This is a genomic window from Bacillus sp. COPE52, from assembly GCF_003355115.1.
Classification (GTDB): domain Bacteria; phylum Bacillota; class Bacilli; order Bacillales; family Bacillaceae_G; genus Bacillus_A; species Bacillus_A toyonensis.
The window spans coordinates 298,567-356,237 of record NZ_CP031292.1 but is presented as its reverse complement, the minus strand read 5'-3'; the positions used below and the strand labels follow the sequence as shown (position 1 = coordinate 356,237).

At 35.8% G+C, this 57,671-nt stretch carries 56 protein-coding genes and 3 riboswitches (1 of these 59 running past the window's edge); of the genes, 36 read left to right on the top strand and 20 right to left on the bottom strand.

Annotated elements, in window-relative coordinates:
- Positions 1-431, top strand: the final stretch of a protein-coding gene (pruA, locus tag DPQ31_RS01915) for an L-glutamate gamma-semialdehyde dehydrogenase (RefSeq protein WP_000259542.1). The gene continues 1,117 nt to the left of window position 1, outside the view; only the last 431 of its 1,548 coding nucleotides appear in the window; the start codon falls outside the window, past its left edge; its stop codon occupies positions 429-431.
- 250 nt (positions 432-681) lie between these two features.
- Here the strand turns inward: pruA and DPQ31_RS01910 are convergent, their stop codons facing one another.
- Positions 682-1,245, bottom strand: coding sequence for a cysteine hydrolase family protein (locus tag DPQ31_RS01910; RefSeq protein ID WP_097959763.1), 564 nt, complete (start codon positions 1,243-1,245; stop codon positions 682-684).
- A 241-nt stretch (positions 1,246-1,486) separates the two neighbouring features.
- A riboswitch (SAM riboswitch) is annotated at positions 1,487-1,591 on the top strand.
- A gap of 124 nt (positions 1,592-1,715) precedes the next feature.
- On the opposite strand from DPQ31_RS01910, the gene DPQ31_RS01905 reads away from it, so the two are divergent.
- The 3 genes from DPQ31_RS01905 to DPQ31_RS01895 are packed head-to-tail and all read left to right on the top strand — an operon-like array spanning position 1,716 to position 4,266.
- Positions 1,716-2,735, top strand: a complete 1,020-nt coding sequence (locus DPQ31_RS01905; protein ID WP_016107416.1) for a methionine ABC transporter ATP-binding protein — start codon at positions 1,716-1,718, stop codon at positions 2,733-2,735.
- A complete protein-coding gene (locus DPQ31_RS01900) occupies positions 2,725-3,390 on the top strand; it encodes a methionine ABC transporter permease (protein WP_016107417.1) in 666 nt (221 codons plus the stop codon). The genes DPQ31_RS01905 and DPQ31_RS01900 overlap by 11 nt, the downstream gene beginning before the upstream one ends.
- A gap of 21 nt (positions 3,391-3,411) precedes the next feature.
- The gene (locus DPQ31_RS01895) at positions 3,412-4,266 is read left to right on the top strand and encodes a MetQ/NlpA family ABC transporter substrate-binding protein (RefSeq protein WP_000721582.1); all 855 of its coding nucleotides are present in this window, start codon (positions 3,412-3,414) and stop codon (positions 4,264-4,266) included.
- A 171-nt stretch (positions 4,267-4,437) separates the two neighbouring features.
- On the opposite strand, the gene DPQ31_RS01890 is transcribed toward DPQ31_RS01895, so the two are convergent.
- From DPQ31_RS01890 to DPQ31_RS01875, 4 genes are all read right to left on the bottom strand, one after another.
- Positions 4,438-4,905 (bottom strand): HXXEE domain-containing protein, encoded by a 468-nt coding sequence (locus tag DPQ31_RS01890; protein WP_097959762.1) that lies wholly within the window; start codon positions 4,903-4,905, stop codon positions 4,438-4,440.
- Between the two features lie 57 nt (positions 4,906-4,962).
- Positions 4,963-5,154, bottom strand: coding sequence for a DUF3926 domain-containing protein (locus tag DPQ31_RS01885; RefSeq protein WP_000544097.1), 192 nt, complete (start codon positions 5,152-5,154; stop codon positions 4,963-4,965).
- Entirely contained in the window at positions 5,147-6,328 is a 1,182-nt protein-coding gene (locus tag DPQ31_RS01880) for an ArsA family ATPase (protein WP_208731495.1), read from the bottom strand. Before DPQ31_RS01880 ends, DPQ31_RS01885 begins: the two co-directional genes overlap by 8 nt.
- Positions 6,329-6,555: 227 nt before the next feature.
- Positions 6,556-7,038, bottom strand: a complete 483-nt coding sequence (locus DPQ31_RS01875; protein ID WP_000942485.1) for a MarR family winged helix-turn-helix transcriptional regulator — start codon at positions 7,036-7,038, stop codon at positions 6,556-6,558.
- Between the two features lie 230 nt (positions 7,039-7,268).
- Between DPQ31_RS01875 and DPQ31_RS01870 the strand changes: the two genes are divergently transcribed.
- From DPQ31_RS01870 to DPQ31_RS01820, 11 genes are all read left to right on the top strand, one after another.
- Entirely contained in the window at positions 7,269-7,505 is a 237-nt protein-coding gene (locus DPQ31_RS01870; RefSeq protein WP_001254393.1) for a YiaA/YiaB family inner membrane protein, read from the top strand.
- 141 nt (positions 7,506-7,646) lie between these two features.
- Positions 7,647-7,937: an Asp-tRNA(Asn)/Glu-tRNA(Gln) amidotransferase subunit GatC gene (gene gatC / locus DPQ31_RS01865; protein WP_000086999.1), complete on the top strand. Its 291-nt coding sequence runs from the start codon at positions 7,647-7,649 to the stop codon at positions 7,935-7,937.
- A 15-nt stretch (positions 7,938-7,952) separates the two neighbouring features.
- On the top strand, positions 7,953-9,410 hold the full coding sequence (gene gatA / locus DPQ31_RS01860) for an Asp-tRNA(Asn)/Glu-tRNA(Gln) amidotransferase subunit GatA (RefSeq protein ID WP_000051450.1): 1,458 nt from the start codon (positions 7,953-7,955) through the stop codon (positions 9,408-9,410).
- 14 nt (positions 9,411-9,424) lie between these two features.
- On the top strand, positions 9,425-10,852 hold the full coding sequence (gene gatB / locus DPQ31_RS01855) for an Asp-tRNA(Asn)/Glu-tRNA(Gln) amidotransferase subunit GatB (RefSeq protein WP_001047675.1): 1,428 nt from the start codon (positions 9,425-9,427) through the stop codon (positions 10,850-10,852).
- Positions 10,853-11,358: 506 nt separating this feature from the next.
- On the top strand, positions 11,359-12,264 hold the full coding sequence (locus DPQ31_RS01850) for a diacylglycerol kinase (RefSeq protein ID WP_000977668.1): 906 nt from the start codon (positions 11,359-11,361) through the stop codon (positions 12,262-12,264).
- Positions 12,265-12,395: 131 nt separating this feature from the next.
- A complete protein-coding gene (locus tag DPQ31_RS01845) occupies positions 12,396-13,151 on the top strand; it encodes an HAD family hydrolase (RefSeq protein ID WP_000416652.1) in 756 nt (251 codons plus the stop codon).
- A 145-nt stretch (positions 13,152-13,296) separates the two neighbouring features.
- Entirely contained in the window at positions 13,297-14,661 is a 1,365-nt protein-coding gene (gene gabT, locus DPQ31_RS01840) for a 4-aminobutyrate--2-oxoglutarate transaminase (RefSeq protein WP_001093029.1), read from the top strand.
- Positions 14,662-14,776: 115 nt separating this feature from the next.
- Positions 14,777-16,144, top strand: a complete 1,368-nt coding sequence (locus DPQ31_RS01835) for a sigma-54 interaction domain-containing protein (protein WP_000225132.1) — start codon at positions 14,777-14,779, stop codon at positions 16,142-16,144.
- Positions 16,137-17,588: an NADP-dependent succinate-semialdehyde dehydrogenase gene (gabD, locus tag DPQ31_RS01830; protein ID WP_097959760.1), complete on the top strand. Its 1,452-nt coding sequence runs from the start codon at positions 16,137-16,139 to the stop codon at positions 17,586-17,588. Before DPQ31_RS01835 ends, gabD begins: the two co-directional genes overlap by 8 nt.
- 47 nt (positions 17,589-17,635) lie before the next feature.
- Positions 17,636-17,959, top strand: coding sequence for a DMT family transporter (locus DPQ31_RS01825; RefSeq protein WP_000641001.1), 324 nt, complete (start codon positions 17,636-17,638; stop codon positions 17,957-17,959).
- Positions 17,960-18,091: 132 nt separating this feature from the next.
- Positions 18,092-18,583 (top strand): DUF4352 domain-containing protein, encoded by a 492-nt coding sequence (locus DPQ31_RS01820; RefSeq protein ID WP_208731494.1) that lies wholly within the window; start codon positions 18,092-18,094, stop codon positions 18,581-18,583.
- Positions 18,584-18,627: 44 nt separating this feature from the next.
- Here DPQ31_RS01820 and DPQ31_RS01815 read toward each other — a convergent pair whose 3' ends face one another.
- The 4 genes from DPQ31_RS01815 to DPQ31_RS01800 all read right to left on the bottom strand — a co-directional run bounded on the left by DPQ31_RS01815 (position 18,628) and on the right by DPQ31_RS01800 (position 23,741).
- Positions 18,628-19,857, bottom strand: coding sequence for an aminopeptidase (locus DPQ31_RS01815; RefSeq protein WP_000007350.1), 1,230 nt, complete (start codon positions 19,855-19,857; stop codon positions 18,628-18,630).
- A 116-nt stretch (positions 19,858-19,973) separates the two neighbouring features.
- A complete protein-coding gene (locus DPQ31_RS01810) occupies positions 19,974-21,056 on the bottom strand; it encodes a polysaccharide deacetylase family protein (protein ID WP_208731493.1) in 1,083 nt (360 codons plus the stop codon).
- A gap of 176 nt (positions 21,057-21,232) precedes the next feature.
- Complete coding sequence (locus DPQ31_RS01805) at positions 21,233-22,342, bottom strand: polysaccharide deacetylase family protein (protein WP_097959758.1); 1,110 nt, start codon at positions 22,340-22,342, stop codon at positions 21,233-21,235.
- 202 nt (positions 22,343-22,544) lie between these two features.
- Entirely contained in the window at positions 22,545-23,741 is a 1,197-nt protein-coding gene (locus tag DPQ31_RS01800) for a NupC/NupG family nucleoside CNT transporter (protein ID WP_001200495.1), read from the bottom strand.
- Between the two features lie 202 nt (positions 23,742-23,943).
- Positions 23,944-24,045, bottom strand: a riboswitch (purine riboswitch).
- Between the two features lie 121 nt (positions 24,046-24,166).
- On the opposite strand from DPQ31_RS01800, the gene rlmD reads away from it, so the two are divergent.
- From rlmD to DPQ31_RS01785, 3 genes are all read left to right on the top strand, one after another.
- Complete coding sequence (gene rlmD / locus DPQ31_RS01795; protein WP_097959757.1) at positions 24,167-25,543, top strand: 23S rRNA (uracil(1939)-C(5))-methyltransferase RlmD; 1,377 nt, start codon at positions 24,167-24,169, stop codon at positions 25,541-25,543.
- Positions 25,544-25,704: 161 nt separating this feature from the next.
- Complete coding sequence (locus tag DPQ31_RS01790; protein WP_208731492.1) at positions 25,705-26,694, top strand: tRNA dihydrouridine synthase; 990 nt, start codon at positions 25,705-25,707, stop codon at positions 26,692-26,694.
- Between the two features lie 213 nt (positions 26,695-26,907).
- Positions 26,908-28,926 carry a GAF domain-containing sensor histidine kinase gene (locus DPQ31_RS01785; protein WP_208731491.1) on the top strand — a complete coding sequence of 673 codons (2,019 nt, stop codon included), beginning with the start codon at positions 26,908-26,910 and terminating at the stop codon, positions 28,924-28,926.
- A gap of 121 nt (positions 28,927-29,047) precedes the next feature.
- Here the strand turns inward: DPQ31_RS01785 and DPQ31_RS01780 are convergent, their stop codons facing one another.
- Complete coding sequence (locus DPQ31_RS01780; RefSeq protein WP_223268705.1) at positions 29,048-29,299, bottom strand: hypothetical protein; 252 nt, start codon at positions 29,297-29,299, stop codon at positions 29,048-29,050.
- 102 nt (positions 29,300-29,401) lie between these two features.
- Here DPQ31_RS01780 and DPQ31_RS01775 point away from each other — a divergent pair, with 102 nt between their 5' ends.
- Both DPQ31_RS01775 and DPQ31_RS01770 read left to right on the top strand, forming a co-directional pair.
- Positions 29,402-29,920 (top strand): YehS family protein, encoded by a 519-nt coding sequence (locus DPQ31_RS01775; protein ID WP_208731490.1) that lies wholly within the window; start codon positions 29,402-29,404, stop codon positions 29,918-29,920.
- 95 nt (positions 29,921-30,015) lie between these two features.
- Positions 30,016-30,723, top strand: coding sequence for a M48 family metallopeptidase (locus tag DPQ31_RS01770; protein WP_087969149.1), 708 nt, complete (start codon positions 30,016-30,018; stop codon positions 30,721-30,723).
- A gap of 200 nt (positions 30,724-30,923) precedes the next feature.
- Here the strand turns inward: DPQ31_RS01770 and DPQ31_RS01765 are convergent, their stop codons facing one another.
- Positions 30,924-31,619 carry a GNAT family N-acetyltransferase gene (locus tag DPQ31_RS01765; protein ID WP_208731489.1) on the bottom strand — a complete coding sequence of 232 codons (696 nt, stop codon included), beginning with the start codon at positions 31,617-31,619 and terminating at the stop codon, positions 30,924-30,926.
- A 14-nt stretch (positions 31,620-31,633) separates the two neighbouring features.
- The gene (locus tag DPQ31_RS01760; protein WP_208731488.1) at positions 31,634-32,743 is read right to left on the bottom strand and encodes a mandelate racemase/muconate lactonizing enzyme family protein; all 1,110 of its coding nucleotides are present in this window, start codon (positions 32,741-32,743) and stop codon (positions 31,634-31,636) included.
- A gap of 93 nt (positions 32,744-32,836) precedes the next feature.
- Between DPQ31_RS01760 and DPQ31_RS01755 the strand changes: the two genes are divergently transcribed.
- The gene (locus DPQ31_RS01755; protein ID WP_208731487.1) at positions 32,837-34,108 is read left to right on the top strand and encodes a transcriptional regulator; all 1,272 of its coding nucleotides are present in this window, start codon (positions 32,837-32,839) and stop codon (positions 34,106-34,108) included.
- Here the strand turns inward: DPQ31_RS01755 and nhaC are convergent.
- Complete coding sequence (gene nhaC, locus DPQ31_RS01750) at positions 34,097-35,518, bottom strand: Na+/H+ antiporter NhaC (protein WP_097959752.1); 1,422 nt, start codon at positions 35,516-35,518, stop codon at positions 34,097-34,099. The genes DPQ31_RS01755 and nhaC overlap by 12 nt on opposite strands.
- A 292-nt stretch (positions 35,519-35,810) precedes the next feature.
- On the opposite strand from nhaC, the gene DPQ31_RS01745 reads away from it, so the two are divergent.
- Entirely contained in the window at positions 35,811-36,926 is a 1,116-nt protein-coding gene (locus tag DPQ31_RS01745) for a M20 peptidase aminoacylase family protein (RefSeq protein WP_199634474.1), read from the top strand.
- 275 nt (positions 36,927-37,201) lie between these two features.
- Positions 37,202-37,807: an SAM-dependent methyltransferase gene (locus DPQ31_RS01740; protein ID WP_001005626.1), complete on the top strand. Its 606-nt coding sequence runs from the start codon at positions 37,202-37,204 to the stop codon at positions 37,805-37,807.
- A gap of 34 nt (positions 37,808-37,841) precedes the next feature.
- On the opposite strand, the gene ahpF is transcribed toward DPQ31_RS01740, so the two are convergent.
- Both ahpF and ahpC read right to left on the bottom strand, forming a co-directional pair.
- Entirely contained in the window at positions 37,842-39,368 is a 1,527-nt protein-coding gene (ahpF, locus tag DPQ31_RS01735) for an alkyl hydroperoxide reductase subunit F (RefSeq protein WP_000599520.1), read from the bottom strand.
- Positions 39,369-39,382: 14 nt separating this feature from the next.
- The gene (gene ahpC / locus DPQ31_RS01730; RefSeq protein WP_000924420.1) at positions 39,383-39,946 is read right to left on the bottom strand and encodes an alkyl hydroperoxide reductase subunit C; all 564 of its coding nucleotides are present in this window, start codon (positions 39,944-39,946) and stop codon (positions 39,383-39,385) included.
- A 593-nt stretch (positions 39,947-40,539) separates the two neighbouring features.
- On the opposite strand from ahpC, the gene mtnK reads away from it, so the two are divergent.
- The 3 genes from mtnK to DPQ31_RS01715 are packed head-to-tail and all read left to right on the top strand — an operon-like array spanning position 40,540 to position 43,515.
- The gene (gene mtnK, locus DPQ31_RS01725) at positions 40,540-41,769 is read left to right on the top strand and encodes an S-methyl-5-thioribose kinase (RefSeq protein ID WP_097959751.1); all 1,230 of its coding nucleotides are present in this window, start codon (positions 40,540-40,542) and stop codon (positions 41,767-41,769) included.
- Positions 41,770-41,778: 9 nt separating this feature from the next.
- Positions 41,779-42,822, top strand: a complete 1,044-nt coding sequence (gene mtnA, locus DPQ31_RS01720) for an S-methyl-5-thioribose-1-phosphate isomerase (protein ID WP_002042550.1) — start codon at positions 41,779-41,781, stop codon at positions 42,820-42,822.
- A 51-nt stretch (positions 42,823-42,873) separates the two neighbouring features.
- Positions 42,874-43,515: an L-fuculose-phosphate aldolase gene (locus DPQ31_RS01715; RefSeq protein ID WP_000926573.1), complete on the top strand. Its 642-nt coding sequence runs from the start codon at positions 42,874-42,876 to the stop codon at positions 43,513-43,515.
- Between the two features lie 45 nt (positions 43,516-43,560).
- On the opposite strand, the gene DPQ31_RS01710 is transcribed toward DPQ31_RS01715, so the two are convergent.
- Genes DPQ31_RS01710 through DPQ31_RS01700 form a run of 3 tightly spaced genes read right to left on the bottom strand, consistent with a single transcriptional unit; the run spans position 43,561 to position 46,571 of the window.
- Positions 43,561-44,568, bottom strand: coding sequence for a FecCD family ABC transporter permease (locus tag DPQ31_RS01710; protein ID WP_000982878.1), 1,008 nt, complete (start codon positions 44,566-44,568; stop codon positions 43,561-43,563).
- The gene (locus tag DPQ31_RS01705; RefSeq protein WP_002105669.1) at positions 44,565-45,605 is read right to left on the bottom strand and encodes a FecCD family ABC transporter permease; all 1,041 of its coding nucleotides are present in this window, start codon (positions 45,603-45,605) and stop codon (positions 44,565-44,567) included. Before DPQ31_RS01705 ends, DPQ31_RS01710 begins: the two co-directional genes overlap by 4 nt.
- A gap of 48 nt (positions 45,606-45,653) precedes the next feature.
- Positions 45,654-46,571: an iron-hydroxamate ABC transporter substrate-binding protein gene (locus DPQ31_RS01700; RefSeq protein WP_208731486.1), complete on the bottom strand. Its 918-nt coding sequence runs from the start codon at positions 46,569-46,571 to the stop codon at positions 45,654-45,656.
- Positions 46,572-46,902: 331 nt separating this feature from the next.
- Here DPQ31_RS01700 and DPQ31_RS01695 point away from each other — a divergent pair, with 331 nt between their 5' ends.
- Entirely contained in the window at positions 46,903-47,952 is a 1,050-nt protein-coding gene (locus tag DPQ31_RS01695) for an NAD(P)/FAD-dependent oxidoreductase (protein WP_208731485.1), read from the top strand.
- A 263-nt stretch (positions 47,953-48,215) separates the two neighbouring features.
- Here the strand turns inward: DPQ31_RS01695 and DPQ31_RS01690 are convergent, their stop codons facing one another.
- Positions 48,216-48,584, bottom strand: a complete 369-nt coding sequence (locus tag DPQ31_RS01690) for a hypothetical protein (RefSeq protein ID WP_000235486.1) — start codon at positions 48,582-48,584, stop codon at positions 48,216-48,218.
- 180 nt (positions 48,585-48,764) lie between these two features.
- On the opposite strand from DPQ31_RS01690, the gene DPQ31_RS01685 reads away from it, so the two are divergent.
- The 7 genes from DPQ31_RS01685 to DPQ31_RS01655 all read left to right on the top strand — a co-directional run bounded on the left by DPQ31_RS01685 (position 48,765) and on the right by DPQ31_RS01655 (position 54,559).
- Entirely contained in the window at positions 48,765-49,004 is a 240-nt protein-coding gene (locus DPQ31_RS01685; protein WP_002037874.1) for a helix-turn-helix domain-containing protein, read from the top strand.
- Positions 49,005-49,240: 236 nt separating this feature from the next.
- A complete protein-coding gene (locus tag DPQ31_RS01680) occupies positions 49,241-49,765 on the top strand; it encodes an LSm family protein (protein WP_000051642.1) in 525 nt (174 codons plus the stop codon).
- A 20-nt stretch (positions 49,766-49,785) separates the two neighbouring features.
- Positions 49,786-50,229 carry a spore coat protein gene (locus tag DPQ31_RS01675; RefSeq protein WP_087969159.1) on the top strand — a complete coding sequence of 148 codons (444 nt, stop codon included), beginning with the start codon at positions 49,786-49,788 and terminating at the stop codon, positions 50,227-50,229.
- 178 nt (positions 50,230-50,407) lie between these two features.
- The gene (locus DPQ31_RS01670) at positions 50,408-51,076 is read left to right on the top strand and encodes an LSm family protein (RefSeq protein WP_001003899.1); all 669 of its coding nucleotides are present in this window, start codon (positions 50,408-50,410) and stop codon (positions 51,074-51,076) included.
- A 237-nt stretch (positions 51,077-51,313) separates the two neighbouring features.
- On the top strand, positions 51,314-52,579 hold the full coding sequence (locus tag DPQ31_RS01665) for an S-adenosylmethionine decarboxylase related protein (protein WP_098711269.1): 1,266 nt from the start codon (positions 51,314-51,316) through the stop codon (positions 52,577-52,579).
- Positions 52,580-52,721: 142 nt separating this feature from the next.
- Positions 52,722-53,948: an ATP-binding protein gene (locus tag DPQ31_RS01660; protein ID WP_208731484.1), complete on the top strand. Its 1,227-nt coding sequence runs from the start codon at positions 52,722-52,724 to the stop codon at positions 53,946-53,948.
- Positions 53,949-54,178: 230 nt separating this feature from the next.
- Positions 54,179-54,559 (top strand): hypothetical protein, encoded by a 381-nt coding sequence (locus tag DPQ31_RS01655; RefSeq protein WP_208731483.1) that lies wholly within the window; start codon positions 54,179-54,181, stop codon positions 54,557-54,559.
- Between the two features lie 28 nt (positions 54,560-54,587).
- On the opposite strand, the gene DPQ31_RS01650 is transcribed toward DPQ31_RS01655, so the two are convergent.
- Entirely contained in the window at positions 54,588-55,220 is a 633-nt protein-coding gene (locus tag DPQ31_RS01650) for a cyclase family protein (protein WP_000862992.1), read from the bottom strand.
- An 85-nt stretch (positions 55,221-55,305) separates the two neighbouring features.
- Positions 55,306-55,418, bottom strand: a riboswitch (SAM riboswitch).
- A 150-nt stretch (positions 55,419-55,568) separates the two neighbouring features.
- Between DPQ31_RS01650 and DPQ31_RS01645 the strand changes: the two genes are divergently transcribed.
- Together DPQ31_RS01645 and DPQ31_RS01640 are read left to right on the top strand one after the other, a co-directional pair.
- Positions 55,569-56,678, top strand: coding sequence for a PRK06851 family protein (locus DPQ31_RS01645; RefSeq protein ID WP_208731482.1), 1,110 nt, complete (start codon positions 55,569-55,571; stop codon positions 56,676-56,678).
- Between the two features lie 111 nt (positions 56,679-56,789).
- Positions 56,790-57,572 carry a nucleotidyltransferase domain-containing protein gene (locus DPQ31_RS01640; protein WP_001208227.1) on the top strand — a complete coding sequence of 261 codons (783 nt, stop codon included), beginning with the start codon at positions 56,790-56,792 and terminating at the stop codon, positions 57,570-57,572.
- The last annotated feature ends 99 nt before the right edge of the window (positions 57,573-57,671 follow it).

The following is a 57,671-nucleotide window of genomic DNA, read 5'->3' as shown; positions in this document are numbered from 1 at the left end:
GCTATGTTGCAATTGGTAAAGAAGAAGGTAGAATCCTAGCAGGTGGCGAAGGAGACGATTCTAAAGGCTGGTTCATCCAACCAACAATCGTTGCTGATGTTGCAGAAGATGCTCGCTTAATGAAAGAAGAAATCTTCGGACCAGTAGTAGCATTCTGTAAAGCAAAAGACTTCGATCATGCACTTGCAATTGCAAACAATACAGAATACGGTTTAACAGGAGCAGTTGTTTCTAATAACCGCGACCATATTGAAAAAGCACGTGAAGACTTCCATGTAGGTAACTTATACTTCAACCGTGGATGTACTGGTGCAATCGTAGGTTATCAACCATTCGGTGGCTTTAACATGTCTGGTACAGACTCTAAAGCTGGTGGCCCAGATTACTTAGCACTTCACATGCAAGCAAAAACTACTTCTGAAACTTTATAAGAAATAGTAGAGGAGCTTTTCACAGAATGTGAAGAGCTCCTTTTTAAATTAGAATCCCATATATTACTATTATGCGAAGAGGACGAGCTAAAACCTATTAATAGCGGGACAAACATGTAAATAGAAATAAAGTGACGGGAAAAGTTGATTTATTAGTCACATTTTTTAGTATTCATTTTAAGAATTTCCTGTATAATACAATTTGAAAGAAAATCTATGGTTTGACAAGAAACACTCTTTTCGGTTTTGCTCACTGAATGGAGTGTTTTTTTGTAACCAAAAATTCCTCTGTACTCATTGCATTTGCATATACTCCATTTAAACTGGCCAAAATTGTATTGTGAATATAAACAGCTGGTATAGTAGCATTCTTAAAAGAAAGATCTTTTGTAGCACAAGCATCGTGTATAACGGTACAATGAAAGCCGAAATCAAAAGCAGCTCTTACGGTAGCATCAATACACATATGAGTCATCATCCCGCATATGACGATGTGTTCAATGTCTAAATGTTGTAATTGTTCTAAAAGATTAGTTTCTCGGAAGCTATTTGGATAATGTTTGAGTATAACAGTTTCTTCTCTAAGCGGACGGACATTCTCGTGAATATGGACACCTTCTGTATTAGGTAGGAAAAAAGTAGCATCATCTTTTATTGCTACATGCTGGATATGAAAAATAGGTTCGCCGTTCATTCTAAAGTGTTTTAGTAGCTCACTGGCATACTCACTTGCTTCTACCGGATTGCGCAATTCCATCTTTCCATTTGGAAAATAATCATTTTGGATATCAACGAGTAATAGAGCTGTTTTCATATATTCACCTTCCTCTGATTTCATATTCAAATAATAGTATTCAATTCATAGAAAAAATAATCCTTTTAAAAAATATGAGGGAGAAGAATTTTACATAACCTTCAAGATTACTATTTTATTATGAATTTTTATTTGAAAATTTTAATAAAGAAATAATTGATATTTTTCTAAAAAATGTATTGACTCTCACTATTCTGAGTTCTATAATGAGAATTAATTAAACGACAATTAAATCGATACATTCTTATCCAGAGAGGTGGAGGGACTGGCCCTACGATACCTCAGCAACGGATTTTTTAATACCGTGCTAACTCCAGCAAGTCTTTATAGGCTTGGAAGATGAGAAGATGTGAACGAGTACATATAAGTGCTCTCCTTCTTATCTTTTATTACTGATAAGAAGGAGAGCACTTTTTATTTTACCTCGCAAGCTCTACTTCTAGTTTTTACAGCATATAGGAGGGAAGAAAATGATTTTTTTTAATAACGTAAGTAAAGTATATGAATCAGGTGGGCAATCTGTTCATGCTGTGGAGGATGTAACATTATCAGTTGAGAAGGGCGAAATTTTTGGCATTATCGGATTTAGTGGTGCTGGAAAGAGTACGTTATTACGCCTAGTAAACATGTTAGAGAGACCGACTGCAGGAACGATCTCAATAAATGATAAAGATATTACATCATTATCAACGAAAGAATTACGGAAACTTAGACAAAGAATTGGGATGATTTTTCAAAGTTTTAATTTATTTAATTCAAGAACAGTGTTTGGGAATATTGCTTATCCATTAAAGTTAGCGAAAGTACCAAAGAATGAAATAAAAGAAAGAGTCAATGAACTGCTGAAGTTTGTAGGGCTAGAAGATAAAGCAAACTATTATCCGGAGCAGTTATCAGGCGGACAAAAGCAACGTGTTGGGATTGCTAGGGCACTTGCAACATCACCAGATATACTTATATGTGATGAGGCAACATCAGCCTTAGATCCAGAAACAACGACAGAGATTTTAAACTTATTAAAGAAAGTCAATCGTGAATATAATTTAACAATTCTTCTTATTACACATGAAATGCATGTTGTGAAAGAAATTTGTCACCGTGTAGCTGTAATGGAGAAGGGAAAAGTTATTGAAGAAGGAAAACTGTTTGATGTTTTCACACAACCAAAAACAAAGACAACTCAAAACTTTGTACGTTCTGTTATTAATGACCACTTGCCAGAAAGTGTTCTAGCGAAAATTCAAAATGGTGGTCAGATCTATCGCTTAACTTTTACTGGTGAGGAGACTGGACAGCCGGTACTATCATATATCGCAAAAAACTATAACGTCGATGTAAATGTACTGTACGGAAATATTATTGAACTTCAAAATGTGCTATTTGGAAATCTTCTTGTAGAATTGCAAGGTGAACAGAAGGAAATTCAAAAAGCATTACAACATTTAAGACTGCAAGTGAAGCTGAAGGAGGTAGAAGCTCATGCGAGTTGATTGGAGTATATTTTGGCCTCGTATATTAGATGCGACGGGGGACACCCTCTTAATGGTAATTGTAACCCTTATATTCGCTACAATTCTCGGTATACCTCTAGGTTTACTTTTATATGTAACGAGAAAAGGTAATTTTTTAGAAAATAAATGGGTTTTTTCTATTCTTAACGTCATCATTAATACAATTCGTCCAGTTCCATTCATTATCTTTTTAGTAGCTTTAAGCCCACTAACAAGAAGCGTGATTGGAACGACGATTGGAACAGCGGCAGCAATCTTCCCAATGACGTTAGTGGCATCTATTGGTATTGCTAGAATGGTTGAAACAAATCTTGTCTCAGTTCCAAAAGGAGTAATTGAAGCTGCACAAGCGATGGGCGCTTCACCACTTAGAATTGTTTTTGAAATTCTCGTGCCAGAAGCGTTAGCACCATTGATCTTAGGTGTTACGTTTATGACAGTTGGTTTAATTGAATTTTCTGCAGTTGCTGGGCTTGTCGGTGGTGGTGGTCTTGGTGACTTAGCAATGACATATGGTTATCAACGTTTTGATACATCAGTTATGTTCGTAACGGTCGTTTTACTTATTATTCTCGTACAGATAGCTCAAAATTTAGGGAACTACTTTGCGAAAGTCTTTTTACGCAGATCATAAAAAGGAAGAGGGGAAAAGAAAATGAAGAAAATTTTAGCATTTGCATTATCAGCGATTGTAGGAATTTCAGCACTAAGCGGCTGCTCAGGTGGAGACACGGGTGCAGGAGCGAAAGAGAAAGTAGTTCGCGTCGGTGTAACTGGAACGGATGGAGACGTTTGGGAAATTTTGAAGAAAAAAGCTGAAAAAGAAGGGATTAAAATTAAACTGGTTGAGTTCTCTGATTATACAACGCCAAATAAAGCGTTAGCTGATGGAGATATTGAATTAAACTCATTCCAGCATATTGCTTTCTTAGAGCAATTTAAAAAAGAGCATAAGTTAGATATTACAGCTGTCGGTACAACACAAATTGCACCAATGGGCTTATTCTCTGAAAAATATAAGAAAGCAAATGAAATCCCAGATGGTTCAGAAATTGCTATTCCAAATGATCCAACGAACCAAGCACGTGCATTAAAACTTCTTGATGCAGCGGGGTTATTGAAACTTAAAAAAGATTTTGGTCTATTTGGGGATCCAAGTGGTATCGCTGAAAATCCGAAGAAGTTAAAAATTACACCGGTTATTGCACAGCAAACACCTCGTGTATTAAAAGATGTAGCAGCTTCAGTTATTAATAACGGTGTGGCTGGTCAAGCTGGATTAGATCCAGCGAAGGATCCTATTTTCTTAGAAGATCCAAAGAATGAAAATGCGAAGCCTTATATTAATATTTTCGCAGCTCGTACGAAAGATAAAGACGATCCAACACTGAAAAAAGTAATTGAATTATATCATTCAAAAGAAGTAACAGATGCAGTTAAGAAAGAAACAAAGGATGGTTCAATTTCAGTAGATCTTTCACTTGAGGAGCTTGAAAAAATCGTAAAATAATCATTGGGTTTAATGAACTAACAGAAGGAACCCCTCCGCTGTTAGTTCGTTCAACATATAATCTACTTAACAAACAAAACCCTAATTTTGTACCTTCCAATTTTGTATAACGTAGAATCCAATGTTTGTTAAGTAGAGTGATGGACCGGGAGTTTTCCTGGTCTTTTTTTATTACTGAAAGCAGTTAGCGAATAGTAAGGTAATCCAAATTATAATGGGATAAGAAAGTAAGCTGAAAATGAGTGTAATTACGAATTGCTTTTTATGAATTAATTGTTTTTTGGATGAAAAAAAGAAAATAGAAAAGATAACAATGAAAACTGAGGATATTACGCCAGGATTATAGGGGCGATAAATCAAAAACAAAATAATATGTTGCACAGCGTTAAAGAAAATGGCTCCTTGTATAAAAATAATCCAGTGTATAGAAGACAAGAAGTTTAGTTGATATAGAAAGACGATAAGTACGACGAAGATTGTTAATATGGAAATGGCAATGAAAAATTGTTGGCTAGTTATAAGATGAATTGAAAATTGATTAGCAAGATATTGTGGCATTTGGAAAGCTTCTTCAAGGTTATGAATGAAAAATAATAAAGGAATGATCCAAAGCGTAATAGTGGAATGTTTTTTTAGCAACTTATATCACTCCAATAAAGTATAGAAAGCCTAAAAAGGCCCTCTATACAGAGATGATTATTCAATTATGATACTTTTTAAATTATCTTCATGATGCTCTCGTTCTTTCGGATAAGCAGCTAGCTCCTCTTGCAAAATACTTAGCATTTGCTTAGCTGATTGCTGGATTGGAGTAGGTAGCTCTTCTAATATACGCATACCGACTCTTACTTTTGTCCGAATTACTTTTCGTAGTAATTCCTCATGCATGCACCACACCTCCAAATCGAATGTTTAGTACATCCTCTTCAAACTTGGCTCCTTGAATAGAAAGGTGTGTTAATGTTTTTGGTAATGTGATGTTCCGTTTAACAGAGCCGGCTCGAATAATAAGCTCATCACCTTTTTGATTTAATGAAAGTTCACTTTTGTTTGAGAAGGGGATGGATAGAACGAAAATATATTCATCGCCATCTTTTTTCACATATTGTGTGCGACCATTGAATTTCACTTCAGTAGGAGAGGAATCGGATTTAAATAAAGCATTGCCTACACGCTCTAACATAGGTAAACCAACAACTTCTTGTTCGAACATGGGAGCTTCGTAAATAGGAAGCGGCTGAAAACTATCTTGAATTAATGTTTTATATTTCTTTTGCGTATCTTTCCATGCTTGAAAATAAGGATCGGTGACAGTGTTAGGGATGACACGGTTAATCATGATGGCATCTACGTTATAATCGTATAAATTTAAATAAGTAAAACTACGCTGAGCTTCTTTAATGACCATTTTTTCGGGATTTACAACGATGCGGATACTTGTTATTTCTCGGTTCGATAAAATATCTCTCATTTCTCCAAGCTGTTCAAGTGTATTTGTTAATTCGTCCATAATATCATCGGTTGGAAGGGGGACATCAAGAAGTGGTTGAGCTACAGGACGAACGACTTTTAAAACTTTTCTTTTAATAGGAAATAATTTTTCCATCCACCAGCCGAGCATGTCTGGAAAACTAAGCATTGCTAATGTTTCTCCTGTTGGAGCGCAATCAATGATGATAACGTCGTATGTGTTTTTTTTATAATAATCGAGCACGCGAAGTAAGCTAATTAAATCTTCCATACCAGGAAACATCGTTAATTCTTCTGTTGTAATATCATCAGCTGCTTTGGAAGTGAATAACAAGGTAATGTATTTCTGTAACTTTCCCCAGCCTTTTTCCATTTCATAAATCGTATTAATCTCTTGTGCCCACAAGTTTTCGCGAATTTCTAATGGCTCAGAAGATAGCTTTATACCAAATGAATCTCCTAAACTATGAGCAGGATCTGTACTCATTACTAATGTTTTTAATCCTTGTTTTGCGCTTTGAAGTGCTGTTGCTGCTGAAATGCTAGTTTTTCCTACGCCGCCTTTACCTGTATACAAAATAATTCTCATCATTCTATCCCCTTTATTTCGGTTATCGAATATTATGAACATCGAAGTATTTAATTGAATAAAAACCCAGTTAGGGCTTTATCCCGCATTAACGGGCAGTAAGACTTCCGTCCAAAAATTCGGCTGGAGCAAAGAAATTAGGTGGGAGGTCAACTGCCCGTAAATGCCCGATTGGTTCAACTAATAATCAGTGAGGGATGAGAAAACCCCTCACTGATTAAAGTTTCACTTTATTCAATCGGAATGTTTTTCATTCTAGGTGTAGAAACCTTTTCTTCTGTTTTTTGCTGTGTCGTAGCAATGTGATTCATAATCTTTTGGAAGATTTGTAGTAAGAATGCTTTTTCTTCTTCTGACAATGCTTCTGTCACTAAGCTAAAGTAATGGGCTGCATTTTGTTTTACTTCTTGAACGAGCATTACGCCGTTTTCTGTTAAACGAATTAATACAATACGTCGATCGTTTTCATCACGGTACCGTTCAATATACCCCTTTTTTACAAGGCGATTTACAACACCTGTCGTTGTACTCATCGGTATATCAAGAAGGTCAGCAATTTTTGTCATTGTAATATCTGTATTTCGCTCCATCCAAAGTAAACAAAATACTTCTGTCTTTGAAAGTGTTAAATCAAGGCTTACCCATTCTTCAGGATAGAAAAGTTTCTTGGCGTTATCTAGCAGTAAGTCTAAAAAATGTTCATATTGCAACAATTAATTCCACTCCCGTATATTTCGAAGTTCGTAATATTTATTTTTATTTTATGCAGAATAGAAATAAATGTCAATAATTTTAATTGATTTTTCAGATTAGAAAGAAAACAATCTTTAAAATGGCATTTTTTTATGATAGATTAATAAATAGAAAAATAATTTTACATAAAAATCCATAACGGTAAATATATTTATCTATAATGGATGTGCATCTAACAAGGGGGATAATGATGAGAAGAAGAAATACGCAAGCGTTCACGTTTTTAGCATGGACTTCATTTGTTTGTGCGCTTTCAGGGATGCTAATTGGGATTTACACGTTAGATGAAACGCTTAGTGTAAAAGGGTACTATTTAATTGGAACGTTATTTTTAACGATGTCTTGTTTTGTATTACAAAAAACAATTCGTGATAATGAAGAAGATAACGAGAGATTTCCAAAAAATAAACCGTTAGATAAAGAGTAAATTGTAAAGAAAGGCGTTTGCCTTTCTTTTTTTATGTAAAAATGCCGTAAGTGCCATGTGTTGACTTGCTTGAAGTACTGAAAATTTGGTATCATCAATAGTATTGTAGATTGAACGATATATTATGGAGGTGGCCTAGCCGTGTCAAGAATTTCCGTTGAGAATGTAAAGCACGTAGCACATTTAGCACGTCTTGCAATTACTGATCAAGAAGCAGAAAAATTTCAAAAACAACTAGATGCAATTGTTACATTTGCAGAACAGTTAAATGAATTAGATACAACAGATGTAAAACCAACAACTCATGTATTAACTATGAAAAATGTTATGCGTGAAGATGTGCCAGAAAAAGGTTTACCAGTAGAAGAAGTATTAAAAAATGCACCGGATCACAAAGATAATCAAATCCGTGTTCCAGCAGTATTAGAATAGAGGAGGGGAATTTCGATGTCATTATTTGATCATTCTGTATCAGAGTTACATAAGAAGTTAAACAACAAAGAAATTTCCGTTACGGATTTAGTAGAAGAATCTTACAAACGTATTGCGGATGTTGAAGATAACGTAAAAGCTTTTCTTACATTAGATGAAGAAAATGCACGCGCGAAAGCGAAAGAATTAGATGCTAAGATCGGCGCTGAAGATAATGGTTTGTTATTCGGTATGCCAATCGGTGTAAAAGATAACATTGTAACTAACGGTCTTCGTACTACTTGTGCGAGCAAAATGTTAGCAAACTTTGATCCAATTTACGATGCGACAGTTGTGCAAAAGTTAAAAGCTGCTGACACAGTTACAATCGGTAAATTAAATATGGACGAGTTCGCAATGGGTTCTTCAAATGAAAACTCAGGTTTCTACGCTACAAAAAATCCATGGAACTTAGATTACGTTCCAGGCGGATCTAGTGGTGGTTCTGCAGCAGCTGTAGCAGCAGGAGAAGTATTATTCTCTCTAGGTTCTGATACGGGTGGTTCTATTCGTCAGCCAGCTGCATATTGCGGTGTTGTAGGTTTAAAACCAACTTACGGACGCGTATCTCGTTACGGATTAGTAGCATTCGCATCTTCACTTGACCAAATCGGACCGATTACACGTACAGTAGAAGACAATGCATACTTATTACAAGCTATTTCAGGTATTGACCGCATGGATGCAACTTCTGCAAATGTTGAAGTTGGAAACTACTTAGCTGGTTTAACAGGCGATGTTAAAGGTTTACGCATTGCTGTACCGAAAGAATACTTAGGCGAAGGTGTTGGCGAAGAAGCTCGTGAGTCAGTACTAGCTGCTTTAAAAGTATTAGAAGGTATGGGCGCAACTTGGGAGGAAGTATCTCTTCCACACTCTAAATACGCTCTAGCAACGTATTACTTATTATCTTCTTCTGAAGCATCTGCTAACCTTTCACGCTTTGATGGCGTACGTTACGGTGTTCGTTCTGATAATGTAAATAACTTATTAGATCTTTACAAAAACACACGTAGCGAAGGTTTCGGTGACGAAGTAAAACGCCGTATTATGCTTGGTACATTTGCACTTAGCTCTGGTTACTATGATGCATATTACAAAAAAGCACAACAAGTACGTACATTAATTAAAAACGACTTTGAAAATGTATTTGCTAACTACGATGTTATTATTGGACCAACAACGCCAACTCCAGCATTTAAAGTGGGCGAAAAAGTGGATGATCCAATGACAATGTATGCAAACGACATTTTAACAATCCCAGTAAACTTAGCAGGTGTTCCAGCGATTTCTGTTCCATGTGGATTCGGTGCTAATAGTATGCCACTTGGATTACAAATCATTGGTAAACACTTCGATGAAGCGACAATTTACCGCGTTGCACATGCGTTTGAGCAAGCAACAGACTATCATACAAAAAAAGCAAGTCTGTAAGGAGGCGAGCATAGATGAATTTAGAAACAATTATTGGTTTAGAGGTTCACGTTGAGTTAAAAACAAATTCGAAAATTTTCTCTGCGAGTCCAACAGAATTCGGAGCAGAGCCAAATACACAAACGAGTGTAATTGACTTAGGATACCCAGGGGTACTTCCAACTTTAAATAAAGAAGCAGTTAACTTTGCAATGAAAGCTGCAATGGCATTAAACTGTGAAATCGCAACGGAAACGAAGTTCGACCGTAAAAACTATTTCTATCCAGATAATCCGAAAGCTTACCAAATCTCTCAGTTTGATAAGCCAATTGGAGAAAATGGTTGGATTGAAATCGAAGTAGATGGCAAAAAGAAACGTATCGGTATTACACGTCTTCATTTAGAAGAAGATGCTGGTAAATCAACGCATACAGCTGACGGGTCATTAGTAGACTATAACCGTCAAGGTATGCCTTTAATCGAAATCGTGTCTGAGCCAGATATGCGTACGCCAGAAGAAGCATACGCATACTTAGAGAAGTTGAAATCAATCATTCAATACACTGGCGTATCTGATTGTAAGATGGAAGAAGGTTCTCTACGTTGTGATGCGAATATTTCCCTTCGTCCAGTTGGACAAGAGAAATTCGGTACAAAAGCAGAACTGAAAAACTTAAACTCATTCACTTACGTACAAAAAGGTCTTGAGCACGAACAAGTGCGTCAAGAAAAAGAATTGTTATCTGGTGGTATCATCCAACAAGAAACACGTCGTTATGATGAAGCAACGAAGAAAACAATCTTAATGCGTATAAAAGAAGGATCTGACGATTACCGTTACTTCCCAGAGCCAGATTTAGTTGAACTTTATATCGATGATGCGTGGAAAGAAGAAGTGCGTGCTTCTATTCCAGAACTTCCAGATGCACGTAAAGCTCGCTACGTTGCTGAAATTGGATTACCAGCTTATGATGCACACGTATTAACATTAACGAAAGAGATGTCTGATTTCTTTGAAGCAACAATTGCAGATGGAGCAGATGCGAAATTAACATCAAACTGGTTAATGGGTGAAGTACTTGCATACTTAAACAAACAACAAAAAGAATTAAAAGATGTTGCATTAACGCCTGCTGGTTTATCTAAAATGGTTCAATTAATTGAAAAAGGTACAATTTCTTCTAAAATCGCGAAGAAAGTATTTAACGAGTTAATTGAAAAAGGTGGAGATCCAGAAGAAATCGTTAAAGCGAAAGGTCTTGTTCAAATTTCTGACGAAGGTACACTTCGTAAAGTCGTAACAGAAATCCTTGATAATAATGAACAATCTATTGAAGACTTCAAAAACGGTAAAGACCGTGCAATTGGCTTCTTAGTTGGTCAAATTATGAAAGCGACAAAAGGACAAGCAAACCCACCGCTTGTTAACAAAATCTTACTTGAAGAGATTAATAAGCGATAAAATAAGAGAGAGATTCTTATTTTTGAACGCTAAAATAGTATAGATTCTTAAAGATTAAACAGAAAAACACCCTTATTTGGGTGTTTTTTCTGAGTTAATCAAACGTTTGTTTAAATGGTGAAAAATAATTTAAATAAACGTTTGATTAACTGTCAAAAGTGAAAAAATGTTTGTATAGCAACTATGGTATGATAGTTGCAAAAAGGTGGGAATAATGATAAATCTAGACATAGAGGTTTTTTTTCATCTCATGAAATAATAGATAATTATTATTCGTTATATTTAAATTTTTATGGAAGAATGGATAGACATAAAGTGAAACTTTAATCAGTAGTGGGGGTGTTCATCCCCCGTTGATTATTAGCCTTCACCAATCGGGTTCTTACTGCCTGTTTGAGCGGGATAAAAGAAGGATAGGAAGATGAGAGGAGGTAGGCATAGGGATACTGAATAAGAATTCGGTGTATTCTTTTTTTCAATGAATAAGGAATTTCCTGTGCTAATAAATGATGAAACGAGCAAGGATTATTTATAACCCTACTTCTGGGCGTGAGCTATTTAAGAAGAGCTTACCAGAAGTATTACAAAAATTAGAACAAGCTGGATATGAAGCGTCTTGTCATGCGACAACTGGTCCTGGAGATGCAACTGTAGCGGCGAGACAAGCTGCGGATCGTAAGTTTGATGTTGTTATCGCCGCTGGTGGTGACGGTACGTTAAACGAAGTGGTAAATGGTTTAGTAGGACATGAGCATCGTCCGAAGTTTGGAATTATTCCAGTTGGAACGACAAATGACTTCGCACGTGCGATCGGTGTACCTCGCGCTATAGAAGAGGCAGCCGATATTATTTGTGAAGGGAAAACAGTTCCTTTAGATCTTGGTAGAGCGAATGATACATATTTCATTAATATTGCTGGTGGCGGCCGTATTACAGAATTAACATATGAAGTACCAAGCAAGCTAAAGACAGTATTAGGCCAACTTGCTTACTATTTAAAAGGAATAGAAATGTTACCATCATTACATCCAACATATGTTGAAATCGAGTATGATGGGAAGTTATTACAAGAAGAAATTACGATGTTTTTAATTACAAATACTCGTTCAGTTGGTGGATTTGAAAAAGTAGCACCGTATGCATCGATTAACGATGGATTATTTGACTTATTAGTGCTGAAAAAAGGTTCTATCGCTGATTTAATTAAAGCAGCAACACAAGCGCAACGTGGGGAACATATTAACAATCCGAAAGTACTATACACACAAGCGAATCGAATTAAAGTGCATTCACCAGATAAACTAATGATTAATTTAGATGGTGAGTACGGTGGGGATGCACCGATGGAATTCGAAAACATATATCATTGTCTGGAATTATTTGTTCCTGAACATCAAGAGGATGCCCTGTAAGGGCATCTTTTTTTATTAGAATTGTAAATTGGAAGTTAGTTTGATTTTTATGGTATTTTTACAATTCGTTTATTTTATATCCATATTTTATTGATACACTTAAGAGGATAAGAAATGAGAGGTAGGGTGCTATGGAGAAGGTAAAAGCAATACTATTTGATAAAGATGGGACATTAATGGATTTTCACTCAATTTGGATAAAAGTAGCGGAAGAGCTTGTAGCGGAATGTATAAATTTATATCAATTACCAGAGTCAATGCAGCAAGCTTTATTAAAAGAGATTGGTGTGGATGGGGTATTTGTTCATCCAAGTAGCGCACTAGCGGCTGGAACAAGCCTCGATGTAGCAAAGGGGCTTTGTAAGTATATTAAGTCATCTAAGGAAGAGGAGATGCATGAATGGGTAAGTGAAAAATTATTTTCGCTTATGTACGAGCATCGTTCCTATATGAAAATGACGGCAGATCTACCAAGAATTTTACAAAGTTTAAAAGATAAAGGATTTATTTTAGGTGTTGTTACAGCTGATGATTTTGCGCCGACAGAATTATTTTTAAAACAATATCAATTAGAATCCTTTTTTGATTATATTGTAGCTTCTGATACGTTTCCGGCACAGAAACCTGATAAAAGAATTATAGAATCCTTTTGTGAAAGGTTTCATTTAGAGGCATGTGAGGTGGCAGTCGTTGGAGATACGCCAACCGATCTATATTTAGCTAAAAACGGTGGTGATTGTTATGCTATTGGAGTACTATCTGGTACGGGAGACCGTAAAACTTTAGAACCACTTGCGGACTTAGTCGTAGAATCTGTTGGTGAGTTTATTTCTCATTCAGGTGAGTTTATTTGGGAACAAGGAAAGTCTAGTATGCAAGGGAAATAAGTCTATAAAGACTCTTGGTGAGTCTTTATAGACTTATTTTTTATGCCTGGATACAAAGAGTATAGGATGAATACTAGAACGGAAAGTTGGCATGTATTTTGCAATAAAAAGAGAAAACAATGTAAAGAAAAGGATGGGGTACGCAATGAACACAAAAAAATTTGCTAAAGTAAATGAACAAATTCCAGGACCAAAAGCAGCAACTTTATTAGAGCGCCGCCAAAATATAGTACCAAAAGGAGTAAGTAATGGCATATCAACGTTTGTACAATCTGCAAATGGAGCTCTTGTAACAGATGTTGATGGTAATCAGTATATTGATTTTGCTGGGGCAATAGGGACAATTAATGTAGGGCATTGTCATCCGGCTGTTAAAGAAGCACTTCATAAACAAGTAGATCAATACATTCATACGGGATTTAATGTCATGATGTATGAGCCATACATTGAATTAGCGGAAAAGCTTGCTGCATTAGCGCCAGGAAGTTTTGATAAACAAGTACTATTTTTAAACAGTGGTGCTGAAGCCGTAGAGAATGCAGTGAAAATCGCCCGTAAATATACGAAAAGATCAGGTATTATTGCGTTTTCTAAAGGTTTCCACGGGCGTACATTGATGACAATGACGATGACAAGTAAAGTAAAGCCATATAAATTTGGATTCGGTCCATTTGCTCCAGAAGTATATAAAGCGCCATTCCCATATGAATACCGTCGTCCAGAGGGGTTAACGGAAGAGCAGTACGATGATTTTATCATTGAAGAGTTTAAGAACTTCTTTATATCAGAAGTAGCACCAGAAACAATTGCAGCTGTTGTTATGGAGCCGGTTCAAGGGGAAGGCGGATTTATCGTCCCAAGTAAGAAATTTGTTCAAGAAGTACGCAATATTTGTTCAGAACATGGCATCTTATTTGTAGCGGATGAAATTCAAACTGGATTTAGCCGTACAGGAAAATACTTTGCAATTGATCATTATGATGTCGTTCCAGATTTAATTACAGTGTCTAAGTCATTAGGAGCTGGTGTACCGATAAGCGGTGTTATTGGACGTAAAGAAATTATGAATGAGTCTGCACCTGGAGAGCTCGGTGGAACGTATGCAGGAAGTCCATTAGGATGTGCGGCTGCATTAGCGGTTCTGGATGTAATAGAAAAAGAAACATTAAATGATAGAGCGATAGAATTAGGAAAAGTCGTAATGGACCGATTCCAAGAGATGAAAAATAAATATAATTGCATCGGTGATGTGCGCGGATTAGGGGCAATGTGTGCATTTGAGATCGTTCAAGATCGTAAGACGAAAGTGCCTGACAAAACATTAACAGCTAATTTGTGTGCGGAAGCAAATAAACGAGGATTACTTTTATTATCTGCGGGGACATATGGAAATGTTGTCCGTGTATTAATGCCATTGGTTATTACAGATGAGCAACTTGAGGAAGGTTTAACGATTATTGAAGAATCATTACAAGCTTGTTATGAGCAAGCAAATATCGCCCGTGTATAAAAACTGAATGATAAATCGCAAACATTCTAGCTGACTCTATATAAAATGCAGAAAATTCACTTTATAATAAAGGTAGTGAAGTGAATCGATGGATCTGAAGTTAGGGGTGGCTAGGATGGTTGCAGAAAAGGAACGAGTGTTAATGGATTTAAAAGATGTATTTGAATATGCGTTTGACGAAATTTTTGTTACAGATGAGCAGGGAATCGTTGTACGTGTAAATAGTACATGCGAAAGGCACTATCAACTAGCTGCTGAAGAGTTAGTAGGTAAACATGTAAAGGAACTACAAAAGGATGGGATCTTTTATCCATCCGCAACATTAGAAGTAATTGAAAAAAAGAGACCGATTGAACTCGTTCAAACGACGAAATCGGGAGAGTATTTACATGTTCGGACGAGGCCAGTTTTTGATGATGAGGGAAATTTAAGAAGAGTGATTAGTTATTCTCGAGATCTTACTGAACTCTATCAATTACGACAAAAGGTAGAGGAAATGGATAATCAGTTAAAAACATACAAAAAAGAATTAAGAGAAACATATGAACATGAAGGACTTATTTTTAAAAGCATTGCTATGCAAAAAATAATAGAAACGATTAAAAAAGTATCTGTGGTAGATAGTACTGTTCTCGTTTTAGGTGAGACAGGCGTGGGAAAAAGCCGCTTAGTACGTCATCTACATGAAGTAAGTCGCCGGAAGAATGAAAGTTTCTATGAAATTAATTGTGCGGCTTTGCCAACAAATTTAATTGAATCGGAGCTTTTTGGATATTCAGGTGGGTCTTTTACAGGTGCAAATCGTGAAGGGAAAAAGGGATTATTAGAGTCAGCACATAAAGGGACTCTTTTTTTAGATGAAATTGGTGAAATGCCGCTTGAAATTCAAGCGAAGCTTCTGCAAGTATTGCAAGAAAAAACATTTCGTCCTATAGGCGGAAGAGAATTAAAAAAGGTGGACGTTCGAATTGTAGCGGCAACAAATAGAGATTTAAGTGAGATGGTGAAACGAGGAACATTTCGGAAAGATTTATATTATCGTCTGAATGTCATTCCGATTTCAATTCCACCACTTCGGGAAAGAACAGAAGACATTTTACCACTCGTTTATCATTATTTACAGCACTTTAATAAAAAGTACGGACGTGATGTAAAGTTAGCACCTAGTACGTTACAAATGTTTGTTGGATACCCGTGGGAAGGAAACAATAGAGAAATAGAGAATGTAATTGAAAGAATTGTTATTACTGCTGACGATATCGTTACGATAGAGGATTTACCAATAGCAATGCAGGAATCAACAGTTGAACAGTCAGGTCAAAGTCTCTATAAAATGTTGGAAGAAGTGGAACGAAATATTATTTTAAAAGCGTATAAAACATGTGGATCAAGCTATAAAGTAGCAGAGTTTCTAAAAATAAGTCAATCTGCTGCTACTAGGAAGATTAAGAAGTTCATAGAGGAGGAAGAAAACATTGGATAAAAAAGCGACGTTTGTAAATGTAGAGAAAAAAGCGATGTATATAAATGGTGAGTGGATTACACTGCAAGAGCAAATTGAAGTAAACAATCCAGCAACGAAAGAAATATTTGCAACTGTACCAAAGGGCGGGATAACAGAGGCAAAGCAAGCTGTTGATGCGGCGCATGAGGCTTTTAAAACATGGTCAAAATTAACAGCCGCGGATCGTGCAACGAAATTAAAAAAGTGGTTCACACTTATTGATGAAAATAAAGAAGAAATCGCAGCGATTATGACGAAGGAGCAAGGAAAGCCGTTTGCAGAAGCGCTTGGTGAAGTGAATTATGCAAATAGCTTTGTTGAATGGTATGCAGAAGAAGGGAAGCGCGTATACGGTGAAATGATTCCTGCTTCTCATCCGAACAAACGTATTTTAGTTATGAAGCAACCAGTTGGGGTTATGGCAGCTATTACACCGTGGAACTTCCCAGCGGCTATGATTACGAGAAAGGTAGCTCCAGCGCTTGCAGCAGGTTGTACAGCAGTTGTAAAGCCTGCAAGTCAAACACCGTTAACTGCATTGAAATTAGCTGAATTAGCACACGAAGCGGACATTCCAAAAGGTGTAATAAACATTGTAACAGGTAGTGCAAAAGCGATTGCTGATACGTGGATGGAAGATGAGCGCGTTCGAAAAGTGTCCTTTACAGGATCAACGGAAATTGGGAAAGAGCTAATGGCTAGCGCTGCGCAAACGATGAAAAAAGTTTCATTAGAATTAGGTGGTCACGCTCCATTTATCGTAATGAATGATGCAGATTTAGATAAAGCGGTAGAAGCCGTTATTGGTTCGAAATTCCGTAACGCAGGACAAACGTGTATATGTACAAACCGAGTATTCGTTCAAGAAGAAGTATACGAAGGATTTGTAGAGAAGTTCCAAAAGGCAGTAGGGCAACTTAAAGTCGGAGACGGATTCGGTGCGGGAACTACTGTAGGACCACTTATTGATGAGAGTGCAGTTTCAAAAGTACAAGAACATATTGAAGATGCAGTTCAAAAAGGTGGAGAACTCTTATATGGAGGCCAACAGGTTACAGAGCTAGATGGACATTTCATTCAGCCGACTGTAATTGGATTGGCAAATGATACAATGCTTTGTATGACTGAAGAAACATTTGGACCAGTTGCACCAGTTGCGAAATTTAAAACAGTTGAAGAAGTAATTGAACGTGCAAACAATACACCATACGGTTTAGCTGCGTATATTTTTACGAAGGATATTAGCCAAGCGTTCCAAATTAGTGAAGCGCTAGAGTACGGTATTATCGGTTTAAATGATGGTCTTCCGTCAGTTGCACAAGCACCGTTCGGTGGATTTAAAGAAAGTGGTATCGGGCGTGAAGGCGGTCATTTCGGCATCGAGGAATATTTAGAAATCAAATACATTTCATTAGGATTATAAGTAATACACTAGAATCTCTATAAGGTAACAGAGAAGGAGATTCCAGTATGATATATTGGCTATTATTACTTGTTACAATTATTTTTGAAGTAGCTGGAACGATTGCGATGAAATTATCGAATGGCTTAACAAAGCTTGTTCCAAGTGTACTTATTTTCGTTTGTTATGGTATTTGTTTCAGTATCTTTGCTATCGTCGTTAAAAAGATTCATTTAAGTATTGCTTATGCCATTTGGTCTGGCGTTGGAACGTTACTTATTACAATCATTAGTGTGTACTTTTTTAAAGAGCATATTAGTTTATTTCAAGCATTTTGTATTCTCTTTATTGTTTTGGGTGTCATTGGTCTTAAGGTTTCATCGGCATCATGAAAGCTATCTTTTGTAGAAGATAGCTTTTTTCTATTTGTGCAGTTAGCAATTAATACGACAAAATATGACAAGAAAGAGTAAAGCGTTTTGTTATGATACATATGAAATATTGTCTTATGTGGAGGAAAGAGTATGTTAAAAAAGGTGAGTCAAATTGTTTTAATTTTTGGCATAGCTTTTAGTTTAAGTGCTTGCACTGAGACTAAAGATAGTAATGAAAGTAAACAAGAAGATGTTCAAGATAAAGTGTATAAAATAGGGGAGACAGTAGACGTAGATGGTTTGCAAGTAACTATCGATTCAGTTAAATTAGGATATCCGGATTATGATGAGGATAAAAAGAAAGAAGAGATTTTGGGGATTATTTTCAAAGTGGAAAATAATGGTAAAAAGGAAATACCTTTTGCATTTTATGAATTTGAGATTACCGATAAGAAAGGTACAAGATTTAAAGAATATAATAACCCTGATAGCTTTATTAGTAAAAAATTAGCACCAGATGAAAAAATTCAAGATATCATGCTATTTGACGTAGCGAAAGAAAATACGTATATCGCTACGTATAGACCGGAGTTTACGCGTGAAAATAGAACGATAAAATTTGAATTGAAACCAAATAAATAAAAAACACATTGGATTATCCAATGTGTTTCTTTATGGTAATTAATTTAAAACGCCCAGTTACCTTTACGGAAGATAGGCTCATGTCTGCCATCAGCTGTAATACCGTCAATATCAAGCTCAGCTGATCCAATCATGAAGTCGTTGTGTGTGATACTAGCGTTTGCTCCGTTTTCAGCAAGTTCTTCTTTAGACATTGTTTTTCCGCCAACTAAGTTAAATGCATAAGCATTTCCGATTGCAAGGTGGCAAGATGCATTTTCGTCAAATAGTGTATTGTAGAATAAAACATTTGTGTTTGAAATTGGTGAGTCATGAGGTACTAAAGCTACTTCTCCTAAGAAGTGAGAACCTTCATCTGTTTCTACTAAATGTTTTAAAGCTTCTTCACCAGCTTCAGCTTTATAGTCTACAATACGTCCGTTTTCAAATGTTAACGTGAAATTATCGATAATATTACCTGCAAATACTAACGGTTTTGTACTAGAAACTTGGCCGTTTACACCTGTTTTAAGTGGCATTGTAAATACTTCTTCAGTTGGAATATTAGCCATAAATGGTACGTTCTTTTCATTTAAGCTACCAGCACCAGCCCATACATGTTTTTCTGGAAGTTCGATTGTTAAATCTGTTCCAGGACCTGTATAGTGAAGAGCTTTATAATGCTTTTCGTTTAAGTAATCCACTTTTGTATGTAATGTTTCATCATGTTCTTTCCATGCTTCTACAGGATTTTCTAAATCAGCACGAGTAGCTTTGAAAATAGCATCCCATAACTTTGCTTCTTGTTCATCTGGCGCTACGTCAGGGAATACTTTCGCAGCCCATTCTTTCGTAGGAACAGAAATTACACACCAACTTACTTTATCGGCTTGTACGTAATCACGGTATACTTTCATCGCTTCACCAGCTACTTTATGAGCTGTTGCGATACGTGTTGCTTCTACACCTTTTAATAAATCAGGGTTTTCTGCATAGATAGACATAAATGCAGCGCCTTCTTTTGCTAATTCTTCACGAGCATGTGCTTTCCAAGAAGGGAATTCAGCGAATGCTTCTTCAGGAGCTAGATCGAACTTTAAGCGTGTTAACGTCTCATCATTCCAATCAACATATACGTGTTTTGCACCAGATTTATATGCTTTTTCTGTAACGAGGCGTACGAATTGTACAGCTTCAAGAGGTGCGCTAATTGATAAAGTTTGTCCGGGTTGAATATTAACACCAACATTAACTGCAAGGGCAGCATACTTCTCTAACGTTTGTTCAAATGACATATGTATAATCTCCTTTAGTTTGAAAGATTTCTTACTATATATAATACAAGAAAATTCTAAAAATATATATAAATATAAAGTAAAAAGAGAGCTCAAAATGTATTGAGCTCTCACATTTATTTAATGGAAGAAGCAAACTGTTCAACTGTAGTTGTATGGTGTATACGAACACGTTTCATTTTTAGCAACTCATCCGGTTCACCTTTCGTAATGAACTTTCCAGGCTTTGTTGTCGTCGCAAATTGATAATATTTCTTCGTTTCTGTAATGACTTTATCATCTACATGGCCAAATGGATAAGCAATTGCGATAACGGGCTTACCTGTTATTTTTTCTAGCTTTTCTTTCGATCCTTTTAATTCTTCTTCGTAGTTTGTAATCTTCGGTAAATCAGCATGTGTTGCTGTATGAGACTGCACTGAGAAAATACCGGAATCAACAATTTCCTTTATTTCATTTGTAGAGAGAGAGCCTTCAACATCGACATTATCAACAATCATATATTCTGTTGCTGTCGGCTTGAAAGTATCGTCTTTTAGTTTTTGCAAAATATGAAATGCATTCATATTATTTTTCATACCATCGTCAAATGTAACAAAAATTGGTTTGTTGACTTTATTAATATTGCCCCAGCGTTCAAACGTTAATAATGTATAACCGTTATCTTTTAAATATTTCATTTGGCCTTCAAAGTTAGCAGGTGATACGAATAAATCTTTAATGCCTTGTCCATGATAATCATCGATTGCATGGTACATAAGAACGGGAACCTTTTGCTCGAAAGTAATAGCAGATTTTGTGAGTGAGATGATTTTTCCATCTTCCTTGACTCCTGTTGCTTCAATTTGGAACTCACCGCGTTTTCCTTCAAATTCTTTTATGTCAAATGGAAGTGTAAATTGTTTCTCCTTTTCTTTAGAAGAAAAAGATTTAGCATGTTCCTTTCCATCCGCAGTGCGCCAAATTTTATATTGTACTTCGGTTAGAGAATCTTTTATTTCTGTAATATGGATACTTGTGTTTGTAGAATCGTGTGTAATCGGATTATAAGAAATTTTACCTTGTTCTTGCACAGTCTCCTCTTGTTTTTTAACTTCTTGAACCTTTTTCTCTTTTTTAGGTTCTGGACTTACAGTGCTAGTATTACATCCTGCTAGAATAGCAGACGTACATAAAGCAATTGCTGCGTATTTTCTCATAAAATCACCTTCTATTGTGTAGTATGTTGCATTACTTATATTTAAAATCCCCACCGCTGTAAGAGCGGTGGGGAATTACCCTTGTTTATCGTATCATTTTTAGATGGGGGATAGGTTAGTGACTGTAAACAGATCTCTTCTTTCGTTTTTTAGTAAGATTTAAAATATCTTATGGTTTACTTTATAAGAGATGCGAATTTTTCCATGGACATATCAGGTCCTACAAAATGGCGTTTAATTAAGAGTTGCTCGTTTGGGGTACCTTTTGTAATGTGATTGCCGTGATCAGTAGTTACTGCGAACTCATAATGTTTTTTTGTTTCTTCGACAGCGGCGTCATTATAAGAGCCTACTGGGTAGGCGAGAGCGATGATCTTTTTACCGGTAAGAGTTTCGATTTTTTCTTTAGAACCGCGTAATTCCTCATCATAATTACCTGAATGAGCCATCATTGTATGATTTGCAGTATGAGATTGAATAGAAAAAATACCTGAATCTATCATTTGTTTTATATCATCTGTTGATAGACGGTTCGGTTTGTCTATCTCATTTGAAGTAAGAAATTCAGTTGCTGCAGGTTGGAATGTATCATCTTTTAATTTTTGTAAAACATGAAGAGCATTCATATTATTTTTTCGACCATCATCCATTGTTATAAAAATAGGTTTATTAACACGGTTTATATCATTCCAACGTTCAAATGTAAGCATCGTATAACCGTTATCTTTTAAATATTGCATATGTTTTTCGAATTGTTCAGGCGGTACGTATAAGCCGTAATCACCATCACCTGGTCCAGGGTATTTTTCAATCGCATGATACATCAAAAATGGTACATGTTGCTGGAATGTAATTTTAGATGTTACTAGATTTGTTTCCGTATTATCTTCTTTAATCCCTACTGTTTCAATTTGAAATTCTCCACGTTTTAAATGAAATGTTTTTAAATGAAGTGGGAGGGCAAAATCACGATCTTTTTCTTGTGAAGTAAAAGTTTGTTTGCTTTCAGGTCCATCGGCAGTACGCCAAATATTGTAACGTACTTGTTTAAATGAATCTCTTAAGTTTTTTGTATAAAGCGTGGTGTTTTGTGCGTTATATTCATACGAATCCCATGTGATAGCCCCTTGCGTTAAAGGGATTTCTACTGTTTTTGCTTGTGCTTTTTTTGGTTCAACTGCTTGTTCCGCTGTTGTTTCTTTTATTTGTTTATCACTAGCATTACTAGTGTTACAACCTACGAGAATAGCAGAGGAAAGTAAAGCGATATATGTATATTTTTTCATTCTATCATCCTTCTATTGTGTTTTAATTATAGTCACTTATACCCTTGTCCATCATATCATCATAGAATATATAGGGGAATACATTTTTGGAATAATTCGGAAAGGAGTCTTACGTTTTTTTGGAGTAGTTTACATATAGAAGATAGTAAAAAACTCCACTCAAACTTCATTTAGAAAAATAGAAGTAAGGTGGAGTTTTTTATTAGATAAACAATCCAGCGATTGTCGCAGATAAAATAGAAGCAAGTGTTGACGCAAATAGCATTTTCCAACCAAATTTAGATACGACGCTTCCTTGTTTTTCAGAAAGGGCACGGATTGTACCAACAATTGCACCAATTTGGCTAATACTTGCGAAGCTAATTAAGAATACTGTAACGATTCCAACTGTACGTGGAGCTAATGTTGTAACTGTTTCTTTTAAATCAAGGATTGCTACAAACTCGTTTAATACAATCTTCGTACCCATAATACCACCAGCTGGGATAATATCTTGAGTTGGAATACCCATTAAGAATGCGAATGGAGCAAGTATATAACCGAAGATTTGTTGTAACGTAATAGCATGTCCCATTGCACCTGAAGCTGCGCTAATTACGTAGTTTACAACTTCCATAACACCGATGAAAGCAATCATTAATGCAGCAACGATCCCAGCTACTTTTAAACCGTCAAGCGCACCGTTAATCATTGCGCCAATAAAACTGTCTCCAAATAGAGTTCTATCAAATTTTTGAATCACTTCGTCTTCTTTTTTCGTATCAACTGGTGTTAATAACGAACAAACGATTAAGCTTGAGAATAAGTTTAGCGGAAGAGCAGCTAGTACATATTTCGCATCTAACATCATTACGTATGATGCTGTAACAGAAGCAGAAACGGAGCTCATCGCAGAACAACAAATAATAAACATACGGTTTTTGTTAAAATGCTGTAAATCATTTTTAATAACGATTAACGCTTCACTTGAACCGAAGAATACAGAATTTACTGCGTGGAATGATTCAACGCGTGGTAAACCAGTAATTTTTGAAATTGCACCGCCGACAACGCGAACGATAAATGGTAAAACACCTAAATAACTAAAGATTGAAAGTAGTGCTGAGAAAAATACGATAATTAATAATACATTTAAGAAAAAGACAAAATCTCTTTGAATCCCATTAAAGAGAAAATCGACACCTGTCGTACCAAGTTTAATTAGTTTGTTGAAAACTTTACTAATGAAAATAATGATTTGTTGACCAACCTTTGTAGCAAACATAAACCAACCGATTAAAATTTGGAAACCAATCATAATTGCAATTGCGCGGAAGTTGATTTTACTTTTGTTGTTTGACAAAGCAAAACATAAACCTAAAACGACAAGAATACCAATAATGCTCATTACATATTGCATGTAGTTGCCCCTTTCAGAAGTTCGTATAAAGTTTGTACATAAAACGCTCGTTATATTACTAAAAATAAAACAAAGAGGTTTTATGTCATACGTAAGATGTCTGACCTTTTAGAAAAGTAAAAATAAAAAAAGACCCATATGGATTCACTTTCATCTATGAGAGAAAGCTAATCAATATGAGTCCTTTTTTGCGCATAGGCTAATATTCATTAGTTTTCCCCATAGTCCAGCAATTTAAGGTTGCCGGGTAGAAACTCTCGATCCATATTATCGAGTATATATGAGGTAACATCGTCCGTATTAAATTAGTAGTAGCGTAACATTACTAGAGAACTATCGTCAATAGCTTTTTTTCTTCCAATAGAAATAGACCATATAAGTATGATAAAATGTAACGCAGTGTTATGAAAAAGAGAGGTCGGAAAATGAGTACAAAAATGACGCCACCAGTTGAAAAAAACGAGTTTATAGATGTAGTATTTGAAGATTTAACACACGATGGTGCCGGTGTTGCGAAAGTAAAGGGTTATCCTATTTTCGTTAAAAACGGACTACCAGGTGAAGAAGCACAAATTAAAATTATTAAAGTGAAGAAAAACTTCGCGTTTGGTCGTTTGATAAAACTTCATACAGAGAGCCCGTATCGTAAAGATGCAGAATGCCCAGTATACAACCAGTGCGGCGGTTGTCAGCTTCAGCACTTAACATATGAAGGACAATTACAAGCGAAAGAAAAACAAGTACGTGACGTTATGCAGCGTATCGGTGGGTTAAGCGATATCCCTGTTCATCCTGTACTTGGCATGAAAAACCCATGGGTATACCGTAATAAAGCACAAGTACCGATTGGGGAACGTGAAGGCGGACTTGTAGCTGGATTCTATCGTCAAGGAACGCATGACATCATTAATATGGAATCATGCTTAATTCAGGCAGAAGAAAACGATGCATTAATTCAAGAAGTGAAACGTATTTGTGAGAAACATGGTATCTCGGCATACAATGAAGAGCGTAACAAAGGAACACTACGCCACGTAATGGCTCGCTACGGACAAGTAACAGGGGAAATTATGCTTGTCTTCATTACACGTACAGCAGAATTACCAAACAAAAAAGCAATCATTGAAGAAATTGCAGCGAAATTCCCAGAAGTAAAATCAATCGTTCAAAACGTAAATACGAAACGAACAAACGTTATTTTCGGTGATAAAACGACAGTACTGTACGGATCAGAATATATTTATGACTTTATCGGTGACATTAAATTCGCGATTTCAGCACGTTCATTCTATCAAGTAAACCCAGAACAAACGAAAGTGCTATACGATAAAACGTTAGAATACGCAAAGTTAGATGGTAACGAAACAGTAATTGATGCATATTGCGGAATCGGATCAATCTCTTTATTCCTAGCGCAAAAAGCGAAAAAAGTGTACGGCGTTGAAATCGTCCCAGAAGCAATCGAAGACGCAAACCGTAACGCAGCACTAAACAACATGACAAACGCTGAATTTGGCGTAGGAGAAGCAGAAGTAGTCATTCCAAAATGGTACAAAGAAGGCGTAATCGCCGACACAATGGTCGTAGACCCACCGCGTAAAGGTTGTGACGAAGCGCTATTAAACACAATCATCGACATGAAACCAAAGCGCGTCGTATACGTATCATGTAACCCAGCAACATTAGCACGCGACTTAAAAGTACTAGAAGAAGGCGGATATAAAACACAGGAAGTACAGCCTGTTGATATGTTCCCGCATACGACTCATGTGGAGTGTGTGGCTTGGCTTAAGTTGGTATAATAGAAAAGCAGTTGATATAGGAAAAATCTATACCATCTGCTTTTTGGTTTACAAAAATACCATTCATAAGCGATTTTAGTTAAAATAAATATTGCTGATTTTCACAAATTATAAATTGAGAGTTTGAAATTGCATTCATAATGAGAGGATTTGAATTTGAAATGATAGATAATTTTTGGCGTGAATTACCACGACCATTTTTCGTACTTGCACCAATGGAAGATGTGACAGACGTCGTTTTCCGTCACGTAGTAAGTGAAGCTGGCCGACCGGATGTATTCTTCACAGAGTTTACAAACTCGGATAGCTATTGCCATCAAGAAGGTATGAAAAGTGTACGTGGCCGTTTAATTTTTACAGAAGATGAACAACCAATGGTAGCACATATTTGGGGAGATAATCCTGAATATTTTCGTCAAATGAGTATAGGTATGGCAGAGTTAGGATTTAAAGGTATCGATATTAATATGGGATGCCCAGTACCGAATGTAGCATCGAGAGGAAAAGGTAGCGGCCTTATTCTACGTCCAGACGTTGCAGCAGAATTAATTCAAGCAGCAAAAGCGGGCGGATTACCTGTCAGCGTAAAAACGCGACTTGGCTTTAAAGAGTTAAGTGAGTGGGAAGATTGGTTAACGCATATTTTTAAACAAGATATTGCAAACCTTTCTATTCATTTACGTACAAGAGAAGAAATGAGCCAAGTAGATGCGCACTGGGAACTAATTCCGGAAATTAAAAAATTACGTGACCGCATTGCACCAAATACGTTAATAACAATCAATGGAGACATTCCTGACCGTCAAACTGGAATGGAACTTGCTGAAAAATATGGTATTGATGGCGTTATGATCGGGCGAGGTATTTTTAAAAATCCGTTTGCTTTCGAAAAAGAGCCAAGAGAGCATAGCAGTAAAGAACACTTAGATCTTTTAAGACTACAGCTTGATTTACAAGATCAATATGCAGAAGTACTGCCACGCTCAATCACGGGACTTCATCGCTTCTTCAAAATTTATGTAAAAGGATTCCCTGGAGCTGCGGAACTAAGAAATCAATTGATGAGCACGAAATCGACTGATGAGGTGCGTGCGTTGCTTGATAAGTTTGAGGTTAGTGTTAACACGGCTGGAGATAGTGAAACAGTGTAACTTTTGAAAGTTAGAGCTGCTGGGGTGTATCGATTTTATGAGCGTTTGTTTCAGTTTAATTAAGGTGAGCTGTATCATAAGTAATTGAGGTATTCTATGTAAAACAGGGGGAAGAAAAGAATACAGGAGAAAATCGGAAATGGCAGGTTGATCTTGATTTTCACTGATATTATCATGCTTATTTTATTATGCCTATAATTGGAGGCCATGTGAATGTTAAGTGATCAGGCGAGATATTCTAGGCTCGCGAATATAACAAAAATAATAAATACAAAATTAGAACTACGTGAAGTATTGCAGCGTGTAACAATGGCGATATCAGAGGAGATTGTTAGGTGCAATGCTGTTGGAATTTATTTACCCCAGGAAGATGGAACATTTAGAGGGTTTGCAGGAAAACCAGAGACCATAAATGGTGTAACGCTCGATACGCAAGTAATTGATCCTGAAATAGACTTACTGGCAAAAGAAGTTATTGAAACCAAAAAAACGATCTATATTCCTGATACCTCAAAGGATCATCGGCCGGATCCTAGACCAGTTGATGCGTTCAAAATTAAGTCCTTATTAGCCTTGCCTATCTCATTCGGGCAAGAGTTATTTGGTCTGGTTTTTTTATTTGATTATGGAACTCCAATGAACTTAACAGATTCAGAAATTCAAAGTGTTGAAGCTTATGTAAATATGGCTGCGGTCGCAATTCAAAACGCAAATAATTTAACACAAAAGGAAAACCTTATTGCCGAGAAGCAGTTGTTACTAAATGTTACCCGTGATTTATCAATGTGTTCCTCGATACAGGAGAGTTTTGATAAATGTTTTTTTTACTTAGGACAGATTTTAGAGAGTAAAAACGTGGCTGCCCACCTTTTTGACCCGTTAGACAAAAAAACGATTAAAACAACGAAGTTAAGTAAGGACTGTAATTGGACAGAAGTGGATTGGATGGAAAAAAGCTATGACGCCAAGATCCAAGAGGTTATTCAAACAAAAAATATAGATAGTAAGGGTCTTTTGATGATCCCATTGGTTTCAATAGGAGAAGTATTAGGGGTAATTGTCGTTGGTAAAGAGGGAAAATCTTATAATTACGATAATTCCCAAATTCAATTGGCAAAATCTATCGTTGATGCCACAGCTCCTACGTTTTCAAACTTGTTATATATGGATCAACTTGAAAGCATGGTGGAAGAGCGAACGAGAGAACTAGCTGCTGCTAATGAAAAAGTTACAAGTGTGATCGAAAGTATTACGGATGGATTCTTTACTTTGAATAATAAATGGGAATTTACGTACGTAAATAAGCATCAATATTTTCCACAAAGAAAAACAGCAAAAGATGTATTAGGCAAGAATATACGGGAGGTTTTTCCGAGTAGCGTCGACACAGTTATGTATAAGGAATTTCATCGTGCAATGTCAGAGCGAACTACAGTTCATTTCGAATTTCTTTCTATATCTGATGAATATTGGTACGAAGTTAGTGCATACCCGTATGATGATGGTATTTGTTGTATTTTTAAAAACATAACGGAAAAAAAGCAATATGAGCAGGAATTGAAAAGGTTATCAAACATAGATTTAATAGGGAAAATGGCAGCAGGTATTAGCCATGAGATTAGAAATCCAATGACAACAGTACGAGGATTTTTGCAATTATTAAAAGAAGAGAACATCTATGAGAAACATAATAATTACTTTGATTTAATGATAGAAGAACTTGATCGCTCCAATTCTATTATTACTGAATTTCTCTCAATGGGTAATACAAAGAAATCGGATTTGCAGATGTTAGATTTAAATTTAATTATTCATGATACGATTCCTTTAATAAAGATTGATACGCATAATCAAAATAAATATATTCAAGTCGATACAAATGACATTCCGGAATTACTTTTAAATCGTAATGAGATACGGCAATTATTAATAAACCTATACCGTAATGGCTTAGAAGCGATGAGCACAGGGCAAGTTCTAACCATCAGTACCTACAAGGAAGGTCAAAATTGTGTGGTGCTTGCAGTGCGTGATCAAGGAAAAGGTATCAGACCTGAAGTATTAGAGAAACTCGGTACTCCATTTTACACGACCAAAGATAATGGAACTGGATTGGGGCTAGGTATATGTTATGCCATTGCTGCCCGTCATAATGCAAAAATAGAAATTCAAACAGGATCGGAAGGCACTACCTTTTTTGTTAAATTTAATTATGATAATAATGAAAAATAGTCTTATTTAAGTAAAGACTAAGTAAACATAATCAATATATTTCACATGAGTTTTGTGTAGCATTCATGTTTGAGTTGCCCGCTAAATTAGAGTTGTAGAAAAAGAAATGGACTAACCGATATTAGGTTAGTCCATTTTCAAGTGTGTTAATTAATAGTGAATCTCCCTTCTGTACTTTTAGGAGCTTTTCGGTATTAGCTCCTGACTCTCCATATGTATATTCTGTTAGCATTGGGTCCTCATGTCCGAAATTTCGTTCAGCATTTTTATACCCAATTAAATAATTTAATTGGGTATAAATGGATAATACCAAGTGCCTAAACAACATATGTTGCTGTTTTAAAATCATCCCCAAAAGCATTAATCCACCCAAGACTACAAAACCTCCCCCTAAAATGTTAAAGTAGTAACTTAACGACATTAATTTACACATGCTAAAAGCATTACTATAATCAACATTTCAGGAGGAAACCCAATGGCAATGAGCAACAACGATATATTAAAAAGAGTACGATACGCTTTAGACATAAGAGATATAGATATGGTGGAAATCTTTAAACTTGGCGGGATGGAAGTAACGAAAGAAGACGTAGTTGATATGCTTACAAAAATAAAGAGAGCTCCTCAGCATGAAGCTGAAAATGATGAGGTAGCTGAAGATGAGTACGTAAAAACATGCGATATGATGATGTTAGAGGCATTTTTAAATGGATTTATTACTTTAAAAAGAGGAAAGCAAGATCCGAAACCAGGGCAGCCTGCACCTGTACAGAGCAAGGAGAGTACCAATAACCTTCTTCTAAAGAAAATGAAAATCGCACTATCTTTAACGAGTGAGGATGTACTTGATATATTAGATAGCGTAGGCGTTACGGTAACAAAAGGAGAGTTAGGCGCTCTATTAAGAAAAAAAGGTCATAAAAATTACAAAGAGTGCGGCGATAGATACGCAAGGAATTTCATTAAGGGATTAGGTGTAAAGTATAGAGGATAATGAGTTCGTTAAAGCAGTAAATGATATAATAGGTAGAGTAGGACGTTCGTATCCTACTCTTTTTTATTTGTAAAAATACTATGCTAGGTGATGAAATGGTACATACATATTTAGGTGAGACAATTAATTTTCATATAACTTATAAGAAGAAAAAGTCCGTGCGTCTTTTTGTGGATTCGTACGGAAATGTGGAAGTGCAGGCTCCGAAAGGGACACCTGTTGAATACTTAGTCCAGTTGCTAGAGGAAAAGTGGAATTGGATTCAGACAACTCGTAAGGAAATGGCGGAGCGAGCGCGTGGACCACAGGAAAAGGATTACGATCAAGGAGAAGGCTTTTTGTATCTAGGGAATACGTATCCGATACAGATTTCCCAAGATGCAAGCATTGAGCAAGACAATGCGATTTTTGAAGGGGATAAGTTACATATTTATGTAAAAGAGCTAAAGGATGAGAAAATACAGCAAGCTTTAAAACGATTTTATTATAAGCAGTGTAAAACTTTAGTAGAGAAGAGCATTAAAGTGCATCAAAGTAACTTTAAGACAAAACCACGTTCTATTCGTATTACAGATAGTAGTCGTACTTGGGGTACTTGCGATTCGAATTTACAACTAACATTCAATTGGAAGCTAGCAATGGCACCACAGCGAGTAATTGACTATGTAGTCGTTCATGAAATGTGTCATATGGTTCATTTAAATCATGATCGCTCTTTTTGGCGTCTTGTCGGGAAGATAATGCCTGATTATAAAGAAATGGAGAATTGGTTAGCCTTATCTAGTTGGAAAATGACGGTCTAATGTTGCGCTTTGTATAGGTTGCAATTATTGTCAATCTTTGTCGGTAAGTCGATATATTTCGAAAATCGCTGATATATTTAGAGTTGCGCCGATATATTTTGAAAATCGCTGATATATTTGGAGTTGCAATCGATATGTTCAATGAAGAGAAAGTAAAAGGAGATGTCACAGCAGACATCTCCTCTTTTCGAGTATATAGATTAGCGTCCAAACATCACAACAAAATCCCCATCCATTTTCTCCATTTCATACCCACGATACCCCTCCGAAAGCAAAGCCTGCTGTCCATTAGCATCACTCATTAGAATACTTTGAACATCTGTCCAATCTCTTTCTTTATCTCCGCGCAATTTCTTCACAAAAACATACCGCAGACTACCACCATACTTCTCCTTCAGCGCAGCAATCTCCATCGCTTGCGCAAACTTATCCTTCAAGCTCGGAATGTTAAAAGGAGCAACAGTGCAGCATACATAATCATATTTGCTATCTTCTTTTTGTAATTCGTCCATGATGACGTTTGCTAATATTTTTTGCATCCCATTTCCTCGACAGTTCGGATGAACGTTTGAGATTTCTTGATAGATGACGCGGTGTAGTTCACTTTCTGGCAAACCAATATCAAGCCCTAAATGTTCATCGTCGATAGGAGGGACGAGTAGAGCGCGAAATGCGATGAGTTTGTTTTTAATAAAAGCACCGATCATCATGCCGTTTCCTTCTAGAATATATTGAAATTCTTCTTGTGAGAGTGGTTGTAAACGACTTTTATCTTCCAACGCTTCAACTATAATGTTTTGTAATGATAAAATTTGTTCGATGTGCTTTCTTGATAGTAGTGTAACGTGAAATGGTTGTTCGTTTTGTTTTAATGTTCCTTCATATAGAACAGTCATGCGTTAGTCCTCCTTTAGCGTACAACGTCTTGAAAGACGGTTAGTTCTTGTAATGTATCTTCGTTTATTTCAATGCCTAGTCCCGGCTTTTCTTTTAAGCGAATGAATGGTACGTCGTAATGTAGGTTTCCGATATCTTTCGTGAATTTTAACGGACCTGTAAGTTCAACACTTGTAATGATTTTTTTTGAGAAAGCGACGTGGAATCCTGCGGAAGAGGCAACGGATGATTCGACCATTGATCCCACTTGGCATTCAATGCCGGCCATTTCTGCTTGATGAGCGAGCTTTACTGCGGGATATATGCCGCCGCATTTCATTAGTTTTATATTTACTTTATCAGCTGCGTCTAATTTAATAATTTGGCGCATTTCACGAGAACTTTTTAATCCCTCATCAATCATAAGCGGAAGGTCTGTTTTCGAACGAATATGAGCCATTGCGTCAATATCATCCGCTACAACAGGTTGTTCAATCCAGTCGATATTTAAATGTTCTAATGAACGAAGTGCAGTTAATGTATTTGCGCTATTTTTCCAGCCTTGGTTCACATCAACACGAATGGCGATGTCATTTCCTACACGTTCACGCACAGCTTCAATTCTTTTTACATCTTCTTTTACATTCGTACCGACTTTCATTTTGAAAGATTGATAACCTTTCTGAATCATGGAAGCAGCTTCTTCCGCCATATCTTCTGGAGGAGCAATGCTTAAAACGTGAGTGATAGGAAATTCTTCATGGTAGCGCCCGCCAATTAATTGATATACAGGTTGTTTTAGTTTTGTGCCCATTATATCAAAGCAAGCAATATCAATCGCAGCTTTTGCTGTCGGCACACCGTAAATGGTATTGTCCATTATGTCGTGTATTCTTTCAATATTCATTGGATTTTTCCCGATTAGAACAGGAGCTAGCGTATGTTTTAAAGTATGGAAAGTACTTTCCCATGATTCACCTGTGACGTGATCATCAGCAACGCCTTCACCGTAACCGATAATGTCTTCGTCTGTTTCCATTTTGACGATAATAGAAGGCATATCAGAATAAGAACCATAACTAATAACAAACGGATTGCGAAGTGGTAAACGAATTGCGTAAAGGTGAATAGCTGTAATTTTCATTGAATAGAAACCCCTTCCTGTTTACAATAGTTTTATACATTTGATATAGTTGACGTTAAATAGTCGTTAATTAATAATAAGGAGTTAGAGAAAATGATGATAAAAATTGCAGTTGTCGGTTCAAAGGAGTTTATGGAGAACCTTTTTCCTATTGCTCAAAAATTAGAGGGAATAGAAATTGATCCATATATTTACCTTCATCCGGCGGAATCTTCTGAACTATTAAAGTGTCTAAAGCCTTGTGATGTTATCTTTTTCTCAGGTGCTTTACCTTATTATATGGCAAAAGAAATAAGAGAACAATTACGAATTCCAAGTACGTACTTACAGCAAGATGAGACAACGGTTGCATCTTCACTTCTTTCTGTCATGTATCATCAAGGTATTCAACCGCATAAAATTTCAATCGATTTAGTAGACCGTTCGTTTATTACAAATGTATGCCGCGATATCGGTATAAAAGAAAAGCCACAAGTGTTGGATTATGAAAATATGTTGTGGAGTAAAGAGGAAATAAATAGAGTCATTGATTTTCATGTAGCTAAATATCAATCTGGAGAGGCTCATTTAGCTTTAACTAGTATTCACGCTGTTTACGATGAGCTTCAAAAAATAGGTGTTCCTTCAGAGCGTATGATTGATCCAACACAGCCCATTATACATGGGCTAAAAGATGCAAAAATAAAAGCTGAGTTAGCAAAAAGCTATTCAGCTACTGTTGGTGCTTGTATTATTTCTTCCTTAGAATTACGAACGAGTTTGCTTGAAAAACTAGATGTCATTTCAAAAGAACTACGTGGTTCATTTAAACAAGTGGATGAAATGACATGCATTTTGTATACAACTCGTGGTGATATCGAATCGATTATTAAAACAAATGCGATACATAACTTGTTTGCGAGCGTAGAAGGAACGATAGCTATTGGATTTGGTTATGGAAAAACCGTGAAAGAGGCGGAGCAAAATGCAAAAATTGCTCAAAGTTTTGCAAAGAATAATCCAATAGATCGTTGTTTTTATATACTAACAAGTGATAAAGATTTATTTGGTCCGTTCCCGAAAGAACAGAGAGTACAAAGTTTGAAAAATGATAATCCGGAACTAATGAAAATAGCGAAGGAAACGAAGCTTAGTCCGGCTAACTTGTCAAAAATCATTCAATTTAGTCAATCGCATCCGTCATTGAAGTTTACAGCAGCTGACCTTTCTGAGTACTTACAAGTGACCCGGCGATCGACAGAAAGATTGTTAAAAAAATTAGTTGATTACGGGTATGCTCATATTTGCGGCGAGGAAATGCCCTATCAACAAGGGCGACCTCGCGCACTATATGAACTGAATTTACCGCTATTTCTAAGCTTCTAGTTGCGCTTTTTGTTTCTTTAGTAGTTCTGCTTTTTCAATGTCTGATAGTTTTACAATTGTGAAGCCTGTTATACCATAAATGATTGAGATAATAGGTACGATGAAATTCAAAATAGCATAAGGGGCATATTCAAATGCACCTACGCCAAGTGTAGCGAGAATAAATACACCGCACGTATTCCAAGGAACGAAGACAGAAGTTAATGTTCCGCCATCTTCTAATGCTCTGGATAAATTTTTTGAATGTAGTCCTTTTTCTGTGTATGCATTTGCGTACATTCTTGAAGGAACAACAATTGAAATATATTGTTCAGAGCAAGTAAGGTTTGTTGCAAAACAAGATGCGATAGTAGAAGCGATAAGCCCTTTTGCTGATTTTGCTAACTTTAAAATTTGATTTACAATTGAGCGAAGAATACCTGTATGTTCTAATACTCCTCCGAAAGTCATAGCGACAATTGTCATAGAGACTGTATTCATCATCGAATCTAAGCCACCGCGGTTAAATAGTTCGTCTACTAGCTTGTTTCCAGTGTCTATAGCAAATCCAGCTTGGAGTGCACCGACAGATGCTGAGACAGAACCACCTTGAATAAAGACTTGAGATAAGAATCCTAAAATAATACCGACGAGAATGGCTGGTATGGCAGGAACCTTTTTAGCGACCAATACCATAACGGCTACGGGTATGATTAATAGGAAAGGTGAAATAACAAAGTTTTGTTGTAAGACTTGTAATGTTTGATCGATGCTTTGCGCATCAATATTGTTATCACCGAAGCTTCTTCCTAAGAAAGCATAGACGATAAGAGTAATAATTAAACCTGGAATTGTAGTAAATAACATATGACGAATATGTGCGAATAAATCTGTATTTGTTAATCCTGCGGCTAAGTTTGTTGTGTCTGAAAGCGGTGACATTTTATCGCCAAAATAAGAGCCTGAAATAATGGCACCAGCAACCATTGGAGCTGGAATACCCATACTTAGACCAATGCCCATTCCGGCAACACCAATTGTTCCCATTGTAGACCAAGAGCTACCAATCGCTAATGCAACGATAGAACAGATAATGGTAATGGATACTAAAAATAGTGATGGAGTTAAAAGTTTTAAACCGTAATAAATCATTGTTGCGACGATTCCACCGCCAATCCAAGCACCGATTGTTAAGCCAACAAGAATAATAATGACGATAGCGGGTAATGCAAGACGAATTCCTTTATACATTGCTTCTTCAAGATCATTCCATTTGTAACCGTAACGCCAAGCGACGATAGAAGCAACGGTCGTACCGATAATAAGTGGAACGTGAGGGCTTTGTTTTAATACAACAATTGTAACCATCATAACTGCAACGGTAATGATAATAGGGATAATCGCTATTCCAAAAGGTATTTCTTTTTTCATAAATTTCCTCCTTGTTACGTATGTTTGTTTGTATTTTTTAGAATTGTCGTAAAATAGACGGTTATTAGGTTATGATAACTAAAAATATATGTAAGCGTCAACAAAAAACAGAAAATAAGGAATGTTCTAGTTGTTTATTCAATTTGTAATATAGATACAGAGTAAGCTTTTAAAAAGTTTAAAAATAAACAATTGACTTTTTTCTTAAAATTCAATATGTTCATAAAAACATCTGTTTTTCATAAGTATAATTAACCTGAATGGTTTATAATTTGGGAAGGAGAATGGAGCTTTGAAAACATTAGAACTACAAGAGCGTTTAACGGAAATTTTTCAGCATTTACATGAAAACCCTGAAGTAAGTTGGAAAGAGTATGAAACGACAGCTTATATTACTAACTTTTTAAAAGAAGAAGGAATTTCATATAAAACATTTGATGATTGCCCAGGCGTAATCGCTGAGATTGGGAATAGGACCCCGGTTATTGCGATTCGTGCTGATATGGATGCACTTTGGCAAGAAGTAGATGGAGAATTTAAAGCGAATCATTCGTGTGGTCATGATGCTCATATGACGATTGTAATGGGGCTTATTTTACAATTGAAAAATATGAGATGGGATAGTGGAACGGTTAGATTTATTTTTCAACCGGCAGAAGAGAAGGGAAATGGTGCTTTAAAGATGGTAGAGAAAGGTGCTGTAGATGATGCTGATTTCTTATTCGGTGTCCATTTACGACCAATCGAAGAATTATCTTTGAAACAAGCAGCCCCATCTATTCGTCACGGAGCAGCAAGATTTCTAGAGGGTATGATTCATGGGGAGGATGCACATGGGGCAAGACCACACCAAGGTGTGAATGCAATTGATGTCATTTCCATGATTAATATCGGTTTGAAAAATATATGGTTGCCGCCACAAAGTTCATATTCAGTGAAGATGACGCGGTGCCAAGCTGGTGGAGATAATCTAAATATCATTCCAGGTAACGGCCATTTTAGCTTAGATGTAAGAGCGGAGAATAATACATTATTAGAAGAATTAAAGAAAAAGATAGAGCATGTAATAGAATCAGCCGCATCAATGGGATCGAAAACTTCATACGAATGGATTGATCTTGCTCCAGGAGCAGAGGTGTCAGAAGAAGCGGAGCGTTACATGCGTAAAGGCATTCTCGAAGTGTATGGAGAAGAGCAATGCACAGGGCCGCTTTATACGACAGGAAGCGATGACTTCCATTACTACACAGTGAAGAGACCACATTTAAAAGCTGTCATGCTTGGACTAGGAGCAGATCTACAACCTGGATTACACCATCCGTATATGAGGTTTGATCATAGTTGTATTATGGATGGGGTAGAAATATTGAAGCAAACTGTATTGAAAGTGTTAGAAGACAGGGGCTAGAGAGCTCCTGTTTTTTTATCGTGAATTGTCGGTAAATCGATATATTTGAAAAACCGTTGATATATTTTGAGTTATGATAGATATATTGAGAAAATCGTTGATATATTTGAAGTTACGATAGATATATTGAGAAAATCGTTGATATATTTGAAGTTACGATAGATATATTAAGAAAATCGTTGGTATAATTTCACGGACCTATTAATTTGATGAAAAATGAGCCTCCAGTACATGGTGTATAATAATAAGTACCATTTTTTAATAGGAGAAAACGAATGAACGAACAATATTACGATGCAGTTTTACATATAAAAACAGTCGGTGAGCAAAAAGGGTTTAACAAGTCTATGCATTATCACCGCTATGAACCGACGCCGTATAGCGGGTTAGATGAGTTATTGAATCAATATGAAATACGAAGTAGCGACCGAATTGTAGACTTTGGGTGCGGAAAAGGGCGATTAAACTTTTATATGCATCATAAATGTGGTGCTTCAGCAGTTGGAATTGAAATGAATGAAGAGTTTTATAAAGAAGCGATGGATAATAGAGATCGTTATGCACGAAAGGCACGAAACAGTAAGGGGAAAATTCAATTCCAATGTTGTTTAGCGCAGGAATATGAGATTGATCCACATGATAATAGGTTTTATTTCTTTAATCCGTTTTCTGTGCAAGTGTTTATGAATGTAGTCAATAACATTTTGCTTTCAGTAGAAGAAACGGGGAGAGAAGTGGATATTATTTTATATTATCCTTCTGAGGACTATATTTTCTTCTTAGAAAATCAGACTGCGTTTGAGCTAAAGAAAGAAGTTAGATTGCCAGGTGCTTATGAGAAGAATGGGAATGAGAGGTTTTTAGTGTATACGTTAGGATAATAAAAAAGCAGATGCTAAGGCACCTGCTTTTTTATTAGTTACGGATTAAGTAATCAAATGCGCCTAAAGCAGCGTTTGCACCTGAACCCATAGAGATGATGATTTGTTTGTACGGATTATTTGTACAGTCACCTGCAGCAAACACTCCTGGTACGTTTGTAGCGCCGTGCTTGTCTGTTACGATTTCACCGCGAGCGCGTTCAACTGTTTCGCCTAACCAGTCTGTGTTTGGCACAAGACCGATTTGAACGAATACACCTTGTAATTCAACGTGATGAACTTCTTCAGTTTCACGATCGATGTAAGAAATACCGTTTACTTTGTCAGTACCAGTGATTTCTTTCGTTTGAACGTTTTTCAGAACAGTTACGTTTGGTAAGCTGTTAAGACGCTCTTGTAATACAGCATCAGCTTTTAATTCTGGCATGAATTCAAGAACAGTTACGTGCTTAACAATACCTGCTAAGTCGATAGCTGCTTCAATACCAGAGTTACCTCCGCCAATAACTGCTACATCTTTTCCGATGAATAATGGACCGTCACAGTGTGGGCAGTATGCTACACCTTTATTTTTGAACTCAGCTTCACCTGGTACGCCAACATTACGCCAGCGAGCACCTGTAGAAACGATTACGCTCTTACTTTTCAGAATAGCGCCGTTTTCAAGTTCCACTTCAATAAGTTCTTTTTTCTCTAAACGTTTCGCACGTTGTAGATTCATTACATCGATGTCGTATTCTTTTACGTGCTCTTCAAGGCTTGCTACTAGCTTAGGACCTTCAGTGCGTTTTACGCTGATGAAGTTCTCAATACCCATAGTATCCATTACTTGACCACCGAAGCGCTCAGCAACGATACCAGTGCGGATGCCTTTACGTGCTGCATAAATTGCTGCACTTGCACCAGCTGGGCCGCCACCAACAACAAGAACATCGTATGGATCTTTATCAGAAAGCTCTGATGCATCTGGACCGTTACCCATTTTAGCTAAAATTTCTTCAAGTGTCATACGACCGCTTCCGAAAGATTCGCCATTTAGGAAAACTGTTGGTACTGCCATGATGTCTTTGCTTTCTACTTCCTCTTTGAATGCAGCGCCATCAATCATAGTATGTGTAATACCAGAGTTAAGAACGCTCATTACGTTAAGAGCTTGTACAACATCAGGACAGTTATGACAACTTAGGCTGATATAAGATTCAAAATGATATTCGCCTTGAATGTTTTTAATTTGATCGATTAATTTTTGTTCAACTTTTGGAGCACGTCCACTAACTTGTAGTAAAGCTAACACTAATGAAGTAAATTCGTGTCCTAATGGAATACCAGCGAATACTACACCAGTGTCTTCATCAGGGCGATTTACACTAAAGCTTGGTGTTCTCTCTAGTTCAACTTTTTCTACTGTAATCTTTGATGACATAGTAGCTAATTCATCTACTAGAGATAACATATCTTTAGATACATTATCGTCTCCTGAGCTAACTTTAAGTAAAATATCGTTCTCCATTAACTGAAGGTATTGGGATAGTTGTGTTTTTATATCTGCATCTAGTATCATTTTGATCGAACTCCTTAGATTTTGCCTACAAGGTCAAGGCTTGGTTTAAGTGTTGCAGAACCCTCTTGCCATTTAGCTGGGCAAACTTCACCTGGGTTGTTACGTACGTATTGAGCTGCTTTAATTTTGTTAACAAGAATGCTTGCATCACGGCCGATACCGTCAGCGTTGATTTCCATAGATTGGATAACGCCGTCTGGATCGATGATGAATGTACCACGAGCAGCAAGACCTTCTTCTTCCATTAAAACGTTGAAGTTTGTAGTGATTGTGCGAGTTGGGTCACCAATCATAATGTATTCGATTTTGCCGATAGTTTCTGAGCTATCATGCCATGCTTTGTGAGTGAAGTGAGTGTCTGTAGATACAGAGTATACTTCAACGCCTAAGTCTTTTAGAGTTGCATATTGGTTTTGTAAGTCTTCAAGTTCAGTTGGGCAAACGAATGTGAAGTCAGCTGGGTAGAAACAAACTACACTCCATTTTCCTTTTAAACTTTCGTCAGTAACTTGGATAAATTCTCCATTATGGTAAGCATTAGCTTTAAACGGTTTTACTTCTGTGCCGATTAATAACATATTAAATTTCCTCCTAAATGTTGGTTTTGAGCATCAAAAAATAGTTTGCTCATAAAATATATTTTTTAATTAACTATAATAATTCTAATTCGATATTAATTATCATATAGAAGTGGTTATTTTGTCAAGAGAATAAACCAACTTTATACCAATTTAATTAATATTTATTCTCAATTAAGGTTATTAGGGAATGAAAAGGTAATTTTCATGTCATAAATTTTCAATGAGTGTTTGAAAGAGTAGTGTGTATGTTAGAGACATGGTGTAAGTATAAATTCTTAGGAAGGAGATATTTCTTAGAAGTTGTAGATTTGAAAAGGAACTGCTTATTTCTATTTTACAAAGAATTGTGCGATAAATAAAATAAAATGAATCGGAATCTTTTTGAACAATTTTTGTCCGCTCAAATATATAATTAGGAAGTATATTGCAATGATAATTAGAAACATTGACTCAAAGGGCTAACAAGATATAATAAAATCTAGATATATCTTTCAAAAAGAAGAATATATAATATAGGATGAAAAACATTCAACCTATTATTTTTTTATAGCCTTTAGAAAACGCTTACAATTAGTGTGGGAGGAGAAACCATGTCTAAGTTCACAAAGTATTTTTTAATGGAAGATAAAGATGTAATTGCATATGTGAAAGAGAAAATATCTAAGTTTGAACATGCAAAGGGGTTACAGTGTAAAGAAATAGGTGATGGTAATTTAAATTATGTGTTCCGCGTTTGGGATGAAAAAGAGACCATGTCTGTCATCGTAAAGCAGGCCGGGAATACAGCACGTATTTCAGATGAGTTTAAGTTGTCGACGAATCGTATTCGTATAGAATCAGATGTTTTGCAGTTAGAGGAGGAGTTAGCACCTGGGCTTGTTCCAAAAGTATATTTGTTTGATAGTGTGATGAATTGTTGCGTGATGGAGGACTTATCAGATCACACAATATTACGTACAGCACTTATAAATCATCAAATATTTCCGAGGCTTGCTGAAGATTTAACTACTTTTATGGTAAATACTCTTCTATTAACATCAGATGTTGTAATGAATCATAAAGAGAAGAAGGAACTTATGAAGAATTATATAAATCCAGAGTTATGTGAGATTACAGAGGACCTCGTATACTCTGAACCATTTACAAATCATAATAAACGTAATGAGTTATTTCAGTTAAATGAAGGATGGATTAGAGAGCATATTTATAGTGATAAAGAGCTTCGTATGGAAGTAGCGAAACTTAAGTTTTCTTTTATGACGAATGCGCAGGCGTTGCTTCACGGTGATTTACATACTGGTTCTGTTTTCGTAAAAATTGATTCTACAAAAGTTATTGATCCTGAGTTTGCTTTTTATGGACCTATGGGATATGACATTGGGAATGTAATGGCGAATTTAATATTTGCTTGGGTGAATGCAGATGCAACGATGTTACCTGGAGCTGAAAAAGATACGTATATGGATTGGCTAAAAACGACGATGGTAGAGGTAATTGATTTATTTAAGAAGAAGTTTTTAGTTGCTTGGGATATTCATGTGACAGAAATTATGGCGAAGGAAGAAGGCTTTAATGGCGTATATTTACAATCTGTGTTAGAGGATACAGCTGCAGTGACGGGTCTTGAGTTAATTCGTCGTATTGTTGGATTAGCGAAAGTAAAGGATATTACTTGTATTGAGAATGATGAAGCACGTGCTAGAGCGGAGCGAATTTGTCTTCAAGTAGCGAAGAAGTTTATTTTACGAGCGAATCAATATAAAACAGGTACGAGTTTTGTAGAAACGTTAAAAAAACAGTCCATTCATAGCGCGAAGTAAGGAGAGAAAATGATGAAAGAGCAATTAATACCAATTCAATGGAAAGATGATGCTTTAGTTTTATTAGATCAAACGTTATTACCGAACGAAGTTGTCTATGAATCTTTCAAAACAGCTGAAAGTGTGTGGGATGCAATTCAAGTCATGAAAGTGCGAGGTGCACCAGCAATTGGGGTTTCAGCAGCGTATGGTGTGTATTTAGGGGTAAAGGAATTTGCTGAAAGTACGGTAGAAGGATGTATTGAAGAAGTAAAAAAGGTATGTGCATATTTAGCAACATCAAGACCGACGGCAGTAAATTTATTTTGGGCGCTGGAAAGAATGGAAAGTGTAGCGATAGATAATGTTCACTTATCGATTGCACGGTTGAAAGATAGATTGTTAGAAGAGGCAAAAGAGATTCATAGAGAAGATGAAGAAATTAACCGTCAAATTGGAGAACATGCATTAACATTATTCCATGATGGCATGGGATTATTAACTCATTGTAATGCAGGTGCGTTAGCAACGACTAAGTATGGTACTGCGACAGCTCCAATGTATTTAGCGAAAGAAAAAGGATGGGACCTTAAAATCTACTCTGATGAAACACGACCTAGATTACAAGGTTCAACGTTAACAGCATTAGAACTACAGCGAGCGGGAATTGATGTAACAGTCATTACCGATAATATGGCAGCTATGGTCATGTCACAAGGGAAGATTGATGCAGTAATCGTTGGATGTGACCGTGTGGCAGCAAATGGTGATGTAGCAAATAAAATTGGAACATTAGGAGTATCTATTTTAGCTAAATACTATAACATTCCGTTTTATGTAGCAGCACCAACACCGACAATTGATTTAAACACACCGACAGGAAACGAAATTCCGATCGAAGAAAGAGATGCTTCTGAAGTAATCAATCGTTTCGGACAATATTCAGCTCCGAAAGGAAGTAAAGTATACAATCCAGCATTTGATGTTACGCCACATGCAAATATAACAGCAATTATTACGGAAAAAGGGATTGTAAAGGCACCGTTTACGGAGAATTTAAAAAATCTATTTTAGTAAATAGGTATATAGTCAGTCATCATAAGCTTCATACTTAGGGGGATGTATATGTTATTACAAAAAGAAAGAGAAGAAATTGTAGCGTACGGAAGGAAAATGATTTCTAGCGGTTTAACAAAGGGGACCGGCGGAAATATTAGTATTTTCAATCGTGAACAAGGCCTAGTTGCAATTAGCCCAAGTGGTTTAGATTATTATGAAACAACGCCCGTGGATGTAGTTATATTAAACTTAGATGGTGAAGTAGTAGAAGGTGAGAGAAAACCGTCAAGTGAACTAGATATGCATCTTATTTATTATAGGAATCGTGAAGATATAAATGCGCTCGTGCATACACATTCACCTTATGCGAAGACGATTGCATCATTAGGGTGGGAGCTTCCTGCTGTTTCATATTTAATTGCTTTCGCAGGCCCGAATGTACGCTGTGCACCGTATGAAACATTTGGTACGAAGCAATTAGCAGAGGCTGCTTTTGAAGGCATGATTAATCGCCGTGCAGTATTACTTGCGAACCACGGTTTAATTGCAGGTGCAAATAATATAAAAATGGCATTTACTGTTGCGGAAGAAATTGAATTTTGTGCGCAAATTTATTATCAAACGAAAAGCGTCGGAGAACCGAAGTTATTGCCAGAAGATGAGATGGAGAATTTAGCGAAGAAGTTTGAAGGATATGGGCAGCGGTAGAATGAAACGAAAACACCCTCAAGATTGCACTCTTGAGGGTGTTTTTTATGCTTTCTTAAGCAATAAATACATAAAGTAAGGAGCACCAATTAAAGCAACGACAATACCTGCCGGAATACCGTTAGGTTCAACGATGTTTCGTCCGATTGTGTCTGCTAATAGTAATAGCCATCCGCCGATTAAAAGGGCGATAGGCATGAAGATTTGATGTCTTGGGCCTACTAAAGATTTTGCGATATGAGGAGCCATCAGCCCGATAAAGCTAATTCCTCCTGTTACGGAAACTGCTGCAGCTGCAAGTGCAACGGCTGCAATTAATAAGTATCTGCGTTCTTTTTCAATTTCAATTCCAACGCCGATTGCGACTGGTTCGTTTAATGCTAAAATGTTTAATCGATTTGCTTTATAGAAAACAAATGGAATTAATACGATTAACCATGGGAGCATTGCGAAAATGAAGATCCAATCATCTCCCCAAATGTTTCCGGCAATCCATTTGGCGATAAAGTCGACTTTCATACGATCAGCAGATGAAATAAGGACAATCATTGCTCCAGATAGTGCAAATGAAAAACCGATACCGGTTAATGTTAATCGTATTGGCTGAAGCCCTGTTGATTGACTATATGAAAATACGTAAATTAAAACAGCTGTAAGAAAAGCCCCGATAAATCCAACGACTGGTAGTAAATAAAGAAATGAACCTACATCTATTGGAAAGTATAAAAAGAAAATAGAAACAGCAACACCAGCACCAGAGTTAATCCCGAGAATACCAGGTTCAGCTAAATCGTTACGTGTAATGCCTTGAAGGATAGCACCTGATAAAGCGAGTGCCATACCAGCTAATACTGTAATGATAATTCTAGGTAGTCTTAAAGAATATAAAACGAATTCTTCTTTAAATGAACCTTGTCCCATTAGCGTTGGGAGTAGTCGATCATAAGATAAAGATGCTGAACCGAGTCCCATTCCAATTACAATGGTTGTAATAGTTAGTATAAGTAATGCGAGTATAATAAGACGTTGTTTTCTTAAAATAGATGGCATCATGAGAATGTTTTTCCTCCTTTACGAACAATAAATAGGAAGAATGGTAATCCTACAATTGCGACGATAGCAGCAACGGGTGTTTCATACGGAGCATTAATTGTACGTCCGATTGTGTCTGCAAGTAACATAAAGGAAGCACCAGCAATTGCTGACATCGGAATAATAAATCGGTAATCTGGACCAACAATAGGACGCACCATATGAGGTATCATTAAACCGATAAATGCCATATTTCCAACAAGCGCCACAGAAGCACCAGCAAGTAAGATAATAATGATAAACAAAATTGTTTTAATAACAATGATTTTTTGACCGAGTCCAACAGCAACTTCTTCACTGAAACTAAGGACTGTCAATTTTCTTGCAAATAAGATAGCGATAAAGATACTTATTGAAATGACTGGAATAATAATTTTCAATTGACTCCAAGTAGTTCCAATCACCCCTCCAGCAGTCCAAAGTGATACATCTTGTGAAATTTTGAAGTAAATGCCGACTCCTTCTGAAATTGCGAGTAGAAATGCTGAAACTGCAGCACCTGCTAATACAATTCGAAGAGGAGAAAGTCCGCCTTTTTTCACCATACCAATTCCAAATACCATAATTGCCCCTACCGCAGCCCCGATAAAGCAAGCTAATGTTAAGTACAGATAGCTTATGGAAGGGTTGAAAGCAAGTGTTAGTGCAAGTGCAGCATTTGCGCCACCCGTTAGCCCAAGTAAGCCAGGGTCTGCAAGGGGGTTTCGTGTTAATCCTTGCATAATTGCCCCAGAAACGGCTAGTCCAGCCCCTACAAAAATAGCAGCAACTTCACGTGGTAAACGTATTTCACGAATAATAGATATTTTGTCTCCTTGAGCCGAGGAAGTGAGTGCTAACCATACGTCTTTTATAGAAGTATCTGCAGCCCCTAATACCATTGCAACCATAAAAATTAGAAAGAATGCAATTATGCTCAAAATTAGTTTGTATGTAAAAGCTATAGAACGTGGATTGTCATGATCTTTTGTCATTCGTTTCACATCTTTTCTGTTCATAGAATAAAGGAAGAGGAATTCTTAAATTAAGAATTCCTCATGTTTGTATTATTTACCAAGAAAGTTTTTCTTGAAGAAGTCTAGTTGGAAATCTAATGTAAGTGGATCATTGAAATAGAATTCCATCATGTTTGCTTCGTATACGCGATTATTTTTTACTGCTGGAATGTTTTTGTATGATTCTGTCTCTTGGAAGGAGTTATCAGTATCTTTGTTTTTACTTACGATTAAGTAATCACCAGCAAACTCAGGTAATACCTCAGTAGATAATGTGTAGTAACCTTCTTTTAAAGCTTTTTCTTTTACTTTTTCAGGCATTTTTAATTTCATTTCTTGGTACAGAATTTCTGTTCCGCGGCCCCAGTTCTCGCCGTATACATAAAGCTGTTTATTGAAGTTTTCAACAACAGATACTGTTGCATCTTCACCAATTTTTGCTTTAATTTCTTTACCAGCTTCTTGTGCACGTTTCTTGAAATCATCAATCCAAGTTTTTGCTTCTTTTTCTTTGTTTAATAACTTACCGATTTCTAAATGTTGTGTTAAGTAATCAACTTTTCCGTAAGTGTATGTTACAGTAGGAGCAATTTTCTTTAACTTATCGACATTTTTAATATTTGATAAACCAATGATTAAATCAGGGTTTAGTTCAGCGATTTTTTCAACATTTTCATCTGATACTTCAGCAGCATCTTTAAGTTTACTATCAAAACGTGGGTTTTGTTTAGACCATGAATCTACCCCAACAACATTTACTCCTAATGACATTACGTTACCAGCGAATGCTGATAAAACAACAACGCGTTTTGGATTTGCAGGAACTTCTACTTTACCATTTTCAGATTGGTATGTAATTGTTTCTGATTTACTACCTTTTGCATCGTTCTTTTTGTCTGTAGAGCCGTTGCTACAAGCACTCATAACAAGAACGAAAAGAACTGTTAGTGAAATAAATAACTTTTTCATCGTCTTTCTCCTTTAACATAGATGTATGTGTATACAATAATTTGTTTAACTGCAATCTTTTTGAAAGAGTAGTGGTAATGCAAAATATTTATTAAAAATCTTGAATGTGAGATTTTACAATATAGTATTAACCATATTAATGAAAGAAGATGTAATCCCAAATTTGCTAATTATTAACAAGTTGATAATGATTATCACTATTGATTCTTTAAATAATATAATTTTATATGGGTGTATTGTCAATAGTAATTTTGATTGTAAATTTTGCGGAAACAGGTTATATTTTATTGAGAATGATAATCAATGATTAGTAGCTGAGGAGTGAGCACGAATGAATCGAGAAGAATTGTTTGATGTAACTGTAATAGGCGGAGGACCTGCAGGGCTTTATTCAGCTTTTTATAGTGGACTTAGAGAGATGAAAACGAAAATAATAGAATTTCAACCACAGTTAGGTGGAAAAATACATGTTTATCCGGAGAAGATGATTTGGGATGTAGGAGGGCTATTGCCAGTTACAGGTGATAAATTAATTGAACAACTTGTACAGCAAGGGCTAACATTTAAACCGGAAGTTGTATTAAATACAAAAGTAGAATCAATTATTCGTAATGAAGATGGAACTTTTACGTTAAAAACAAGTACTGGCGAAGAACATTTTTCAAAAACAATTATCGTCGCAACTGGAAGCGGTATATTGAAACCGCAAAAGTTATCGATTGAAGGTGCGGAGAGATTTGAAGTATCGAATTTAAATTATACAGTTAAATCTTTAATGCGTTTCAAAGATAAAACGATCATTATTTCTGGTGGAGGAAATTCTGCCGTTGATTGGGCGAACGAATTAGAACCAATCGCGAAAAAAGTGTATGTAACATATAGAAAAGAAGAATTATCTGGTCATGAAGCACAAGTAAAACAACTAATGAACAGCTCAGCGGAGTGTTTTCTGAATACATCGATTACAAAATTAATTGCTGGTGATAATCATGAAGCGATTGAATATGTAGAATTAACGAATCATGAGACAGGTGAAGTTTCTCATTTACCTATTGATGAAGTTATTATTAATCATGGATATGAACGTGACATTACATTATTAGAAAATAGTGAGTTGGACGTTGCGATTATAGATAATTTTTATATTGCAGGTAATGCAAATAGTGAGTCTTCTGTAGATGGATTATATGCTGCGGGAGATATTTTGAAACATGATGGGAAATTGCATTTAATTGCGGGAGCATTCCAAGATGCTGGAAATGCTGTGAATAAAGCGAAACAATTTATTCGGCCAGATGCAAGTGAGTACGGAATGGTTTCTTCGCATAATGAAATATTTAAAAAACGAAATCGAGAATTGATAAAGCAAATGATGAAATAATAAAGTGAAACTTTAATCAGTGGGGGCTATCCTGCACTGATTATTAACCTTCACCAATCGGGCTTTTACTACCCAAAAATAGCCGGATAAAGGTACAAGTATACCCCCATTTACTTCTCTATTCAAATAGACGAGAGATGTAAATGGGGGTTTTCCTGTTTACTATATTTTCAATCATTATTATGACACCGGTTTCATCAGTTCATATGACATGAACATTTTATTTGTAAATCAGTCTAGAAAACAATGAATCTATGTTTTGTTTACGCTGTTCCTTTTGCTCGTTCATTAGGAAATGGCATATTTAGTATAGAAGCAATGTATTGTTTTCCATGTTTTCGAGCCAATGATTCTAATATTTGACGAACGCGTTTTGTAAGATGCCCTTGTTTTTTTATCGCTTCACAATATGCGTCGTAGAAAGCATATTTAGCCCATAGAAAATCATCTTGTTGGAATAAGAAATGATTTTTGTACCATTCACCAATTGTATGATAACAATTGTTTTCGTGTATTGCTACGCCTTGAGAAAGAATACGATCAGATAAAGATGTAGTTAAATGAGAAGTTGTATTTTCTGTTTCAACTTGTAATGTTTTTTCTAACATTGTAATGATGTGACGAGTAGCCATATGTTAACTCTCCTTTGTGTAAATGGGTGATACCATTCTATATTTAAAAAAATACTTACTATATTATTATACAATATATGGAATGGTTCTACCTGCTTTTTAAACTGCATTTACAAAATCTTTTTTATTTGTTTACAAAAATAAAGTAAGATACAGTATATATGAAAAAACAATAAAGGAATGAACGCATTGTATATAACAATAGAAGAAGCTGCGGAGTATTTGAATTTACCAAAATCGTATATTGAAGAGCTAATTCAGCAAAAGAAAGTTCGTGCGCTATTCGATGGAGAGCAATATTTATTAAATAAAGAACAATTCAACACGCATTTAGAACAAATGGAGAAATATAAACAATTAGTGGAAGAAATATTAAACGAACCAATTCCAGAAGATATGGACGTTAAAGACGAAGACTAAACTTTAGGAAATCCCGTATGAAGATATGCAGAAATGTATCTTCATACGGGATTTTTTTATCTAAAGACATCAAAATCCTAAGGAGCCCTCAGGATTTCTTAGAATTTTGATAGGTAGTAGTCTACCATGTTAAAAGCATATTTTTTTCGAGCTAGGACAAACATAGAGAACGTAACCTGTACAGATACATATACTATCAGTGCAAAAGCTTATAAATTAATGGAAGGGGTTTTCTCGTGAGTTTATTTCATTGGGATTTTTTGAAAGACTTAATTGGATCTTATGTAAGAGTGAACAGAGGTGGACCAGAATCTCAAAAAGGAACAATAGTATCATTAGGTGCGGACTACTTCGGATTAGAGAATGAAAAAGGAGAGAGCCATTACTACCAGCTTCGCCATCTGAAAAGCATTACTCAAAATACGAAAGATGGTGGAGTAGGTGATTTAGAATGGGTGGAAGAAGACATTGCAGAAGACTTTGAAACGCTACTTCAAAGCTTCAAATACCGCTGGGTGAAAATTAACCGTGGTGGACCAGAGAAAATTGAAGGTATTTTACAAGATGTTTCTGGCGGTTATGTAACATTGATTATTAAAGAAGAAGTTGTATTAATTGCACTATCTCATATTAAGAGTGTTAATTATAATGCACCAGTAAGTGGAGAGAGTAGTGATGAGAGTAGCGATGAGAAAAGTAATGAAAACAGCAATAATTCAGGTCGCGCTCGTGCACAAAGACAATCAAGTAGAGGAAGATAATAAGAAAGGAGGGTACAAAATTGGAGAGTGTATTATGCTGTGATCAAATCAAAGGTTTAGTTGGTGAGAATGTAAAAGTAAATCTTCGTGGACCGGAAAGTCGAGTAGGTGTACTGTCATTGTTAGGAAAAGATTACCTTACACTACAATTACCTCATGGAGAATTAGTGTATTATCAGCTGAAACATGTGAAGAGTCTAGTTAGAAAAGTGAAAGAGGCACAAGGAGAATGTGGTTCATGTTTTTATGCGGAAGAAGATACTTTTTTAGATGCATTAAATGACTTGAAGTATAAATGGATAAAGATTAATCGTGGTGGACCTGAGTGTGTGGAAGGTTTATTAAGTGATATACATGATGGGAATATTACACTAGTTAATGGTGATGAGGTTATTTATGTGATTAATTCCCATATTAAGAGTGTGAGTCAAATAGTTAAAAACAAAAAGAATGAAGAAGAATAATGTTTAATAAATAAAAGGGGCATTATGATTGAAAATGAAGAATGATTTCATATTTCTCTGTAATTATTTTTGGATATATGAAAAAGGGTTTCTTACTATTAAAAAACAGAACATTGCCCCTGATTATTTTTAGAATAAAAGAAAGGGAAATTGTAATTTCATAGGAAGGAGGATATAGATGAATGAGTTACACAAAAGTATTGGAGAAAATATATATGTTAAATTAATTGGTGAAAAGAGATTTAAAGGCGTATTAATCGATGTAGGAAATGATATTGTTGTTCTTTACAATGGACAAGACTACGTATATATATCTTTATATCATATCCAATATTATAAGTTTTTAAGACCATATGATGAAGAAATATTAAAACCTGATGTAGATTCTGTAATTAAAAGGGAATCTCCTTCAATTTCTTTGAGGAAAGTACTAAGCACATCTAAAGGGATTTTCACAGAAATTTATGTAGCAGGTAATGCTCCAATACATGGATATGTTACAAGTGTAATGAACGATTATATTGTTTTTTATAGTCCAGTCTATAAAACTGTATATATATCTTTAAAGCACTTAAAATGGTTAATTCCGTATAAAGAAAACCAAGTGCCTTATTCCCTCAATAAAAATGAACTCCCCGTAAATCCATTAAATATTACGTTAGCCCGAACGTTTGAGGAGCAACTTATTAAAATGTATGGAAAGATTATGGTGTTCGATTTAGGTGAGGAATCCAATAAAATTGGAAAAATGGCGAAGATCGATGAAGGACATATTGAAATATTAAAAGCGCGTGATGCAAAAATGTATGTGAATATTCAACATGTAAAATCTGTCCATTGTCCGTAGGCTAGTTGAAAGGGCTGGCTTTTTCTTTTATATGCAGAAGGAAAGGTCGGGCCTGTTTGTTTAGTTCGATTTGGATATGAGGGGAAAAATGAATTGAATATAAATTATGTTAGTATGATTTTTGAAGAGGCAATCTTGTGCTAAATTATAAAAAATATGTACGAGCCACCTTTTGATGTATTCAATTTATTTTTTGAGGAAGAACTGCTCAACTAATTTACTAAAGGGGTTTTATTTGTGGAGCCGTTTCCAAATTCGTTATCGATTACATTACTTGGTAGTGCTGGTGGAGCAGCGAAGGCAGTTTTAGCAATTTTAAATCAAGCGATAGCAAATGAAAAAGATCCAATTTATGAAGTGATAAAGAATGTTACATTTCATTTGGTTGATATAAAACAAAAAGATAGGGCTTATTATGATGAGTTGTTTCCAAATTTGAAAGGTCATTTGTCATTATATGAAATAGACCTTCAAGATGTAGTGAAATTTAAACAGCATTTAACAGAAAAAAGTACGAGTGTTGTTATTGATGTTTCGGGTGCAGATACGATCAGGGTACTGAGCTGTTGTAATGAACTTGGAATCTTTTATATTAATTCAGCTTTGGAAAATGAGGCAGTAGATCAGGACGATAGTTTACTTGGATTTCAGCTTACGGAACGATATACGAGGTTTGAGAAGGAGAAAGAAAAATTTACAAATACAAAAGCGATTATAGGTTCAGGTATGAATCCAGGTGTTGTTCAATGGATGGTTGTTGAACTTATGAAAGAACGGCCGAATGAACAGCCACAAGCATGCTATATTGTAGAACATGATACGTCGTTTTTGAATGATACGGCACTTATAAAGCCGTATACACTTTATACGTCATGGGCAGTAGAGCGATTTCTAGACGAAGCGATATGGAGTTATCCGATGTATATGAGTCATCATCGTCCTCTTTATTTTTATGAGGATGTATATGCTTCAGAGTATAAAGTGAAGTTAGGAGAAAGAGAGTTTTATGGTTGCTTAATGCCACATGAGGAAGTTTTAATTTTAGGGAAAAATTTCAACATGGAAGTTGGTTTTCTTTACCGCATTAATGAGTATACAACAAATGTAATTAGACAGAACTTAGATAAGGTAGAAGATTTATGGAACTGGAATCGTAAAGTATTCAATCCAGCGGAAGAAGAGGTTGCAGGAGAGGATCTAGTAGGTGTATTACTCGTTTATGAAAATGGCGAGACGTATATGTATAACGTAATGAATAGTAGCCAAGTTTTTCATAAATATAAAACGAATGCAACTTACTTCCAAGTAGGGTGCGGAATTTATGCAGGTTTGTGTAGTTTACTTTTAGATCACTTTGGACAAGGTGCTTATTATGTCGAGGAATTATTATTAAATACAGAAAGTAAGTACGGTGAATATTTAAATTTATATATGAAGGATTTTGTAATAGGGCATAATGATATTACGGATGGACTGCTACATGATAGGGTAAGATGGATATAAGTTGTGACTAGAAAGGAAGGAGAAGTCTCCTTCCTTTTTAGTATTATAAGGTTACGTATTGCCCTGAAAGCAATTTCATATTTATAATTTAAGGAGATAACGGTGGGGATTTTTTTTCGTATCGATCAAGGGGAGTTTTTATATGAACAAATACAAGAGCTTGATTTATGAAGAAAGAAAAGCTTTAAAGGTATTTATATTATTATTCTATATTATATTCTTTTTATATGACGCTATATATTATTTTGTATATCCTGCTATGAATATTAATGGAACAACGGTAGGGTGGCCAGAAGGAAGCCTTGGGATAGGCGTATATATATTTGTAATAGCATTATTCCCTATTTCAATGTATCTTCAAAAAAGAGGTTATGTATATTCTATAAAATATTTATTTTTATTTGGCTACATGTTTATCAATCTTATAAATAATTTAATGATTTATTTGCGAACGGATAGAGCTTTTGAACATGGTAGTATGGTAGAAATGTTATTAATTTTATTTGCACCGGTTTTCGTGAACAGAAAATATTTTTATTTAGTTTCCTTTAGTGTAATTGGAAAGTACGTACTTTTTACATTGATACTACAAGATCTAAAAGTTGTGATTCCGCTTGTCTTATGTGTATTCTATTTCATTATTTCACATTCTTTGTTGAAACGATTTCAATCTTATGTAAGAACGGTTGTTGAAATGATGAACAATATGAAAGAGACGGAAAATTTAGCTGTAATTGGGACTATGTCTACAACAATTGCGCATGAAATCCGAAATCCATTAACGGCTTTGAAGGGGTTTACGCAAATGCAAAAAGAAAGAAATCCAACTGATACGATGAGCTACGACATTATGCTACAAGAAATTGAAAGAGTCAATGGATTTGTTAGTGAATTGATGTTGTTAGGAAAACCAAAGCCAACAAATTATGAAAGGTGTAATATACGAGACATCCTTCTATATGTTGTGCATCTAATGGAAAGTTATGCAACGCAATATAGAGTTAAATGTCATTTACAAGTAGATGGGAATTTACCGGCTATAAACGGTGATGACAAGCAATTAAAACAAGTGTTATTAAATATCATTAAAAATGGAATAGAATCAATGCCAGAGGGTGGAGAAATCCATATTCGTGCATATCAAAAAACGCAAGGACATTTGTGTATTTCTGTTGAAGACCAAGGATTTGGTATAGAGAATGAGAAGTTAGAAAAAATCGGCAAGGCGTTTTACACAACAAAGGAGACTGGTACAGGACTTGGGTTAATGATTACATATAAAATTATTAAGGAACATCAAGGGAGTATCACGATCCAAAGTAGTGTAGGAGTAGGAACGAAAGTAGAAATTTTTTTGCCGACCTTTTAATGTATTGGGAGAAAAGATTTTTCAGAAAAGTGTTCTTGTTGTGTAAATATAAACATTTTATAAAATGTTTCAAGAAGGGTTTTTTTTATAAAATACTTCGTTTATAATGGAGGAAAATATCGACATGAGATTGGTTACTCATGTAACGGTTCGGTAGTGTTATGAAAAGAAAAGAAGGGGTGCCCGCGCATCCTTTTTTCTATGCAGATATGATGAAAGAGGTGGTATTGATGGAATTAACATTAAATTCGACTGTATGCTTACACACGATTCAATTTCGAAAAGAGCAAAAGAATTATATTGTAAAAGATACAATTACAGGAGAAAAATATGAAATGCCGCCAATTTGGATTGATGCATTGGCAATGATGCGTGACGGTTTTTTATTGGGAGAAATTGAGGAGAAATTAAAAGAAGAGTATCCAGCAGAAGAAGTAAATATACTAGCATTCACGAGGCAACTGTTAGAGCTAGAACTTGTTGGAATGGTAGATGGGGAAGAGATAGCTTGTACAAAGAAGAAAGAGAAAGATTATTTAGCTTGGATACGTCCCCGGTTGGAACAATTTTTCCTTAATGTAAATAAAAAATATAGAAGCAAAGGTCAGTGATGATCTTTGCTTTTTTGTAGTCCATATTTTAAAAAATAACAGCGAATGCCCTTGCGAAAGCACCGTCACTATTTTTAATTTTTAAAGGTGCTGCTGAGAAAAAGAAACGTTTCGCTTTAATAGCATCTAGATTTGTTAAGTTTTCAATTAAGAAAATATTATTGCCTAACAGTATGTGATGAATGGGTGATGTTTCTGTCGTTACCTCATCGGGAGAAATAAAATCTAAACCGACTGATTTTACTTTTAATTCAACTAGTTCTTCAGCTAATTCTTCGGAAAGATAAAATGCTTCTTTCTCATAAGCTTCTGTATTCCATTTATTAGATAGATTAGAATGGAAAATGACAATATCGTCTTTTTTTATGTCGGCATTATGCAATACTTCTTTAGGGAGTTTTCTCTCTTGAACATGAGTGACATCGATGAGAACTGCTTCACCTACAAACTGATCAAGGGGCAATTGATCAATCGTTGTTGCACCAGAAATAAAATGCGCAGGAGCGTCGCAATGTGTACCGACATGAACGACCGAATGGAAATCTGTAACTTGATATCCCGTTTCTTCAACGCTTGTAATGGTTTCTAGTTGGATTGTTGGTGTTCCGGGAAATTGAGACATATTATTTTCAAACGTTTGTGATAGATCAATTACTTTCATTTTAAATACCTCCAATATATGTTTTTCAAATAATAAAAAGCCCATCTTTCATGATCAAGAAAGATGGGCTTTACATACTAGTTGCGTTTTATCTTCCAAAATGCAATGCATTTTGCAGGAATTAGCACCTATTCAGTTCTTATAAACTGAGGTTGCTGGGCTTCAAAGGGCCGGTCCCTCTGCCTCTCTTGATAAAGGTTTATTCAGTTTCAGAATTCGGAATATTCATGATATTTAAATTGTAATTCATTTCCTTTTTTCACGCAATACAAATTAGGTGTTCACCCAAATAAAGTTGCTCGCATATTGTAGCTTATGTAAGTAGACTGTTGCGAAGGAGTGAGTGCAGTGACAGGGAATGTGTTAAATTATTATGCTGGTGGTAATACAGCTAGAGGATTTCATAATTTATACGAAGAGAATTTAAAAGGGCTAGATAGGTTGTTTATTTTAAAGGGTGGTCCAGGAACGGGAAAATCTTCTTTAATTAAGGCAATAGGTCGTGAATGGGTTGAAAAAGGATATGATATTGAGCTTTTGCATTGTTCTTCCGATAATAAATCGGTTGATGGTGTAATTATCCCGAAGCTAAAAGTAGGAATTGTTGATGGAACATCTCCGCATGTTATCGAGCCAAAAATGCCAGGAGTTGTTGAGGAGTATATCAATTTAGGGGTTGCTTGGGACTCAGATAAATTAAGAAAGCAGAAGGTGGAAATTGAACGATTTGTTTCAGAAGCAAGCAAAGCTTTTCAAACTGCTTACGCTTGTTTTCACGAGGCGCTAATTATACATGATGAGTGGGAGAAAATATATATTAATAACATTGATTTTAATAAAGCAAATGAACTAACAGATCAGCTAATTCAGAAATTATTTGCAGATAAAAAGGGACAACAATCGATTGTGAAACATCGTTTTTTAGGAGCTGCTACACCGAAAGGAGCAGTTGATTTTGTTCCTAATTTAACAGAAGGATTGCCACATCGTTATTTTATAAAAGGACGCCCGGGCTCTGGAAAATCAACAATGCTCAAAAAGTTATCGAAGGCAGCAGAAGAAAAAGGTTTTGACGTTGAAGTATATCATTGCGGATTTGACCCGAATAGTCTTGATATGGTTATTGTAAGAGAATTAGGGTTTGCAATTTTTGATAGTACCGCACCACATGAATATTTTCCAAGTCGCGTGGGTGATGAGATTATAGATATGTATGCTCTTATTGTTAAACCGGGGACGGATGAGAAGTATGCTACAGAAATTCGTGACGTTTCCATTCAATATAAAGCAAAAATGAATGAGGCGATGTCTTTCTTAGCAAAAGCAAAATCAGTTCGTGATAAATTAGAACGAATTTATATTGCTGCTATGGATTTTTCAAAAGTGGATGCATATAAAGAGGAAATTCAAAAAGAGTTTGAACGAATTACCGCTACTGTAATTGAAAAGAAAAAATAGTCTTTGTTAAACTGTCAGAAAAATTCTGACAGTTATTTTAGTGTGTAGTAAAATTAATAGTATATTTGTCGAATTTCCAAGGAAATAATCAAAAAATGGGGATGGTATGAAATGAGAGAAAAAATTGAATTAGAGTTAGAAAGAATTGAAGAAGAGAATGATGTGAAAATTTTATTTGCAGTGGAATCGGGGAGTCGTGCTTGGGGATTTCCATCGAAAGATAGCGATTATGATGTTAGGTTTGTTTATATACATCCGGTAGAATGGTATTTATCAATTCATGATAAACGTGATGTAATTGAATATCCAATTAGTGATGACTTAGATATAAGTGGCTGGGATATTAAAAAGGCACTACAACTGTTTGCGAAGTCAAATCCAGCTTTACTTGAGTGGATTCGATCACCAATTTTTTATTCGAAAAACTCTAACTTTCCAGAGCAGCTTCAGCAAATGAGTGAAAAGAATTTTGATCCAAAAGCAACGATATATCATTACTTACATATGGCTTCAAAAAATTATCGTGAATTTTTGCAAGGCGAGAATGTAAAGTTGAAAAAGTACTTTTATGTATTACGTCCTATTTTAGCTTGTCAGTGGCTAGAAGAGAAAGGGACATTACCTCCAGTAGAATTTAATCGATTGATTACAGAACTATCTATAGAACGTAGTGTATTGAATGAGATTGAGAAGTTGTTAATAAAGAAAAAAGCGGGTACGGAATTAGATGTTGGATTGAAAATTCAGGTGTTAAATCAATTTTTAGAAGAACAAATTGATTATTATCAGCAATACGTGAAAGGGATTGAAAAGGGATTAGGGATTGATATTGAGAGTTTGAATACACTATTTAGAAATATGTTGTTTGAAGTAAATAAAAAAGAGCACAAGTAAATGAAGTGACCCCTAAAAGTTAGACACGGTTATTTCATTAGGCAGCTTGATCCAAATGAGTCCGGTATTGCACCGGGCTCATTTTTAATTTTGCCTTTA

Bases quoted from the DNA above. Each gene is read 5' to 3' on its own strand.
- DPQ31_RS01910 (WP_097959763.1), bottom strand. From the start codon at position 1,245: ATGAAAACAGCTCTATTACTCGTTGATATCCAAAATGATTATTTTCCA.
- DPQ31_RS01905 (WP_016107416.1), top strand. From the start codon at position 1,716: ATGATTTTTTTTAATAACGTAAGTAAAGTATATGAATCAGGTGGGCAA.
- DPQ31_RS01900 (WP_016107417.1), top strand. From the start codon at position 2,725: ATGCGAGTTGATTGGAGTATATTTTGGCCTCGTATATTAGATGCGACG.
- DPQ31_RS01895 (WP_000721582.1), top strand. From the start codon at position 3,412: ATGAAGAAAATTTTAGCATTTGCATTATCAGCGATTGTAGGAATTTCA.
- DPQ31_RS01885 (WP_000544097.1), bottom strand. From the start codon at position 5,154: ATGCATGAGGAATTACTACGAAAAGTAATTCGGACAAAAGTAAGAGTC.
- DPQ31_RS01880 (WP_208731495.1), bottom strand. From the start codon at position 6,328: ATGATGAGAATTATTTTGTATACAGGTAAAGGCGGCGTAGGAAAAACT.
- DPQ31_RS01870 (WP_001254393.1), top strand. From the start codon at position 7,269: ATGAGAAGAAGAAATACGCAAGCGTTCACGTTTTTAGCATGGACTTCA.
- gatA (WP_000051450.1), top strand. From the start codon at position 7,953: ATGTCATTATTTGATCATTCTGTATCAGAGTTACATAAGAAGTTAAAC.
- gatB (WP_001047675.1), top strand. From the start codon at position 9,425: ATGAATTTAGAAACAATTATTGGTTTAGAGGTTCACGTTGAGTTAAAA.
- DPQ31_RS01850 (WP_000977668.1), top strand. From the start codon at position 11,359: ATGATGAAACGAGCAAGGATTATTTATAACCCTACTTCTGGGCGTGAG.
- DPQ31_RS01845 (WP_000416652.1), top strand. From the start codon at position 12,396: ATGGAGAAGGTAAAAGCAATACTATTTGATAAAGATGGGACATTAATG.
- gabT (WP_001093029.1), top strand. From the start codon at position 13,297: ATGAACACAAAAAAATTTGCTAAAGTAAATGAACAAATTCCAGGACCA.
- DPQ31_RS01835 (WP_000225132.1), top strand. From the start codon at position 14,777: ATGGTTGCAGAAAAGGAACGAGTGTTAATGGATTTAAAAGATGTATTT.
- DPQ31_RS01825 (WP_000641001.1), top strand. From the start codon at position 17,636: ATGATATATTGGCTATTATTACTTGTTACAATTATTTTTGAAGTAGCT.
- DPQ31_RS01820 (WP_208731494.1), top strand. From the start codon at position 18,092: ATGTTAAAAAAGGTGAGTCAAATTGTTTTAATTTTTGGCATAGCTTTT.
- DPQ31_RS01815 (WP_000007350.1), bottom strand. From the start codon at position 19,857: ATGTCATTTGAACAAACGTTAGAGAAGTATGCTGCCCTTGCAGTTAAT.
- DPQ31_RS01810 (WP_208731493.1), bottom strand. From the start codon at position 21,056: ATGAGAAAATACGCAGCAATTGCTTTATGTACGTCTGCTATTCTAGCA.
- DPQ31_RS01805 (WP_097959758.1), bottom strand. From the start codon at position 22,342: ATGAAAAAATATACATATATCGCTTTACTTTCCTCTGCTATTCTCGTA.
- DPQ31_RS01800 (WP_001200495.1), bottom strand. From the start codon at position 23,741: ATGCAATATGTAATGAGCATTATTGGTATTCTTGTCGTTTTAGGTTTA.
- rlmD (WP_097959757.1), top strand. From the start codon at position 24,167: ATGAGTACAAAAATGACGCCACCAGTTGAAAAAAACGAGTTTATAGAT.
- DPQ31_RS01790 (WP_208731492.1), top strand. From the start codon at position 25,705: ATGATAGATAATTTTTGGCGTGAATTACCACGACCATTTTTCGTACTT.
- DPQ31_RS01785 (WP_208731491.1), top strand. From the start codon at position 26,908: ATGTTAAGTGATCAGGCGAGATATTCTAGGCTCGCGAATATAACAAAA.
- DPQ31_RS01775 (WP_208731490.1), top strand. From the start codon at position 29,402: ATGGCAATGAGCAACAACGATATATTAAAAAGAGTACGATACGCTTTA.
- DPQ31_RS01770 (WP_087969149.1), top strand. From the start codon at position 30,016: ATGGTACATACATATTTAGGTGAGACAATTAATTTTCATATAACTTAT.
- DPQ31_RS01765 (WP_208731489.1), bottom strand. From the start codon at position 31,619: ATGACTGTTCTATATGAAGGAACATTAAAACAAAACGAACAACCATTT.
- DPQ31_RS01760 (WP_208731488.1), bottom strand. From the start codon at position 32,743: ATGAAAATTACAGCTATTCACCTTTACGCAATTCGTTTACCACTTCGC.
- DPQ31_RS01755 (WP_208731487.1), top strand. From the start codon at position 32,837: ATGATGATAAAAATTGCAGTTGTCGGTTCAAAGGAGTTTATGGAGAAC.
- nhaC (WP_097959752.1), bottom strand. From the start codon at position 35,518: ATGAAAAAAGAAATACCTTTTGGAATAGCGATTATCCCTATTATCATT.
- DPQ31_RS01740 (WP_001005626.1), top strand. From the start codon at position 37,202: ATGAACGAACAATATTACGATGCAGTTTTACATATAAAAACAGTCGGT.
- ahpF (WP_000599520.1), bottom strand. From the start codon at position 39,368: ATGATACTAGATGCAGATATAAAAACACAACTATCCCAATACCTTCAG.
- ahpC (WP_000924420.1), bottom strand. From the start codon at position 39,946: ATGTTATTAATCGGCACAGAAGTAAAACCGTTTAAAGCTAATGCTTAC.
- mtnK (WP_097959751.1), top strand. From the start codon at position 40,540: ATGTCTAAGTTCACAAAGTATTTTTTAATGGAAGATAAAGATGTAATT.
- mtnA (WP_002042550.1), top strand. From the start codon at position 41,779: ATGATGAAAGAGCAATTAATACCAATTCAATGGAAAGATGATGCTTTA.
- DPQ31_RS01715 (WP_000926573.1), top strand. From the start codon at position 42,874: ATGTTATTACAAAAAGAAAGAGAAGAAATTGTAGCGTACGGAAGGAAA.
- DPQ31_RS01710 (WP_000982878.1), bottom strand. From the start codon at position 44,568: ATGATGCCATCTATTTTAAGAAAACAACGTCTTATTATACTCGCATTA.
- DPQ31_RS01705 (WP_002105669.1), bottom strand. From the start codon at position 45,605: ATGAACAGAAAAGATGTGAAACGAATGACAAAAGATCATGACAATCCA.
- DPQ31_RS01700 (WP_208731486.1), bottom strand. From the start codon at position 46,571: ATGAAAAAGTTATTTATTTCACTAACAGTTCTTTTCGTTCTTGTTATG.
- DPQ31_RS01695 (WP_208731485.1), top strand. From the start codon at position 46,903: ATGAATCGAGAAGAATTGTTTGATGTAACTGTAATAGGCGGAGGACCT.
- DPQ31_RS01690 (WP_000235486.1), bottom strand. From the start codon at position 48,584: ATGGCTACTCGTCACATCATTACAATGTTAGAAAAAACATTACAAGTT.
- DPQ31_RS01685 (WP_002037874.1), top strand. From the start codon at position 48,765: ATGAACGCATTGTATATAACAATAGAAGAAGCTGCGGAGTATTTGAAT.
- DPQ31_RS01670 (WP_001003899.1), top strand. From the start codon at position 50,408: ATGAATGAGTTACACAAAAGTATTGGAGAAAATATATATGTTAAATTA.
- DPQ31_RS01660 (WP_208731484.1), top strand. From the start codon at position 52,722: ATGAACAAATACAAGAGCTTGATTTATGAAGAAAGAAAAGCTTTAAAG.
- DPQ31_RS01655 (WP_208731483.1), top strand. From the start codon at position 54,179: ATGGAATTAACATTAAATTCGACTGTATGCTTACACACGATTCAATTT.
- DPQ31_RS01650 (WP_000862992.1), bottom strand. From the start codon at position 55,220: ATGAAAGTAATTGATCTATCACAAACGTTTGAAAATAATATGTCTCAA.
- DPQ31_RS01640 (WP_001208227.1), top strand. From the start codon at position 56,790: ATGAGAGAAAAAATTGAATTAGAGTTAGAAAGAATTGAAGAAGAGAAT.